This is a genomic window from Streptococcus periodonticum, assembly GCF_003963555.1.
GTDB lineage: Bacteria > Bacillota > Bacilli > Lactobacillales > Streptococcaceae > Streptococcus > Streptococcus anginosus.
The window spans coordinates 1,050,247-1,107,917 of sequence record NZ_CP034543.1 but is presented as its reverse complement, the minus strand read 5'-3'; the positions used below and the strand labels follow the sequence as shown (position 1 = coordinate 1,107,917).

Here is a 57,671-nt window from a genome sequence, read left to right as displayed (position 1 = left end):
CATTTTTCGGAGCTCCACCTACCATTACGACAGTATCTGCTGTCGGAAGTGTGCTCTTTTCTGCAACTATCGGGATTGTTTTCGGTATTTTGCCGGCTAATAAGGCTTCTAAATTAGATCCGATTGAATCCTTGCGTTATGAATAAAAAAACTGTCTTTTATAGTATGAGAAAGAACGTGTAAAAAAACTCCAACAGATACTCATTTTTCTAGTGAGTTATCCATTGGAGTTTTTATAATATATAAGCTATTAGTGTGATACACGTTTGCGAGCTGCTTTTTTACGGTTTTCTTCGATGAAAGCTGCTTTCTTTTCTTCAGGTTCAATCACTTTTTTCTTGAATGTATAAACTGCACCTGCAACAGCAGCAACAGTACCAGCTACGCCAGTTACAACACCTTTAACAAATCCTTTAGCCATGAGATTTCTCCTTTTCTGAACTTTATTTATGTTATAATATATAGTAACGAAAAATTAAATTTTTTTCAAGGGAAAAGATGAAAACCAAGATAATTGTAATTGTAGGACCAACTGCTGTCGGAAAAACAGCTCTCAGCATAGACCTCGCAAAACGTTTCAATGGTGAGATTATTAGTGGTGATAGTCAGCAAGTGTATAGAAAACTGGACATCGGAACGGCTAAAGTCAGTCCAGATGAGCAGGAGGGGATTCCTCATTATTTGATAGATGTCCGGGAAGTGACCGAGTCTTATTCAGCCTTTGACTTTGTAAAGGAAGCAGAGGCTACTATTGAGATGATTGTAGCAAAAGGGAAACTGCCGATTATTGCAGGCGGAACAGGACTTTACATTCAAAGCTTGCTGGAGGGCTATCATCTGGGGGGGTCAGCTTCTCATGAGGAGATTTTAGCTTATCGAGCCGAGCTAGATACCTTGGCTGATAAGGAATTATTTGGCAAAATAGCAGAGCTGGGCATCAAAATTCCCCAGATTAACCGCAGGCGGGCTATGCGAGCGCTGGAAATTGCTCATTTGGGGAATGAACTTGAAAACAAACAGACTGACTATGAAGCCCTGCTGATTTGTCTGGACGATGATCGAGAGATTCTCTATGAGCGTATCAATCAGCGAGTAGATCTAATGCTAAAGGCTGGACTTTTAGAAGAGGCGAAGTGGCTCTATGACAACTATCCACATGTCCAAGCCAGCAAAGGAATTGGCTACAAGGAACTTTTCCCCTACTTTGCTGGAGAGTTGGCCTTGGAGGAAGCTATCAATAAACTCAAACAAAATACTCGTCGCTTTGCCAAACGACAGCTAACCTGGTTTAGAAATCGCATGAATGCTACTTTTTATCAGGTTTCAGATCCGAATGTCAAAGAACGGATTATGCAGGATATAGAGGAATTTTTGAATGATTGAAACAGAAAAACAGCAGGAACGAGTGATCCTTATTGGAGTGGAATTGCAGGGAATAGAAAATTTCTCCATGTCTATGGAAGAATTAGCCAGTTTAGCCAAGACTGCTGGCGCTCAAGTGGTTTCCTCTTACACTCAGAAACGAGAGAAGTATGATAGCAAGACTTTTGTTGGTGCTGGAAAATTAGAAGAAATCAAGCGTATGGTAGAAGCAGATGATATTTCCACCGTCATTGTCAATAATCGTCTGACACCTCGCCAGAATATCAATTTGGAAGAAATTCTAGGGGTCAAGGTTATTGACCGCATGCAATTAATTTTGGATATTTTTGCTATGCGGGCTAGGAGTCACGAAGGAAAACTTCAAGTTCACTTGGCTCAACTTAAATATCTCTTGCCTCGCTTGGTCGGGCAGGGGATCATGCTCAGCCGTCAGGCTGGGGGAATTGGTTCCCGCGGTCCTGGTGAAAGTCAGTTGGAACTCAATCGTCGTAGTGTTCGCAATCAGATCCACGATATCGAGCGCCAACTCAAAATTGTAGAGAAAAACCGCGCAACTGTACGGGAAAAACGTTTGGATTCTAGTGTTTTTAAAATCGGTCTGATTGGTTACACTAATGCTGGAAAGTCTACCATTATGAATGCCTTGACCAACAAGAGTCAATATGAGGCGGACGAACTTTTTGCTACTTTGGATGCGACAACTAAAAGCGTCAATCTGACAGGCAGATTCAATGTAACATTGACGGATACGGTCGGATTTATTCAAGACTTACCAACCGAGTTAATATCTAGCTTCAAATCCACTTTGGAAGAGAGTAAAAATGTGGACCTTTTAGTTCATGTGATTGACGCCAGCAACCCTAACCACGAAGAACATGAAAAAACGGTCTTGGCTATTATGAAGGACTTGGATATGCTAGACATTCCTCGCTTGACCCTCTATAATAAAGCAGACAAAGCAGAGAACTTCACTCCAACCTTAACTCCCTATGTCCTGATTTCGGCGAAAAATGAAAATAGCAGAACAGTTTTGCAGAATGCTCTGTTGAATAAGATGAGAGAACTTTTTGTCCCTTTTCGTATCAGGGTTAGTCCTAGCAAGGCTTATAAGTTACATGAATTGGAAAGTCTGGCAATCATTGATAAGAGAGAGTATCTGGAAGAAAGTGAAATGATTTCTGGCTATATAGCAGAAAAAAATAAATGGAGACTAGAAGAATTTTATGACTGATTATATCAATTTAGCGCTTAAATACGGTGGCTTTACGAGTTTAGACCGTATTTACCTAGAAAAGGTTCTGGACAAGCTGTCCGATTCGCAAAAAATGACTTTTATCACGCCACCGCCAAGTGTTATCAATGCGTATTTTTCGGAACTCTATCAAAAAAAGAGTCCGGAAGCTGCAACAACTTATTTTCTAGAACTAAGTAAAGAATTGGCTCTTTTTAACGACCATCCTAGCTTTGAGGAGGAAAAACCTTTTATTCGCCTGAATCTTTCAGGTAAGTCTTATGGTTTTTGCTTTGAAAATGAGGATGAAATTGGCTTGATTTTCTCGGAACGTCCAGAGGAAATTGAGTCCAATTTGCTTTTTGAAATTGCTCAGATTTTCCCTCACTATCTGGTTTATGAAGAGGAAAATGTCATTCGGATGATGCCAGCAATTCCTGAAGAAGTAGTCCAAAAGCAGCCGCTCTCTGCTCTGACAGATCTTTATAAGCTAGCAGATGGTCGCCTGAAACTGGAAGGGTACAATCAGGAAGAGCTGATTCAGTTGGCTCAAGACTATGCTGGTCAGCTTTATTATCGTTCTCAGAATCGCTCTGCGATGATTTATATTAAGAAAAAATAGAAAGAAAAAGATGCAACTACAATTTTTAGGTACAGGAGCTGGTCAGCCTTCTAAGGCTCGGAATGTTTCTAGTCTGGTTTTGAAACTATTGGATGAAATCAATGAAATTTGGATGTTTGATTGTGGTGAAGGAACCCAGAATCGTATTTTAGAGACAGCGATTCGACCGCGCAAAATCAGAAAGATTTTTATCACTCATTTGCATGGGGATCATATTTTTGGTCTACCGGGTTTTTTATCCACTCGATCATTTCAAGCTAATGAAGAGCAAACAGATATTGAAATATATGGACCGGTCGGTATTAAAAGTTTTGTCATGACGAGCCTTCATGTGTCGGGGTCGCGCCTGCCTTATCGGATTCATTTTCATGAATTTGACGAAAAACACTTAGGAAAAATTTTGGAAACTGACAAATTTACGGTTTATGCAGAAAAGCTAGACCACAGCATTTTTTGTGTAGGTTATCGCGTTATGCAGAAAGATTTAGAAGGAACGTTAGATGCTGAGAAATTGAAAGCTGCTGGTCTTCCTTTTGGACCTCTCTTTGGTAAGGTGAAAAATGGAGAAGATGTAGTACTGGAAGACGGGACGAAGATTATAGCAGCGGATTACATTTCAGCTCCACGACCTGGCAAGATCATTACTATTCTGGGAGATACGCGTAAAACGCATGCCAGTGTGCGGCTTGCTGTTAATGCAGACGTCTTGGTACATGAGTCAACTTATGGTAAAGGGGACGAGAAAATCGCCAAGAACCACGGACATTCTACTAATATGCAGGCAGCAGAAGTTGCTAGAGAAGCTGGTGCCAAGCGTCTCCTTCTCAATCATATTAGCGCACGCTTTCTATCAAAAGATATAGGTCAAATGCGCAGAGATGCCAGTTCCATTTTTAAAAACGTTCACTTGGTCAAGGATTTAGAAGAAGTAGAACTATGAATTTTTGGCAAGGATAATTCTTAAAATTTAAAGGAAAGAGGAAATCATGAACATATTATTTGTCAGACATGGGAAAGATTCTGATCAACACAGAGGTGGCTGGAGTCAGCTCGATTTGCTTCCTGAAGGGAAAAGAGAAGCAAAAACGTTAGCAGATTACTTAGTCCAACACAAAGAAGACTATCATTTTACGAAAATGATTACGAGTGATTTAAAAAGAGCTGAGACAACTGCAACAATTTTAGCGGAGGCGCTTCAACTGCCGTTGGAGAAAGAAAGCAGCTTACGAGAAACGAATAATGGTGATTTAGCAGGAATGTTAAATAGTGAAGCTGATCAAAAATTTCCTCGTCTTTATTTTAGAAGTCTTGCAATGGACGAGCATTATCCAAATGGAGAAAGTCCGAGAGAATTTTATCAACGGATAAAAACTTGGTTTCAACGCTTCTTGCAGGAAAATAATAATTCAGATGAGACACAAATTGTGGTCACACATGGTGGAGTGATTAACATTATCTATCATTTAGTGAACCAGATAGAATGGACGAATAAAAGCAATCTATTCCACGTTAAACATTGCAGCATTAGTCTATTGAATACAAAAACGCTTGTTTTTGAGGTTGAAAACCAAACGGATTTTTTAGAAGAAAAATAAGGAGAACACATGCGAACAATTGTTATTACAGGGGCTAGTGGCGGTGTGGCTCAGGAAATGGTGAAGTTGTTGCCAAATGACCAGCTGATTTTAGTGGGACGCAGCCTAGAAAAATTAACAAAACTTTATTCAAATCATGCGCATTGTGAATTAGTTGAGTTAGATATTACAGATTACAAAGCTTTAGAAGCTTTTACTGAAGAAATTTACCAGAAGTATGCTCAGGTGGATGTTTTAGTCAACAATGCTGGTTACGGTATTTTTGAGGAATTTGACAAGATTAGCAACGAGGATATTCATGCCATGTTTGAAGTCAACACATTTGCTCTTATGAATCTGTCTCGTCTTTTCGGAGAGCAGATGAAGCAAGCGGGTCATGGGCATATTGTCAATCTTGTTAGCACAGCTGGGCTGATTGCCAGTGCCAAATCCAGTCTTTACTCGGCTACCAAGTTTGCTGGGATTGGCTTTTCCAATGCTTTGCGTTTAGAGTTGATGCCTTACAATGTCTATGTGACCACCGTTAATCCGGGACCAATTAGGACGGCTTTCTTCGACAAAGCTGACCCTGACGGCAGTTATGTCAAGGCGGTTGATAAGTATATTTTAGAAGCGGATGTCGTTGCTAAGCAAATTGTGGACAATTTTGGAAAAAAGAAGCGGGAGCTGACGATGCCTTTCGCTCTGAAAGCAGCCCACAAACTTTACACGCTTTTTCCAAATATTGGTGATAAACTAGCTAGTAAAATGTTCAATTATAAGTAGGAGAAATTTATGGATGTGACAGCTTACAAGGCATTTTTAAACCAACCATGGGGCAAGCTTTATTATGATGTTCTCTTTGCCCAGTTAGCGCATATAAAAAATAAGGAAGTGCTGGATTTCGGTAGTGGTTTTGGCTTGGTAGCGGATTTTTTAGCACAACACAATCAGGTAACAGCCATAGAGCCAAATGGCGAGATGATTGCAGAGCGGAAGAAGAATTTTCATTATCATCAACTACAAGGCAGTCTGGAAATGTTGAAGGAAATTCCAAGTGCTCGTTTTGACCTTATCATTTGCCACAATGTTCTGGAGTATGTGGATGAGCCAGCTCTTTACCTAGCTGAATTTAGCAGAGTGCTAAAAGAAGGCGGACAGATTTCTCTCATCAAGCACAATGAAGTGGGGCGGATTATGCAGACGGTTGTGTTTGCAAATGATACAAATTTAGCATTGGATTTATTATCAGGTAAGTCCTATCAATCGCATACAATGGGACAAGCAACCTATTATGAAATAGCAGACTTATTACAAAAAATTGACATTGAACTGACTGTTCAGGACTATCAAGGAATCCGAATTTTCTATGGCTTGCAAGACAATGCAGTGAAGACTGCTAATGACTGGCGGGAAAAGATGCTGGAGGTAGAGCTTGTAGTTTGCCAACAGTCTCCTTATCGGGACATTGCGGCTTTTCAGCACATTTGGCTGCAAAAAGGAGACAAGAATGATTCATTATTTTGCAAATAGACAAATTGCAATTGAAGACTTACTTCCACTTTATCAATCTGTTAGCTGGACTAACTATACAGAACGAGCAGATATGTTAGAGCAAGCATTTCAGCATTCACTGTTTACTGTATCAGCCTATGATGGGGAACAGTTAGTTGGTCTCCTTCGAGCAGTCGGAGACGGATTTTCTAGTGTTTTCATTCAGGACTTGTTAGTTTTTCCGTCTTATCAGCGCCAAGGTATCGGTCGAGAATTGGTTCGACAAACGCTGGAGACATTTGCAGATGTTTATCAGATTCAGCTAGTAACAGAGCAGTCAGACAAAAATTTAGCCTTTTATCGCTCTTTAGGATTTCGGGAACTGTCGGATTTGAATTGCACAGGTTTGATTTATGTAGGTTAAAAGGCTATTAGGTAAATGTATGTGTATAAAATTAGAGGTTTGGGCTAGTGAAAGCTAGTCTTTTCGTGTTATAATAGACTTTATATTGCAACAGAAAGATAAAAGCATGATTACATCAAAATATGATTGGCAGATTGCCACAAATTTTTCAGATGAGGGTTTTATTAAAAAAGCTAAAAAACTTGGCTTGGAGGCTTCGGTAGCTAATCTGGTCTACCAGAGAGGGATCCAGACAGAAGAAGCACTGCGAGATTTTCTAGAGCCTAGTTTGGACCAGCTGCATGATCCTTATGAACTGTATGATATGGATAAGGCAGTGACGCGCATTCGTCAAGCAATTGAAAATTATGAGCAGATCTTGATTTATGGAGATTATGATGCGGATGGCATGACTTCGGCTTCTATTGTTAAAGAAGCACTAGAACAACTTGGAGCAGAGTGTCAGGTCTATTTGCCCAATCGATTTACAGACGGTTATGGTCCTAATGCCAGTGTCTACAAGTATTTTATTGAAAATCAGGGAATTTCACTCATCGTTACAGTGGATAATGGTGTTGCAGGACATGAAGCAATCGAACTAGCTCAGTCTATGGGAGTGGATGTCATTGTGACGGATCACCATTCTATGCCAGAGGTACTTCCTGATGCTTATGCAATTATTCACCCAGAACATCCAGAAGCAAGCTACCCATTCAAATATTTAGCTGGTTGCGGTGTAGCTTTTAAGTTAGCAACTGCTCTTTTAGAGGAAGTACAAGTAGAGTTGTTAGATCTAGTCGCTATTGGGACTATTGCAGATATGGTCAGTCTAACGGATGAAAATCGCATTCTGGTTAAATATGGGTTAAGCATCCTCAAAAACACTCAACGAATCGGCTTGCAGGAGCTTTTTAAGATTGCAGGTATTCAGGAAAATGAAGTGGATGAAGAAACAGTTGGTTTTCAGATAGCCCCCAGACTCAATGCTCTAGGTCGACTTGATGATCCAAATCCTGCTATTGAACTTCTGACGGGCTTTGATGAGGAAGAAGCGCGTGACATTGCCCTTATGATTAACCAGAAAAATGAAGAGCGCAAAGAAATTGTTCAGAAGATCTATGATGAAGCCAAGACCATGGTTGATCTCAATAAACCTGTTCAGGTTCTAGCCGGTGAAGGTTGGAATCCAGGTGTTTTGGGAATTGTGGCAGGGCGGCTTTTGGAAGAATTGCACCAGCCGGTCATTGTCTTGAATATTGAAAATGATTTAGCAAAAGGCAGCGCCCGCAGCATTGAAGCAGTCGATATTTTTGAAGCGTTAGACCCTCATCGAGATTTATTTGTGGCTTTTGGTGGGCATGCAGGGGCAGCTGGGATGACTCTAGAGGCCAGCAAGTTAGAAGCACTCAGCCAGGTTTTGGTAGCATATAGTGAAGATAATCAAGTGGATTTGTCCACTAAGAATGAGCTCTTTTTGGATGAGGAATTATCCTTGCCAGATTTGACACTAGAGACCCTCAAAAACTTTGAAAAGTTAGCTCCTTTTGGCATGGACAATAAAAAGCCTGTTTTTTATTTGAAAGATTTTAAAATTGAAAATGCCCGCACCATGGGAGCAGGGAATACTCACCTTAAGCTGAAAATTTCTCAGGCTGACGCAGTTTTTGAGGTCGTAGCTTTTGGTCTAGGTAATCTTGCAACAGAATTTTCCCAAACTAAAAACTTAGAGCTGGCGGTTACTCTGTCGGTCAATAAATGGAATGGTCAAACTAGTCTCCAGCTTATGCTGGTGGATGCTAGGGTCAATGGGATTCAGCTCTTTAATATCCGAGGTAAAAATGCTCCTTTGCCTGAAAATGTGCCCGTCCTGCGTTTTTCAGAAGAAATGCCTAATTTGGAAAAGAGCAGAGCAGTTGTGGTGTATGACTTGCCTAAACGCCTAAATCAGCTCAAAGTAATCATTCAGCAAGGACATTTTGAAGCAATTTACTTTAAAAATGAGATTGCTCAGCCCTATTATCTGACAGGTTTCGGAACGAGAGACCAGTTTGCAAAACTCTATAAAACAATTTATCAATTTCCAGAGTTTGACATTCGTTATAAGCTCAAAGAACTAGCTGCTTATCTCAAGATTGACCCAATTCTACTCATCAAGATGATTCAGATATTTGAAGAGCTGGACTTTGTGACAATTCAAGATGGAGTGATGCAAGTAAACAAAAAAGCAGAAAAAAAGGCTATTGAAAACAGCCATATTTATCAAGAACTGAAGAAAACAGTCAAAGAGCAGGAGCTTATGGCTCTAGGAACGGTGCAGGAAATTTATGATTATCTGATAGAAAAAGATGAATTTTCAAACTAAATTTTAGATGAACTATTTATTTGTCTCGCACCGAAGGCCGCGAGACGGACTGAAAGTCACATAATAAAAAAGTCATGAGTAAGATGAATCTCATGACTTTATTGTTTATATAAGTATTGCTATCGGCTTGTGTTACCTACTGCAAATTCACTTTATTTTTGAGGATGTAATACGTTCCAGTATAGTAGATAAGCCCCAAAAGAAGAGAGGTTATGACTCCGCTCAAACTACCTAAAGAAGTTGAAAGCGACGGGAAGGCTGAAACATATAGATTAGCAGCGATAATCAGAGCAAATTGAATTCCAAAATAAGCTAGAAAGGCTATAGCGGCGCGGTGGTCTTGGAAAAGTTGACCAATAGAGATAGAAAGATAAATCAATAGGATATTTGGAATAAGGGCTATAAGATAGTATCCAAATGATTTCAATAGTTCACTAGCAATTTCCCAAAAGTGCTTGCCGAATAATTGTAGAACTGTTCCCATTTCAAATTGTGTATGAGAAGCTACCCCTACGATAAGAACAATGATTCCAAAGCTAAGAAACAATGCAAGTGTGCTAAGAATCGTCCATATAACAGCACCGAGTAATTTTGAGAGGATAATTTGATGTTCGTTAACTGGTAAAGTGAGCGTTAGATATCCTTCTCTTTCATAAACACTATTTTTAAAGCGACGAATAATCAGAAAGAGTGTTGAAATGGCAAGTGCTACAAGGAGACCTGAGAAAATCAGCATTGTAAAACCGAAGAAAGTACTTGTCATACTCCCTGCTTCATTAGTAGAAGACTGCAAACGGTCGAAAAAGTTCCTTCCATTTGCAAAATGTCTTAGCCAAAGTCCAATACTAATAGATAGAAAGAGTACGATTCCATATAATCCTAAATACCACTTATTTACATTTTTAAATTCATATTTTAATAAATTCCAAAACATAGTCAATCTCCTTTGTTCTAAGCCTTAAATTCTTGGCGGAAGAGCTGGTCAATAGATTCACCAGACTCATAGCGAATATCATCTACATTCCCTTGTCGAACAATCTTGCCATTATCAATAAAGATGATTTCATCTAGGATTGGTTCAATATCTGAAATCAAATGTGTTGAAATGAGAACAGAAGCGCTAGGTGAGTAATTGTTGATAATCGTCTTTAGAATGTAGTCCCGCGCTGCTGGGTCAACCCCTCCAATAGGTTCATCCAGAACATACAGTTTGGCTTGGCGGCTCATGACTAAAATCAACTGAACTTTTTCCTTGTTTCCTTTAGACAATTTTTTGAATGTCAAATTTTCGTCAATATGAAGATCTTGCAAGAGTGCCTGTGCACGCTCTACCTCAAAGTCTGCATAGAAAGATTGAAAATACTGCAAAGCATCTTTGACTTTCATATTTTCATTCAGATAGGTCGTATCTGGCAAATAAGATACGATTTTCTTAGTTTCTGAAGACGGTTGAAGCCCGTCGATGAGGATTTTTCCGTCATTTGGTTGAAGTAAACCGTTGATTAGTTTTATCATGGTTGTTTTTCCAGAGCCATTTGGACCAAGCAAGCCGATAATTTTTCCGGCTTCAATTTCAAAATTGATGTGCTCTAAAGCCGGTGTGCTACCGTATGATTTTGAGACATTTTCAAATGCAAGTAATACCATTTCCTAAACTCCTTTTATATAATCTGCAATGATAGTTGGTAGTTCTTCTTTGTGATAGCCGAAGCGAGTCATATTGTTTACAAAATTTTTCACTTCCTCCTCGGAAAGTTTTTGTCTTGCTTGTAAAATCAAGTCGCGATTATCTGTAACGAAACGTCCTGATGTTCGTTGAGAATAGACAAATCCTTCCTTTTCCAAGTCAGATAAAGCTCGCTGGATCGTATTTGGATTGACCCCCGCTTCAGCAGCCAATTCTCTAACAGCAGGCAGCTTTTCGCCAGCTTGTAGTTGATTGGAGATGATTTGTAGTTTTATCTTGTCCATAATTTGTAAATAAATGGGAAGATTATTATCAAAAGTCCAACTCATAATTTCTCCTTCCTTCTGTATCTTTGTGCTAATTAAATAATACAATGTTTTTTAAAAAATAGCAAGCCTTTAGAAAAAACTTCTATTATTTTTTCTTTAGCAAGCAAGCCAGAAATTTAGTATAATAGAAAAAAGAAGGATCAAAGGAGGATGCCGTGGTTGCTCAATTAGATACCAAAACTGTTTATACATTTATGGATAGTTTGATTTCTATAAAAAAATATGTAGAAACAGCTAAAAATTTAGGCTATCAAATTCTAGGGATAATGGATATTGATAATCTCTATGGGGCTTATCATTTCATGGAAACGGCGACCGAGCAAGGAATTCAGCCGCTTTTAGGTATAGAAATGACCTTGGATTATACTGGACTTCCTCTTAATCTTCGCTTTCTAGCTCTTGACAGTCAAGGTTATCGCAATTTAATGAAACTTTCTACTTTAAAGATGATAGGAAAAAGCAAGTGGGAAGAATTTCAGCACTTATTGGAAGGGATAGCGATTATTGTGCCTGTGTTTGAGGGCATTGAAGCCTTAGATTTGGGACGAGAGTTTTATATTGGCGTATTTCCTGACACTCCTAAGCAGGCGTTTTCTCATGCAACCTTACCTTTGCAGACAGTTCGCTATTTTGATGCAGGCGATTTAGAAACCTTGCAAATGCTATGTGCCATTCGTGAAAATAGTAGCTTGTGGGAAGTTGGAAATTTGCCAAATCACGAGTATCTCTTATCACCTGAGCAATTCACACAATCCTTTCAAGAAAATTATCCAGAAAGTCTGGATAATTTAAAGCGGCTAGTTGCAGGCATTCATTACGAAATCAATACAGAGTTGAAATTACCACGTTTTAATCCAGAACGACCAGCAGCAGAAGAATTACAAGAACGAGCAGAAGCAGGGCTAGAGAAAAAAAGGTTAAATAGTCTGGTTTATAAAGAGCGATTGCAGCAAGAGCTGTCCGTCATCCACCAAATGGGTTTTGACGACTACTTTTTGATTGTCTGGGATTTGTTGCGCTTTGGTCGCAGCCAGGGCTATTATATGGGTATGGGGCGTGGATCTGCAGTTGGAAGCCTAGTTGCCTATGCTCTTGAAATTACAGGGATTGATCCTGTTGAGAAAAATCTAATTTTTGAGCGATTTTTAAATCTGGAACGTTATACTATGCCTGATATTGATATTGATATTCCCGATGTCTATCGCCCAGAATTTATCCGCTATGTCCGCGATCGTTACGGGACGATGCATACAGCGCAAATCGTGACCTATTCTACTTTTGGGGCTAAGCAAGCAATTCGTGACGTTTTTAAACGCTACGGGGTGCCAGAATATGAATTGACCAACATTACTCGTAAAATCAGTTTTCGTGACACATTGACTTCAGCTTATGAAAAAAATATGTCTTTTCGTCAGATTATTAACAGTAAGCTGGAATATCAAAAAGCTTTTGAAATTGCGAAAAAAATTGAAGGGAACCCTCGTCAAACCTCTATCCATGCAGCGGGTGTGGTGATGAGTGACAATGATTTGACAGATCACATTCCACTTAAATACGGGGAAGATATGTATATCACGCAATACGATGCACATGGTGTTGAGAGTAACGGTCTGCTCAAGATGGATTTCCTTGGCTTGCGCAATCTGACTTTTGTTCAACGAATGAAAGAAGCAGCTTTGGAGAAATACGGTGTCGCTATTGACATTGCAAAGATTAACTTAGAAGATGCAGCAACCTTGCAGCTTTTTGCTGCTGGCAGAACCAAAGGGATTTTTCAATTTGAGCAAGCAGGTGCCATTAACCTTTTGAAACGGGTGCAGCCAGCTCAATTTGAAGAAGTGGTTGCAACAACTTCACTCAATCGTCCAGGAGCTAGTGACTATATAGATAATTTTGTCAGAAGAAAGCATGGACAAGAAAAAGTAGAAATGCTGGATCCAAGTTTGGAAGACATCTTGGCGCCAACTTACGGTATTATGCTCTATCAAGAGCAAGTAATGCAAGTGGCGCAACGATTTGGAGGATTTTCACTGGGGAAGGCTGACATTTTACGTCGTGCTATGGGGAAGAAAAATGTTGCCGAAATGCACAAAATGGAAGCAGAATTTGTCACAGGAGCTCTCGAACTTGGGCATTCTGAAACTAAAGCAAAAGAAGTATTTGCAGTTATGGAAAAGTTTGCAGGTTATGGCTTCAACCGCAGCCACGCCTATGCCTATTCTGCACTTGCTTTTCAGTTGGCTTATTTCAAGGTGCATTATCCTGATATTTTCTTTGATATTATGCTGAATTATTCAAGCAGTGATTACATCACAGATGCGCTAGAATTTGACTTTCAAGTTGCCTCTTTAAATATCAATAACATTCCTTATAGAGATAAGTTTCAAGATAAGCAGATTTATTTAGGATTGAAAAATATCAAAGGTTTACCACGAGATTTTGCTTATTGGATTATTGAAAACCGCCCATTTACAAATGTGGAAGATTTTATTATGAAGTTGCCAACGCAATATCATAAGATTCAGTTGATAACCCCTTTGGTACAAGTCGGTTTGTTTGATGTATTTGAAAAGAATCGTCAAAAAATCCTACAAAATCTTCCGAACTTATTTGTCTTTGCAGATGAGCTGGGCAGTCTTTTTGCAGATACAAATTATAGCTGGACAGAAGCAGAGGATTATACTGAAGCAGAAAAATTCGAGTTGGAAAAAGAAATCATCGGTGTCGGTTTGAGCGAGCATCCTTTGGTAAAGCTTGCAAAAACTGCTACTCAATCCTTTACCCCTATTCAAGAGCTAGTTGAAAACAATCATGCAACGATTTTAGGAGAGATTTTGTCCATTCGTGTCATCCGTACCAAAACGGGGGAAAATATGGCCTTCTTGCAAGTAAGTGATGCTAAAAGAAAAATGGAGGTAACAGTCTTTCCAGACGCTTTCAAACAGTTCAGCAAAGGTTTGCATGAAAAAGGCTTCTATTATCTGACTGGTCGCGTTCAAAAACGAGAGGAGCGTTTGCAGTTGATTTTAAATGATTTGCAGGAAGCTGTTACAGAACGTTTTTGGATACAAGTAGAAGATCACGAAAGCGATGCAGCAATATCCGCTATTTTACGGAAATTTCGAGGAGGTATTCCGGTTGTTCTTCGATATGAAAATGAAAGAAAAACAGTAGCAATCACTCAATATCGTGTTCAAAAATCAGAGAAATTACAAGAAGAATTGAAAAAAATAACCATGAAAACGATTTATCAATAAAAAGTTAGGAAAAAAGAGGAATTTTGGTTTTGATTGTGGTATAATCAAGGGTGAATGTAAAAAGAAAAAGGAGCGCAAACAAATGAAACGTATTGCTGTTTTGACTAGTGGTGGTGATGCCCCTGGTATGAACGCTGCTATCCGTGCAGTTGTTCGTAAAGCAATTTCAGAAGGAATGGAAGTTTACGGTATCTATGACGGCTATGCCGGCATGGTTGCTGGTGAGATTTATCCGCTTGATGCTGCATCGGTTGGAGATATTATTTCACGTGGTGGTACTTTCCTTCACTCAGCTCGTTATCCAGAATTTGCCCAATTAGAAGGACAATTAAAAGGGATTGAGCAACTTAAAAAACATGGTATTGAAGGAGTCGTAGTTATCGGTGGTGATGGTTCTTACCATGGTGCTATGCGTTTGACAGAACATGGTTTCCCAGCTGTCGGACTTCCTGGCACGATTGACAATGATATTGTTGGTACAGACTTCACAATCGGCTTTGATACTGCTGTAACAACTGCAATGGACGCCATTGATAAGATTCGTGACACATCATCTAGTCACCGTCGTACTTTTGTTGTTGAAGTCATGGGACGCAATGCTGGAGACATCGCTCTCTGGGCTGGTATTGCTACAGGAGCTGATGAAATCATCGTTCCCGAAGAAGACTTTAAGATTGAGGATATCGTCGCTAGCATTAAACGTGGCTATGAAGAAGGAAAGAAGCATAACATTATCGTTCTAGCAGAGGGTGTTATGTCGGCCGATGAATTTGGTAAGAAGTTGAAAGAAGCTGGTGATGTGAGCGATCTTCGTGTGACGGAACTTGGACATATTCAACGTGGTGGCTCACCAACTGCACGTGACCGTGTTCTTGCTTCACGTATGGGTGCTCATGCCGTTAGCCTTCTTAAAAAAGGTATTGGTGGTGTTGCGGTTGGTATTCGCAACGAACAAATGGTTGAAAATCCAATCCTCGGTACAGCAGAAGAAGGTGCTTTGTTTAGTTTAACTGAAGACGGCAAGATTATTGTAAATAATCCACACAAAGCTGATCTTGATCTCGCTAAATTAAACCGTAGCATTTCAATGTAATTTAAATTTGTTATCCTGGTCATAAAGACCATTAAATAAAAAGGAGTTTTCAGATATCATGAATAAACGTGTAAAAATCGTTGCAACTTTAGGTCCTGCGGTAGAAATCCGTGGTGGTAAAAGATTCGGTGAAGACGGATATTGGGGTGAAAAGCTTGACGTTGAAGCATCAGCGCAAAATATCGCTAAATTGATCGAAGCTGGAGCTAACACTTTCCGTTTCAACTTCTCACATGGTGACCACGCAGAGCAAGGTGACCGTATGGCTACTGTTCATCGTGCTGAAGAAATTGCTGGTCAAAAAGTTGGTTACCTTCTTGACACTAAAGGTCCTGAAATCCGTACAGAATTATTTGAAGGCGATGCTAAAGAATATTCTTACAAAACAGGTGAAAAAATCCGTGTTGCAACTAAACAAGGTATCAAATCAACTCGTGAAGTTATCGCATTGAATGTTGCTGGTGCACTTGATATCTATGACGATGTTGAAGTTGGAAAACAAGTTCTTGTTGATGACGGTAAACTTGGTCTTCGCGTTATTGCAAAAGATCCTGTTACACGTGAATTTGAAGTAGAAGTTGAAAACGACGGTATTATCGCTAAACAAAAAGGTGTTAATATTCCAAATACAAAAATTCCTTTCCCAGCACTTGCTGAACGCGACAATGACGATATTCGTTTTGGTCTTGAACAAGGAATCAACTTTATCGCTATTTCATTCGTACGTACTGCAAAAGACGTCAACGAAGTTCGTGCAATCTGTGAAGAAACTGGTAATGGACATGTGAAATTGTTCGCTAAAATCGAAAATCAACAAGGTATCGAAAACTTGGATGAAATCCTTGAAGTAGCGGACGGTATCATGATTGCTCGTGGTGATATGGGTATTGAAGTACCATTTGAAATGGTTCCAGTTTACCAAAAAATGATTATCACAAAAGTCAATGCAGCTGGTAAAATTGCGATCACAGCAACAAACATGCTTGAAACAATGACTGAAAAACCACGTGCGACTCGTTCAGAAGTATCAGACGTTTTTAACGCTGTTATTGACGGAACAGATGCAACAATGCTTTCAGGTGAATCTGCAAATGGTAAATACCCACTTGAATCTGTAACAACAATGGCTACAATTGATAAAAACGCTCAAACTCTATTGAACGAGTATGGACGCTTGTCATCAGTTGATTACGCACGTAGTTCTAAGACAGAAGTTGTGGCTTCAGCTGTTAAAGATGCTACAAACTCAATGGACATCAAATTGGTTGTAACAATGACTGAATCAGGAAATACAGCTCGTTTGATTTCTAAATATCGTCCAGATGCTGACATCTTGGCAATTACATTTGATGAATTGACACAACGTTCATTGATGTTGAACTGGGGTGTTATTCCAGTAGTGACTGAAAAACCTGCATCTACTGATGATATGTTTGAAGTTGCTGAAAAAGTTGCTCTTGAAAGTGGTCTTGTGGAATCTGGCGACAATATTGTGATTGTAGCTGGTGTTCCGGTCGGAACTGGTGGAACAAACACAATGCGTATCCGTACAGTCCGTTAATCTATTTCATTCAGAAAACTAGCCTATCAATCCAACGATTATCTGATTGATAGGCTTTTTAGTTGTAAATGGGAGCAGAGATAAGAGTTGACTTTCCTACCTTTGTTTATTTTCTGAAAACATGATATAATGAGTAGAAGAAGAGGAGAGACTATGGTTAAAAGAGATTTAATTAGGAATGTTATTTTTTTATCTATTGTTGTGATAATCATTGCTTGTTTGCGAATTTTTATTTTTACACCATACAGGATTACTGCAAAAGATGCGAATCATTTTTTGCAAGATAAAGATGTTGTTATTGCCAATAAAAATGAAGCAATCAAAAGAGATGATTTTGTCTTGTACGAGGTGAAGGGAAAAGAGCATGTCGGACGTGTCATTGGTCTAGGAAATGACTCCGTTGTTTATATGGATGATGTTCTTTACTTAAATAATAAAATCAAGTCAGAAGATTATTTAACGAAGGCTAAGGAAGAGTACTTAGCAAAAGCTACTAGTACGGGTTATTTTACTCATGATTTCACCATTCAGACATTAACTAAATCGAATGCAAATAAAATTCCAGCGCAGTCATGTCTGATTCTGAATGATAATCGGCAAGATATGGAAGATAGTCGGAAGTTTGGCTTGATTACAGAGAAACAAATTAAAGGAGTCATCTCATTTAGAGTACTCCCGCTTAATCAATTTGGATTTATTAAAACAAAGTAGTTCAACTATTTTGTTTTTTTATTCTTTAGAAAAGGAAGTTTTTGCGGTAATTATTAAATTTTTATGGATATATTTGCAAAAAGATGTTGAAAATATAAAAATTTTTGATATAATGATAAATATTTATTTAGGAGGTGTACGCATGAACTATATTTTTGAAGTTTTGCCAAGCTTATTAAATGGCGCATTGGTGACTTTACAAGTATTTGTTTTAGTCTTAGTTTTATCCATACCACTTGGAATTGTGATTTCCTTTTTAATGCAAATTCACTTTAAGCTGCTTCATTGGCTTATAAATATTTATATTTGGATTATGCGCGGTACACCTCTCTTGTTACAACTAATTTTTATTTATTATGTGTTGCCAAGTATTGGTGTACGTTTGGATCGGCTTCCAGCAGCTATCATAGCATTCACGCTAAATTATGCTGCTTATTTCGCCGAAATTTTCCGTGGTGGGATTTTATCCATTCCAGCAGGACAATATGAGGCGGCTAAGGTTTTGAAGTTTACACCATTTCAAACGATACGGTTTATCATTTTACCGCAAGTTGTCAAAGTGGTGCTTCCTAGTGTCTTTAATGAAGTAATGACGTTGGTAAAAGATACATCCCTTGTTTATGCGCTTGGTGTTTCCGACTTAATCTTGGCTAGTCGGACTGCAGCCAATCGTGATGCGAGTTTAGCACCGATGTTTATAGCGGGGGCTATTTACCTGATCTTGATTGGTCTTGTGACGATTGTATCGAAGCAAGTTGAAAAGAGATATAGCTACTATAAGTAGGAGGCGCTTATGTTAGAATTAAAGAATATTAGCAAAAGGTTTGGCGAAAAGCAAATTATTTCCGACTTGAATTTAAAGGTGCCAGAAAAGCAAATCCTTGCCATTGTAGGACCGTCTGGCGGCGGGAAAACGACATTATTGCGGATGTTAGCTGGCTTGGAAACAATTGATTCGGGTGACATTATTTACAATGGCGAAGAGCTTCCCTTAGATGAACTTGAAAAACGTAATCTATTGGGATTTGTGTTTCAAGATTTTCAACTATTTCCACATTTAACGGTTCTTGAGAATTTAACTTTATCACCTATTAAAACAAAAAATTTTACAAAAGAGGACGCAGAAAAGAAAGCAATTGGCTTGTTGACACGATTGGGACTAGCAGAATATGCAAAAGCGTATCCTTATTCTTTATCAGGTGGTCAAAAACAGCGTGTAGCATTAGCTCGTGCGATGATGATTGACCCAGAAATTATCGGTTATGATGAACCAACTTCCGCATTGGATCCGGAATTGCGTCTTGAAGTTGAAAAGTTGATTCTTCAGAATCGTGAGCTAGGAACGACGCAAATTGTGGTGACCCATGATTTGCAGTTTGCAGAAAATATTGCAGATACGATTCTCAAAGTGCAGCCTAAATAGGAGGAGAATATGAAGATAAAACGTTATGTTCTTATGCTCTGTGGTTTGATTCTTTTTTTGCTCCTTACAGCTTGTAGCAATGTTAGCAACCCTAAAGTAGATAATTGGTCAAAATACCAACAAAAAAAGAGCATTACCATTGGGTTTGACAATACATTTGTTCCTATGGGATTTGAACAAAAAAATGGTCAATATGTTGGTTTTGATATTGACTTGGCAAATGCTGTTTTTAAAGAATATGGGATAAAAGTGAATTGGCAGCCGATTGATTGGGATATGAAAGAAACAGAGCTCACAAATGGAACGATTGATCTTATCTGGAATGGGTATTCGGCAACCAATGAGCGGCGGAAGAAAGTACAGTTCACCATTCCTTATATGAAAAATGAGCAGGTATTAGTTGCTAAAAAGTCATCTAATATTGCAAAAACAGCTAACATGAAGGATAAAATTCTTGGCGCTCAGACAGGTTCTTCGGGTTACGATGAGTTTGAGGCTCATCCGGAGCTTTTGAAGAATCTGGTTAAAAATCATAAAGCTGCTCAATATCAAAGTTTTACAGAGGCGTTGATTGATTTGCAAAATAATCGGATTGATGGGTTGTTGATTGACCGAGTTTATGCCAATTATTATTTAAAAGAAGAGGGGATTTTGCAGGATTATTATGTTTTCCCAGCCGGATTTGATAGCGAATCATTTGCGGTTGGTGCTAGAAAAACGGATAAGCAGCTCGTTGAAAACATAAACCAAGCATTCAAAAAATTATATCAAACAGGTCAATTTCAAAAAATAGCAAACAAATGGTTTGGTGAGGATATTGCGACAGATGAAGTCAAAAAATGAGAGAACATCTGATTGTTGCATCAGCCCCCACAGAAGAAGTAAAGACAAAACCCAAAGTTTTCACTAGGAGTGTCATCTTAGTGAGGGCTTTGGGTTTGATGATTTATTGATTGTGAGAAATGAGGACCAAATTAGTTTGCTTTACTGATAAATTCCTAAAAATTATAGGCTGAGAATATTTTTATCTCAGTCTTATTTTTTATAGCAAAACTCCTTGTTAGCCTTGTGGGAGTGAAATAACAAAGCCGATTTCTATGGAATTACGACTGTTGTTCGCTCTCGTTTTTTCGTGTTTCCTGGTGGAAAATATTTTGCCATGTTTCGTGACGACGCCAAAGGCTGGTATGAATAATCCCGTCTTCTTCATAGCAAATTAGTTTGGTTTTTTGGCTGATAGAAGTTAATTGGAAATTTTTGATAGGAGATTGCTTTCCTTTTTCAATTTGAAATTCTTCTTTGTTCATTTGGCAACCGTCTTGGGAAATGTACACAAATTCAGGCGCTAGTAAGTCCTCTAATTGGCTTCCCTGCTCAACCAATTGTTCTCTCATAAATAACTTTCGATAAACATTGTCCAATATTTCATCTTCAGGGATAGGAGCAGGTTCAATGTGGATGTCAATATCAAAGACACCAAAGCGTTCTTTGAGCATATTTTCAACTTGATCGGCAATTTCGTGACTTTCATAGACAGATAAGTCAGGATTCATTTCTAAAATGAGGTCAAGATAGATGTTGCTACCGTAAGTCCGCCCTCTTTGAGATTTAACACGGGAAATTTTGGGAATTTCTAAAATGGCTTCTTTGTATTCTTTTAAAAGATTTTCATCAAAACCGTCTGATAAACTAAAAGAAGATTCCATGAAAATTTCGTAAGCTGTTTTAAGGATGAAAAAGGTAATAACGATAGCGACCAATTTATCTACAATCGGGAAATTTAAAGCGCTTGCGATGATTGCAATGGTTGTGCCAAGCGAAGTAATAGCATCAGATAAATTGTCTTTGGCAGCTGCGTCGAGTGCTTTAGACTGTGCTTTTTTTGCTAAAGCTTTATTGTAAAAATACACTCCTGTCATGACTAAGGCGGAAATAATCCCGACGATAGCGCCTAAAGGATCAATAGTTGTTTCTTGGCGAGAAATAATTTTTTGAACGGTATCAATCAAAACATCAAATCCGACAAAAAACATGATAAGAGAGGTGACAAGACTAGCTAAGTCTTCAATTTTCCAGTGACCAAATTTGTGGTCCGTGTCAGCTGGCTTGCGTGCCATACGAAGTCCTATCAAAACGGCAATATTAGCAACAATATCCGAAACATTATTAAAACCATCGGCTGTCAAACTGGAGGATTGTAAGACAGATCCGGCAATGATTTTAGCAATGGATAAAACGATATAGGCTAGAATGGCTAAGATAGCACCGCGCTCTGCGAGTTTAAGATTCTTTGCTGGATTATTCATGCGTTTTCCTTTCAGAATGTTTATTATAACGCTTTTTTATTGATTTTTCAAACCTTTATATAGTAAGAAAATAAAACAAAGATTTTCTTTTCTAGTTTAGCTTATGAGTGATTTTTGTTATAATAGAGTCATTGACTTTGAAAGAGGAAAAAAGATGAATCCTTTATTAACTAGTATGAATGACCGTCAGGTGGAGGCGGTTCAAACAACGGAAGGTCCTTTGCTGATTATGGCAGGAGCTGGGTCTGGAAAAACACGTGTTTTAACCCACCGTATTGCCTATTTGATTGATGAAAAGTTAGTCAATCCTTGGAATATCTTGGCGATCACCTTTACGAATAAGGCTGCTCGAGAAATGAAGGAGCGGGCATTTTCCTTAAATCCAGCAACAGAAGATTGCTTGATTGCGACTTTTCACTCGATGTGCGTGCGGATTTTGCGTAGGGAAGCTGACCATATCGGCTATAACCGAAATTTTACGATTATCGATCCTAGTGAGCAACGGACTCTGATGAAACGAATTCTTAAAACGCTCAATTTAGATCCTAAAAAGTGGAATGAACGAGCTATTTTAGGCACGATTTCCAATGCGAAAAATGATTTGATTGATGAAGCGGCCTATGTAGCTTTAGCAGGAGATATGTACACAGAGATTGTGGCGAAGTGCTATGAAATGTACCAAAAGGAACTGCGCCAGTCAGAGGCGATGGATTTTGATGACTTAATCATGCTGACCTTGCGCCTTTTTGATAAAAATCCAGATGTGTTGACTTATTACCAGCAGCGCTATCAATACATCCATGTGGACGAGTATCAAGATACGAACCACGCTCAGTACCAACTAGTTAAACTGTTGGCTTCACGCTTTAAAAATATCTGTGTAGTTGGTGATGCCGACCAGTCTATTTATGGCTGGCGAGGTGCTGATATGCAAAATATCTTGGACTTTGAAAAGGATTATCCTGAAGCTAAAGTTGTTCTTCTGGAGGAAAATTATCGTTCAACTAAGACCATTCTACAGGCTGCTAATGATGTGATCAAAAATAATCGCAACCGTCGACCAAAGAACCTCTGGACACAAAATGCTGACGGTGAAGATATTGTTTATTATCGGGCTAATGATGAGCAAGACGAAGCTCTCTTTGTAGCTAAAACCATTGATGAGCTATCTAGCACATCTGACTATGTCTATCGGGATTTTGCTGTTCTTTATCGAACTAACGCCCAATCTCGGAATATTGAGGAAGCTCTCCTAAAAGCTAATATTCCTTACACCATGGTGGGGGGGACTAAGTTTTATAGTCGTAAGGAAATTCGGGATGTCATCAGCTATCTCAATCTCATCGCTAATACTAGCGACAACATTAGTTTTGAGCGCGTGGTCAATGAGCCCAAGCGGGGAGTCGGACCGGGTACAGTGGAGAAAATTCGTAATTTTGCAGCTGGTCAAGAGATGTCTCTTTTGGATGCTTCTTCGCAGATTATGCTCTCACCTGTTAAGGGGAAAGCTGCTCAGGCTGTTTTTGACTTTGCCAATCTCATTTTGAATCTGCGCGAGCAATTGGACGAATTGACCGTGACAGAATTGGTAGAGCTGGTGCTTGAAAGGACTGGTTACACCGAGCAATTAGTAGCTCAAGCTACGCTGGAAAGTCAGGCTCGGATTGAAAATATCGAAGAATTTCTTTCTGTTACTAAGAATTTTGACGAAGATTCAGAAAATGATACTGAAGAGACTGGTTTAGACAGACTTAGCCGTTTTCTCAATGATTTGGCTTTGATTGCGGATACAGATGATGGCAATCAGGAAAGCTCGGAAGTGACACTTATGACACTGCATGCTGCCAAGGGATTAGAGTTTCCAGTGGTTTTCATCATTGGTATGGAAGAGAATGTCTTTCCACTTAGTCGTGCGGCTGAAGATGAAGACGAGCTAGAGGAAGAGCGTCGATTGGCTTATGTCGGAATTACTCGTGCTGAAAAAGTCTTGTTCCTAACTAATGCAAACTCGCGCCTACTATACGGAAAAACCAACTACAATCGTCCAACTCGTTTTCTCAATGAAATTAGCTCAAGCTTGCTAGATTATCAAGGCTTGGCTCGACCTGCTAATACATCCTTTAAAGCTTCCTATGTGAATGGTAAAACTGTTCAGTTTGGTCAAGGAATGAGTCTCGCTCAAGCATTACAAGAACGCAAGCGGCAAGCTGCACCGAGCAGCATTTCCTCTAGCCAGTTGCCATTTGGTAAGAATGTAGCTGCTAATCAGCCGACTATTGATTGGGCCATCGGCGATATTGCTCACCATAAAAAATGGGGAGACGGAACGGTATTGGAAGTGTCAGGCAGCGGTAGTAGCCAAGAATTGAAAATCAATTTCCCAGAGGTTGGATTAAAGAAACTGTTGGCAAGTGTTGCACCAATTGAGAAAAAGTGAAATCTAAGGAACTACTGCGATGAAATATTCCATTGAAGCCTGGATTTATAACCCGATTGCTAAGGAAATTTTGCTCTTAAAAGTTAAAACTGAACAACTTTCTTTCTGGCAACCGATTACTGGTGGCATTGAAAATGGTGAAAGTTCTGAAATAGCTTGTATTCGTGAGATTTTTGAAGAAACTGGACTGGAAATCGAGCTAACAGAACTGTTGCAAGTCGGTCATCACACAGTTGTTATTGATGAAGACTTGACTATTTTAAAAACACTTTTTCTTGTGAAAACAAAGCAAAAAGATATTCATATTTCTGATGAGCACATTGATTTTATGTGGACAGAAGTTAAAAATGTGCCTGATATATTGTACTGGCAGAGCAATCAAGAGACTTTTCAAAAGGTTTTAGAGAAATTGAGATAAGGTGTTCATGGAAAGGCACGGTCTATGACAGAGAGTAGATTATTTAGAATAGTGTATGTTCTTTTAGAAAGGGATAACGTTACAGCGAAGGAGCTGGCAGAACAATTTGAAGTATCTGTTAGAACGATTTATCGAGATGTTGACCGACTTAGCAGCGCAGGTATTCCAATTTACACGACACAAGGCAGAGACGGAGGCATTCGACTGACGGAGGATTTTGTACTAAATAGTTCTTTGCTTAATCAATCGGAAAAAGAGCAACTGTTGGTTGCTTTACAAGGATTAGGGGTTACGGGTCTTCTGCATGAAAACGAGCTTTTGACCAAACTATCGGCTTTATTTAAATTGAACCAACCAAACTGGATAGAAGTAGATTTTACCAGCTGGTCCAATAGCAAGAAATATGAAGAGCTATTTCAGAATTTGAAAAATGCAATCATCAGTAAGCAAGTGATTTCCTTTTCTTATGTTAGCAACAAAGAGGAATTCACCCAGCGTCAAGTAAAACCAGTTCGCCTGTTTTTTAAAGGACAATCCTGGTATCTTCATGCATTTTGCTTAGTCCGAAATGATTTTCGTTATTTTAAACTTTCTCGCATAAGCCAGCTAAAGCTTTTACCACAACATTTTGCAGATAACTTTGACAATGTTAGCTTGGAAAAAGAAGCGCGATTAGAAGAGGTCGTACGAGTCAAGCTGAAATTTAATAAAAAAGTTGCTTTCAGAGTATATGATGAACTGGATTGTCCAGTCAAAGAAGATGAGCAAGGAAATTTGTATGTAGATATAGAAATTCCAAATGATTATAGTCTGTACTGCTATATTCTCTCTTTTGGAGACAATGTGGAAGTGCTGGAGCCAACAAAGATTCGTGTGCAAATAACAGAAATGATTGAACGTATGGCACAAAAATATAAAAACTGATAGCAGTGTCTACTTTTTCAAGCTTCATTTGACTTTATTTCCAACCTCGAAAGGTTCCCCAAACCTTTCGAGCTGTGTGGAGGTGGGATAGAAATCAGGTTTCTACGAAACTACTGATTTCTGTCTCACTTTTTTATTTTTGTTTGACATTAGAATTGTCAGAATTTATAATATAAGTATAAATTAAATGACAGCATATCATGAATTGTTTGACTAGGGTTCTTTATTTGTTTTTTAGGAGAAAGAAGGGATTTGTATGAAGAAAAAGTCGGTTGTATCTTGGATACTGGAATTTGTCTCTCTTCACAAATTTTATTTTATTGTTAGTCTTGTTTTTGCCTTTTTATCTGTTTTATGCGGATTTTTGCCTTATTTTTTTGTAGGAAATATCATCAATCAGCTCTTACAAGGCAATCGAGATTGGAATTTTTATGTTCTTCAGTCCATTTGGATAGGACTGGCATGGATAGCACATTGGGGATTTCACGGGATTTCGACGCTCTTGTCTCATACAGCAACCTTTAAGATTTTATCAGAAATGCGCTATCGTCTGACAGAGAAATTGGCCAAATTGCCTCTGGGAACGGTTTTAAGTCAATCTTCTGGAACTTACAAAAATATCATTGTTGAGCGAGTGGATGCCACAGAAGTAACTTTGGCACACTTAATTCCTGAGTTTACATCCGGGCTATTTGGTCCCTTTATTATCTTAATTGCCATGTTAGTGATTGATTGGCGCCTAACCATGCTTTCGCTTCTGACAATCCCGATTGTTATCTTAGCTTATGGGAATATGCTACGCAAGAGCGAAGGTGATTTTGAAAATACAGTTGAGAAAACGAAGAAACTCAACGATACAGCAGTAGAATACATCAATGGGATTGAAGTCATCAAGGTTTTTGGAAAAGAGAAATTTTCTTACGATAAATTTGTCAAGGCTGCCAAAGAAGGAGCTGATTGCTTTATTGAATGGATGCGCAAGTGTGTAGTTGAAATGGGCATTGTTACAGCTTTCTTACCGTCCGGTTTGCTCTTCTTGCTCCCTTTTGGCACCTTCTTTTACCTGCAAGGGAGCCTAACAGCTAGCAACTTTATTTTACTAATCATTCTGTCTCTTAGTCTTTTGACACCTTTAATTTTAGTAGCTTCCTATATGGATGATCTACGGAAAATTGCGACGATTTTTGGTGAAGTGATTGCTATTTTGGAAAAAACTGATTTGCCTCGTCCGACAGAATTAACGGACATTCCAAAGGGAACAGAACTTCAAATGATAGATGTTAGTTTTGGTTATTCAGATGAGGAAGAAGTATTGCATAGTATTTCCTTAACGATTGAGCCTGATACAGTAACTGCTCTTGTCGGCCCTTCTGGCTCAGGGAAATCTACGATTGCTAAACTTCTAGCTTCTTTCTGGGATGTCAATTCTGGTAGTATTACCTTTGGTGGCGTGGACATTCGAAACCTACCTCTTGATTATTACAGTCGTCAGATTGCCTATGTCACACAGGATAATTACCTTTTTGATGAAACGATTATGGAAAATATCCGTATGGGTAATTCCGCTGCTTCGGATGAAGAAGTGATTGACATTGCTCGCAAGTGCGGCTGCTATGATTTTATTAGTAATTTAGAAAATGGTTTTGAGACCCGTGTTGGAACTGGTGGTAATCATTTATCTGGTGGAGAACGACAACGGATTGCAATTGCACGAGCTATGCTGAAAAACGCACCAGTCATTATTTTGGATGAGGCAACGGCTTATACCGATCCTGAAAATGAAGCTCTCATTCAGTCTAGTTTAGCTCGTTTGATAGAAGGTCGTACGCTTCTGGTCATTGCTCACCGTCTTTCAACGATTGCAAGTGCAGATCAGATTGTCGTAGTTAATGACGGACGTATTGAGGCAAAAGGAAAACATGCAGATTTGCAGAAGACTTGTCCGCTTTATGCTTCTATGTGGCAAGCTCATATAGCAGTAAAAGATAGCGATAAAATGACGGAAGGAGGATTGGCAGATGCTTAGTACATTGAAAAAATTCTTTGATTTTTGTACGGAAGAAGATCGTAAAAAATTCTATACTTCTGTTTGTTTAGGGGTTTTAAAAGCCTTTATCGTTGCTTTTCGGATTCCAGCTATTGGGTTGGTTGTTATGGCTATCATTAACAATGATGTTTCTATGCAGACTGTAGGGCTCTCTCTTGGAATGATGCTCTTGTCTGTTATTCTTAATATTTTGATTAGCCTGAAAGTTACGATGTTGCAGACAGAAGCAGGCTATCATACATGTACTCATAAGCGGATTGAAATTGCTGAACACATGCGCTACCTGCCAATGGGGTATTTTAATCAAAATAGTCTGGGACAAATTACCAGCGTTACAACCAATACACTTGAAAGTCTAGCAGATGTTGCTACTCGGGTTGTTATGATGACGTTGGAAGGATTCCTAATGGCAGGAACTATTACGGTTTTTGTATTTATCTACGATTGGCGAATTGGTTTGATCTTGTTGGCAGGATTGATACTGTTTCTCTTGCCAAATGGATTGATGCGTTGGCAAGCTGGGAATGTATCAGAAGCTAAACAACAAGCTGATACAGATTTGGTAGCAATTGTACTGGAATACAGTCAAGGGATTGCGGAAGTAAAGAACTATAATATTGTTCAATCATCTGCTAAAAAGCTATCGCATGCTATTGAGAATAAAAGGCATTTAGATACAAAGCTGACTTGGGTTACCTCGCCTTATATCGCTCTGCAAGGGATGATTACCAAGCTGACTGGAACGATTATGGGACTGTTCTCTATTTACTTTTACCTAAAAGGCAGTATGAACCTTTTGATTTGTATCATGATGCTCATCAGTGCTTTTATGATTTACGAAAGTCTGGATGGAGTTGGCAGTTTTTCTTCTCTTCTTCGCATTGTTGATTTATCAGTTGATATGGTCAACAAAGTTTTGTCGATTAAACCAATGGATATTAGCGGAAAAGATTTGCAGCCAAAAACCAGCAATATCAAGCTGAATCATGTCAATTTTTCCTATGAGAGTAAGAAAATTATTGATGATGTATCGTTGGATATTCCAGAAAAGACGACGACAGCTCTTGTGGGACCCTCTGGCTCTGGAAAGACAACTCTTTGCAATCTCATTGCTCGTTTCTGGGATATAGAGAGTGGCAGTATTAGCTTAGACGGTCATGATGTGAAAGAATACAGTTATGACAGCCTTATTCGTAATTTTAGTTTTGTTTTTCAAACGGTCTATTTGTTTGAAGATACCATTGAAAATAATATTAAATTTGGAAATCCAGACGCTAGTCATGAAGAAGTTGTCGCTGCTGCAAAAAAAGCTGCTTGTCATGACTTTATCCTGTCTTTGCCAGAGGGGTATCAGACCAAGATTGGTGAAGGCGGAGCCAGTCTCTCTGGTGGAGAACGGCAGCGGATTTCCATTGCTCGTGCCATTATCAAGGACGCTCCAATTATCATTTTGGACGAAGCAACAGCTAATGTCGACCCTGAAAATGAAGAAGCACTCATGCAGGCTATTCATTCTTTGACAAAGGATAAGACTATTATTATGATTGCTCATCGACTAAAAACGGTAGAACGTGCCGATCAAATTGTTGTTCTTGATAAAGGACGCATTGTTGAGCAAGGAAAACACCGAGAGCTGCTTGCCAAACAAGGCTTGTACAGTAGATTTATTCAGGAAAGACGCAGTGCTGCTAGCTGGCGAATACAGGCTTAATTTACAAGCAAAAGGATTGTTGTTCATGTGCAACGGTCTTTTTTATATTTAAGCTGTTGATTTAAAATAACCATAAGAAATGGTATAATAAGATGTTATAAAGAACGATCAATGAAGAGGTGTCCATGAACGAAATCAAATGTCCCAACTGCGGGGAAGTCTTTACAGTCAACGAAAGTCAATACAGCGAGCTCTTGGCTCAGGTACGGACGACAGAATTCGACAAGGAAATTCATACTCGAATTGAGCAGGCATTAGCTTTAGAAAAACAAAAGGCACAGAATGAGCAACAGCAGGCCTTAAGTCAGAAAGAATCTGAAATCCAGGAACTCAAGGCGACTATTTCCAATTTTGAATCCCAAAAGGAGCTGATAAAAAAGGATACAGAGCAGGCTTTGTCTGGAAAACTATCGGATAAAGAAAAAGAATTGGTAGAGCTACAAGCCCAAATAGACCGTCTTCGACTGGAACATCAAAATGAACTGCAAGCGTCGCTGACAAATATTGAAAAAGAACGCGACCAAATCCAAAACCAGCTTTTGTTGCAAGAGAAAGAAAATGAATTATCCCTTGCATCTGTTAAACAAAATTATGAAGCACAACTTAAGGCGGCCAATGAGCAAGTAGAATTTTACAAGAACTTTAAAGCACAACAGTCTACTAAGGCGATTGGAGAGAGCTTAGAACACTACGCTGAAAGCGAATTTAACAAGGTTCGCAGTTTTGCATTCCCGAATGCTTACTTTGAGAAGGATAATCAGGTTTCTGCACGAGGATCCAAAGGGGATTTCATTTTCCGTGAGTGTGATGAAAACGGAGTAGAAATCATTTCTATTATGTTTGAAATGAAAAATGAAGCGGACGGTACGGAGAAGAAGCATAAAAACGCTGATTTTTACAAAGAATTGGATAAGGACCGCAGGGAAAAGAAATGTGAGTATGCTGTTTTGGTAAGCATGCTGGAAGCAGATAATGATTATTTCAACACTGGCATTGTTGATGTTAGCCATGAGTATGAAAAAATGTATGTGGTTCGTCCTCAATTTTTTATCCAGCTCATTGGACTTTTACGCAATGCTGCGCTCAATTCTCTTAAATACAAGCAAGAGCTGGCTCTGGTTCGAGAGCAGAACATTGACATTACCCACTTTGAAGATGATTTAGAAACCTTTAAAGTAGCCTTTGCTAAAAATTATAATTCAGCTTCTAAGAATTTCAATAAGGCAATCGAAGAAATTGACAAAGCCATTAAGCGAATGGAAGCTGTCAAACAGGCACTTCAGACATCAGACAATCAACTGCGCCTCGCCAACAACAAACTGGATGATGTCTCCGTTAAGAAACTGACCCGCAAAAATCCAACCATGAAAGCTAAGTTTGAGGCGTTGAAGAACGACTAGGAGGAAACGATGCAGATACGACAAGCAATCTTGAAAGACATAGAAGCCTTGCTACCCCTCTATGAAGATTTAGGCCATCCGACGACTGTTTCTAGTCTGACTAGATATTTAAATACAGCTTCATTACGGCTCTTGTGGGACTGAAAGAAATAAAGAATTTAATCAACTACTAATAGAATTTTTAGCAGAATAAGGAATCAATGAACGGAATTATCAATTTAAAAAAAGAAGCTGGAATGACCTCGCATGATGCGGTTTTTAAACTGCGTAAAATTTTAGGAACTAAAAAAATCGGTCATGGTGGTACTTTGGACCCAGATGTGGTGGGTGTCTTGCCCATTGCAGTCGGAAAGGCAACGCGATTAGTAGAATTTATGCAGGATGAAGGCAAAATCTATGAGGGAGAAGTTACTTTAGGTTTTTCGACAATGACAGAGGATGCTAGTGGGGAGCAGATTGCTTTCAGCCCTGTGACGGAAATATTGGATGAAAACTTAGTGGATCAAGTCATTGCTAGTATGGTTGGAGAGCAGACTCAAGTGCCGCCTATGTACTCGGCTGTCAAGGTCAATGGGCGAAAACTCTATGAGTATGCTCGATCTGGAGAGATAGTAGAGCGACCAAAGCGTCAGGTGACAATTTATAACTTTGAGCGGACAGGGGCTATTGTCTATGAAGGCGACTTGGCACGTTTTCCTTTTCGGGTTAAATGCAGCAAGGGGACTTATGTGCGAACGTTGGCAGTTGATTTAGGAGCGAAATTAGGATATGCTTCCCACATGTCTCAACTGACTCGAACTGCTGCGGCTGGCATGGCTTTGGAAGAAGCTTTGACTTTAGCAGAAATTGATGAGAAGGCGAATAAAGGAGACTTTTCATTTTTGCAGCCCATTGAATTTGGCATAGGAGATTTACCTAAGGTAAACCTTACGGAAGAGCAGGTTGAAGAAGTGCGATTTGGACGCTTTATTCATGTAGATACCAAGGCAGAACAGGTGGCTGGCTTTTATCAAGGGAAATTACAAGCCATTTTAGAAAAGCGCGACAAAGAATATAAACCTAGAAAAGTATTTCTTTAAAATTTTGTGATAAAATAGTTAAGTGATGAAAACGATTAGAATAAAAAATGAAAAAGACATTCAGCAAATTGAACACACAGTATTAGTGCTAGGGTATTTTGACGGGTTACATAAAGGACATCAAGCTTTGTTTGCTGAAGCGAGAAAAATGGCAGCAGAAAAGCATTTGAAGATTGCAGTGCTGACATTTCCAGAATCTCCCAAATTGGCCTTTGTACGCTACCAGCCTTCTTTAATGCTTCATTTGACTAGTCCAGAAGATCGCTTGCAGCAAATGGAAAATCTTGGTGTAGACTACCTTTATTTGATTGATTTTACCAGTCAGTTTGCTCGTAATACGGCTGAACAATTTTTTACAAAATACGTCTCGCGTTTGAAAGCAAAAGTTGTCATTGCGGGATTTGATTACCATTTTGGTTCAGATCGAGGCAATGCAGAAGATTTGGAGAAACTATTTGACGGACAAGTTATCGTAGTTCCTTCTGTAAATTTCAATGGAGAAAAAGTTAGTTCAACTCGCATTCGAGAAACAGTACTAGCAGGAAATGTCGCCGAAAGCAATCAATTGTTAGGCTATTCGTTATCCACTAGAGGAATTGTCGTTCATGGCAATGCAAGAGGGCGAACGATTGGCTATCCAACAGCAAATCTTGCTCCGCTAGATCGGGTTATTTTACCAGCCGATGGTGTCTATGTGGTTGATGTAGAACACGATGGAAAGATGTATCGCGGGATGGCTAGCGTCGGCAAAAATGTCACTTTTGAAGGAGATGAACTTCGTTTTGAAGCCAATATTTTTGAGTTTTCACAAGATATTTACGGTGATACTATTCGTATTTTTTGGTTGGATAAAATCCGAGATATGGTAAAATTCGACAATGTGGACGAACTAGTCAAACAATTGCAAGCAGATGAGGAAATCGCAAGATATTGGATTCCTGAAAATGATAACCACTAAATCATGTATTAAGCTTCTTATTTTTCCTAAAAAAATAGGAGAAAATTTGTAAAAATACCTAGTAATCTTACATAAAATTTAGTATAATGATAACAGTTACAAATAATAAGAAGAGAAATGCATGGTTACACTATTTTTATCACCGAGTTGTACAAGTTGTCGCAAGGCGCGTGCATGGCTATCCAATCATGAAGTTCCTTTTGAGGAGCACAATATCATGACTAGCCCACTGTCTGCACCAGAATTGCAACATATCCTTTCTCTGACGGAGAATGGGACAGATGACATTATTTCAACTCGTTCAAAAATTTTTCAAAAATTAAATTTAGATATTGAAAGTTTATCAATTTCCGAATTGCTTCGTCTAATTGAGGAAAATCCAAGTCTTTTACGTCGCCCGATTATTCTGGAAGACAAGCGAATGCAAATTGGATTTAACGAAGACGAAATCCGTGCGTTTTTGCCTCGCGGATATCGAAAACAGGAATTGCGCGACGCAACTCTAAGAGCTGAGATTGAATAATATGAATAAAAACTATCGTTACCCACTAGACATGTCGTGGAGCACTGAAGAGCTTGCTTCAGTGCTTTCTTTTTTGAATGACGTTGAGCAGGCTTATGAAGCGAAAATAGCAGCCGAAAAAATATTGGCTTCTTATCAACTATTCAAAAAAATTGTTCCAAGCAAAGCTGAAGAAAAGCGTATCGGACGTGAATTTGAAACAGCGAGTGGCTATTCTCTCTATCGAGCCGTTCAAGCTGCAAAACAAAAGGAGAAAGGAATGTTTTCTCTTGGAAAAGAAATTTAATTTTGCTAAGCAAATTGTACTGAATGCGGCTTCTTATATCAAAGAGCATTTGGATGATCAATTAGAAATCGAAACCAAGTCCAGTCCGACTGATTTGGTAACTCAGATGGACAAAGAAGTTCAGGATAATTTAGTAACCTGGATTTTAGAAACCTATCCTGCGGATCACATTTTAGCTGAGGAAAATGGCTTGCGTCATTCTATTTCGGATGGCAATGTTTGGGTTATCGATCCCATTGATGGCACGAATAACTTTGTAGCACAAAAAGCAGATTTTGCTGTTGTTCTGGCTTATTTTGAAAATGGCATTGGTCAATTTGGTGTCATTTATGATGTGATAGGAGATAAATTGTATCACGGCGGTGGTCAATTTGATGTCTATTGCAATGAGCAGAAATTGCTTCCCTACCAAGATCGCCCTTTAAATCAGTTTTTAATGGCATCAAATGCTGGTATTTTTGAGCGCAATGATTGGGGAATTGCGGATTTGGCAAAAGAAACCTTGGGCGTTCGAGTGTACGGAAGTGCTGCGATTAGTTTTAGCAAGGTTTTATCAGGACAACTGTTGACCTATATTTCCTATATTTGGCCTTGGGATTATGCTGCAGCTTCCATTATGGGAGATAAGCTAGGCTATACGACATTGACATTTGAGGGTGAGGAGCCTGATTATGAAAGCCATCAGGGGATTATGATGATTCCAACTATGAAATTAGATGAAATTAAAACATACATATATCGAAAGCGAGAGGATTAAATGCATTTTCCAAAAGGATTTAAAGAAAAGTACAACAATCTTTTGGGAGAGGAGGCTCCCTCTTTTTTTCTAACTTTCGATGAGGAGCCAGTTTCCGCTTTTCGGGTCAATCCATTAAAAGAGCAGCAAAAAACTTTTCCAAATCCTATTCCAAATACGAACTGGGGTTATTATGGCAAAGTTTCTGGAAAATCAATAGAGCATGTCACAGGCTTAGTCTATTCACAAGAACCTGCTGCGCAAATGGTTGCCCAAATTGCAGCACCACAACAGAATATGAAAGTACTTGATTTAGCTGCAGCGCCGGGTGGGAAAACCACTCATTTATTATCATACTTGAATAATATAGGTATTCTTGTTTCCAATGAAATCAATCCAAAACGATCTAAAGTGTTAGTAGAAAATATTGAGCGATTTGGAGCGAGAAATGTTGTGGTGACAAATGAATCAGCTGGCAGATTAAGTCAAGTCTTTCAAGGTTATTTTGACTTGATTGTCTTAGATGCACCATGTTCTGGTGAAGGAATGTTTAGAAAGCAGCCAGAAGCAATGGAGTATTGGAGTGAATCTTATCCTGCTCAATGTGCACAGCTTCAACGTGAGATATTGGAAGATACGATAAAAATGTTGGCGACGAATGGTGAGTTGATTTACTCCACTTGTACTTGGGCACCAGAAGAAAATGAAAAAATAGTTGACTGGCTGTTAGAAAACTATCCACTTGAATTAGTTGAAATTCCAAAAATCAATGGCATGGTGGCTGGTATTCAGTTTTCGGAAACAGCACGCATGTATCCTCACCATTTCAAAGGGGAAGGGCAATTTGTTGCAAAATTTCGTTTTTGTGGTGAGCAGTCAGCTAAAAAGATAAAGACAAGAAAAAGCTGTTTGACATCGGAGCAGAAGATGTTGTGGAAAGAGTTTCAAAGAGAACATCTTGCCATAGAGCTAACTGGAGAGTTACAGACTTTTGGTGAACATTTATATCTATTGCCACTAGGTCTTCCAGATCTATCGAAACTTAAAATTGCCAGAAATGGTTTGCACCTAGGTGTTTTTAAGAAAAAACGATTTGAACCGAGTTTTGCTTTGGGACTGACTTTAAAACCAAGTGAAGTAAAGCACATAATTGAAATTGATGAAGAGCAGTTTAAAAAGTACGTTGCCGGGGAGACAGTCAATCTCCATCAGAACACTGCAAATGGTTGGTATCAAGTTGTTGTCCAAGGTAATGGTTTAGGGTTTGCAAAAGTGACTGGAAATATTCTGAAAAATTATTTTCCAAAAGGTCTGAGATTTTAATAAAAAATCTTTCCAAATGTCTAAAGATATGCTATAGTGAGATTAGATGTGAACAGATTAGGGAAATCTTAGAATGAAAATGCTTTCACATCTGAAAAGGAGTTTCATGTGATTAAACACAAAAAAATGCTTTGGGCAGTCACTCTCGTGATTTGCAGCATTGGTCTTTCAGCCTGTTCTTCCTGGATTAACCGCGGTGAGGCGATAACAGCAGTTGGCTCAACAGCTCTACAACCGTTGGTTGAAGCAGTTGTGGATAAATACACCGAGGAAAATCCGAAAAAAATTGTAAATGTGCAAGGTGGAGGATCGGGAACTGGATTATCACAAGTCCAATCAGGTGCAGTAGATATTGGAAATAGCGATTTATTTGCAGAAGAAAAAAGTGGTATCAATGCTAAGACTTTAGTTGATCATCAGGTCGCTGTTGCAGGTACTGCTATCATAGCAAATAAAGGCATTAAGATAAACAACTTAACCACAGAGCAGCTACGTAAAATTTTTACTGGTGAATATACGAACTGGAAACAAGTTGGCGGACAGGATTTGGAAATTACCATCATCAACCGTGCCGTTGGTTCTGGTAGTCGAGCAGTTTTTGATAGTGTTATTATGAATGGCAAGGAAGCCAAGCAGGCGCAGGAGCAGGATTCTAACGGAATGGTCAAAACAATTGTTTCACAGACTCCAGGTGCCATTTCTTACTTAGCTTTTTCTTATGTGGACACGAGTGTGAAAAGTTTAAACTTGAATGGCTACAAGCCAACGAAGAAGAATGTGACAACGAACAACTGGCCTATTTGGTCTTATGAGCACATGTATACTAAGGGAGAACCTAACAAATTAGCTAAAAAATTTCTAGAGTATATGATGACAGCAGAAGTCCAAAATAATATTGTTGGTAAAATGGGTTACATTCCTATCAACGACATGAAAGTGACTCGTAGTCTTGACGGAACTATCAGCTCAAAGTAAAAGAAAGAATTTAGGAATAACATGAACGAAGTAGCAAAAAAAATGCTGACAAAGTCAAAAAACTCTCGTTTAGAAACATTTGGAAAAACCATTACTTTTCTTTGCATGAGTTTAATTGTTTTTGTCGTTGCAATGATTTTATTATTTGTAGCGGAGAAAGGACTTTCGACTTTCTTTGTTAATAAAGTAAACATCTTCAGTTTTCTTTTTGGAACAAGGTGGAATCCATCCGGTAAGGAATTCGGTGCTTTACCAATGATTCTGGGATCTTTCCTCGTAACTCTCCTATCAGCTTTATTAGCAACACCATTTGCAATTGGAGCAGCTGTTTTTATGACGGAGGTTTCCCCTAAAGGCTCAAAAATTCTGCAACCAGCTATTGAACTTCTAGTCGGAATTCCATCGGTTGTGTATGGATTTATTGGATTACAGGTAGTTGTTCCCTTTGTTCGCAGTATCTTTGGTGGAACAGGTTTTGGAATCTTATCAGGAATTTTTGTTCTTTTTGTCATGATTTTACCAACGGTGACCTTTATGACAACAGATAGCCTGCGTGCTGTACCGCGGCATTATCGAGAAGCTAGTATGGCAATGGGAGCGACTCGTTGGCAAACGATTTGGCGTGTGACGCTAAAAGCAGCTCGCTCAGGTATTTTTACGGCTATTGTCTTTGGAATGGCTCGTGCCTTTGGTGAAGCTTTGGCGATTCAAATGGTTGTCGGAAATTCAGCGGTTATCCCAACTTCTCTGACAACACCTGCTGCAACCTTGACCTCTATTTTAACAATGGGAATTGGAAATACCGTTATGGGAACCGTTAATAACAATGTCTTGTGGTCGCTTGCTCTGGTTCTGCTTTTGATGAGTTTAGCCTTCAATACTGTGATTAAATTGATTACAAAGGAAAGAGGTAAGAAGAACTATGCACGCTAAAAAGATGGATAAATTAGCAACAGGCGTCCTCTATACCATTGCAGGAATCATTGTTGCTATTCTTGCTTCCTTGATTTTGTACATTTTAGTAAGGGGCTTACCTCATGTTTCGTGGAAATTCTTGACGGGACAATCGTCTTCATACCAAGCGGGCGGCGGAATTGGAATTCAGCTCTATAATTCATTGTTTCTGTTAGTTATCACCTTGATTATTTCCATTCCTCTATCAATGGGAGCAGGGATTTACTTATCTGAGTATGCAAAAAAAGGTCCGGTAACAGATTTTGTCAGAACCTGTATTGAAATTTTATCCTCCTTGCCCTCTGTTGTTGTGGGTCTCTTTGGATATTTGATTTTTGTTATTCAATTCCAATATGGTTTCTCAATCATTTCTGGTGCTTTGGCTTTGACTGTATTTAATCTGCCACAGATGACACGTAGTGTGGAGGACAGCTTACAGCATGTACATCATACACAGCGTGAGGCTGGGCTTGCTCTTGGCATCTCTCGCTGGGAAACGATCGTCCATGTCGTCGTTCCAGAAGCGTTACCAAGTATTGTGACGGGGATTGTATTAGCTTCTGGGCGTATTTTTGGGGAAGCTGCTGCGCTTATCTATACAGCAGGTCAGTCTGCCCCAGCACTTGACTGGTCAAATTGGAATATTTTCAGTGTAACTAGCCCAATTTCTGTTTTCCGCCAGGCTGAAACTTTGGCTGTTCACATTTGGAAAGTCAATAGTGAAGGAACGATTCCTGATGCAGTAGAAGTGTCAGCTGGATCAGCAGCAGTACTTCTTATCTTTATTTTAATCTTTAACCTTGGAGCTCGTAAGCTCGGAAGTTATCTGCATAAGAAATTAACATCTGCCTAAAAGGAGAAGAAATGACAGAATATAACTGGAATGAAAAACATATCGTTACTTTTTCTGAGGAAGAGGTTGTTTTATCAACGAAGGATTTGCATGTTTACTATGGTAAAAACGAATCCATTAAAGGGGTTGATATGCAGTTCAAGAAAAATAAGATTACAGCTCTTATCGGGCCTTCAGGTTCTGGTAAGTCAACCTATCTTCGCAGCTTGAATCGGATGAATGATACGATTGACATTGCTAAGGTCACTGGTGAGATCTGGTATGAAGGTATTGACATTAATCGCCCAGATATCAATGTCTATGAAATGCGGAAGCATATCGGAATGGTCTTTCAAAGACCAAATCCTTTTGCCAAATCTGTTTACCGCAACATCACCTTTGCGCATGAACGTGCCGGTGTTAAGGATAAGAAAATCTTAGATGAAATTGTAGAAACATCTCTAAAACAAGCAGCTCTGTGGGAACAGGTAAAGGATGACCTTCATAAATCTGCTTTGATGTTATCAGGCGGTCAGCAGCAACGTCTCTGCATTGCCAGAGCCATTTCCGTGAAGCCAGAAATACTTCTAATGGATGAACCTGCTTCTGCACTTGATCCAATCGCAACAGCACAGTTAGAAGAAACGATGTTAGAGTTGAAGAAGAACTATACTATTATCATCGTGACCCACAGCATGCAGCAAGCGGCGCGTGCGAGCGATTATACTGGTTTCTTCTATCTTGGTGATTTAATCGAATATGATGAAACAGCCAATATTTTCCAAAATGCTAAGTTACAGTCTACGAATGACTATGTTTCTGGTCATTTTGGCTAAGAAAATTGCTGCTTAATTAGAATTTATTAAAGGATTATCAGAATGACAGAACCTATTTTACAAATCAAGGACTTGTCGGTTTATTATAACAAAAAGAAAGCTCTTAATAGTGTATCGTTGGATGTATTGCCTCATGAGATTACAGCTTTGATTGGTCCTTCTGGGTCGGGAAAATCAACCCTCTTAAAAGCAATTAATCGCATGGGTGATTTAAATCCAGAGGTGACAACGACAGGCACTGTAATTTATAACGGGCACAATATTTACAGTCCACGGACAGATACGGTGGAGCTTCGCAAAGAAATTGGAATGGTTTTTCAACAGCCCAATCCATTTCCAATGACGATTTATGAAAATGTTGTCTACGGTTTACGAATCAATGGCGTTAAAGACAAAGAGATACTAGATGAAGTAGTTGAAACATCATTAAAAGGAGCATCTATTTGGGATGAAGTGAAAGATCGTTTGAATGATTCGGCGATTGGTTTGTCAGGCGGTCAGCAGCAACGTGTCTGTGTGGCTCGTGTTTTGGCGACAAGCCCGAAAATCATCCTTTTAGATGAGCCAACATCAGCACTTGATCCCATTTCTGCAGGAAAAATTGAAGAAACACTTCATGGGCTGAAAGATCAATATACAATGTTACTCGTGACCCGCTCAATGCAACAGGCTAGTCGTATTTCGGACAAGACTGCTTTCTTCCTAAATGGTGATTTGATTGAGTTTAATGCCACGAAAGAGATGTTCCTCAGTCCAATTCATAAGGAAACGGAAGATTATATCACAGGCAAGTTTGGTTAGAGATTGTAATTGTTCACTACAATATTGTGGTTATTTCTAATGTTTTGGAGATTGCCGATTCTCTCTATATATAAATGCACATATGCTTGTAGACAAGAATTATGTAAAAAGATGGATTTTCGTATAAAATTCTTTAAATCTTAGGAAAGGAAAATTTATGCTTAGAGTACAATTTGAAGAAGACTTAGCAAAACTTCATAACCAATTTTATGCAATGGGAAATGAAGTTTTGTCACAGATTAATCGCACAGTTCGTGCATTTGTGACCCACGACCGCGAATTAGCAAAAGAAGTAATCGAAGAAGACGCAGAAGTAAATGAATATGAAGTAAAGTTGGAGAAAAAATCTTTAGAAATCATTGCTTTGCAGCAGCCAGTTTCACAAGACTTACGCACAGTTATTACAGTTTTGAAAGCAAGTAGTGATGTGGAAAGAATGGGTGACCATGCTGTTTCCATTGCGCAGGCGACGATCCGCATGAAAGGAGAAGTTCGCATCCAGTCTGTCGAGGAAGAAATCAGCAAGATGGGGCGTGATGTTAAAAACTTTGTGGAAGCAGCGCTTGATCTTTACCTTAATGGCGACGTGGATAAGGCTTACGAAATAGCAGCTATGGATGAGAAAATCAATCAGTACTTTGATGATATTCGAGACCTAGCAACGCAAGAAATTAAGTCAAATCCAGATTTGATTGTTACAGGTCGTGATTACTTCCAAGTTATTTCGTACTTAGAACGTATTGGTGATTACGCCAAAAATATCTGTGAATGGGTTGTTTATTTTGAAACAGGTAAAATTGTTGAAATGTAAATACTAACTTAAAAAATTTGAGAATCATTTCTCAGATTTTTTATTTTCCTCTTCTTTTTCCGAATAAGGATATGAGGAGGTTTTTATGTATAGTATTTCATTTCAGGAAGATTCTTTGTTGCCAAGGGAACGTTTAGTTGCAGAAGGTGCAGAACAATTGAGCAATCAAGAATTGTTATCCATTCTTATCCGCACAGGCAATAAAAAAGAAACTGTTTTTCAAGTTTCTCAACGAATTTTATCAACTATTTCTAGTTTGAATGATTTGCGCAATATGACGCTACAAGAACTGCAATCAATCTCTGGAATTGGTCGTATAAAGGCTATTGAATTACAAGCTATGATTGAATTAGGACAGCGAGTCAGTAAGGCAGAATTGATTACGCAAGAGCAAATTTTAGGTAGTCAAAAGTTAGCGAAAAAAATGCAACAAGAATTGGGGCATAAGAAGCAGGAACACCTTGTAGCTTTATATCTGAATACTCAAAACAAAATCATTCATCAGCAGACTATTTTTATTGGTAGTGTGTCACGCAGTATTGCAGAGCCACGAGAAATTCTGCATTATGCTGTGAAACACATGGCGACATCCATTATTTTGGTGCACAATCATCCGTCAGGAGCTGTACTGCCAAGCAAAAATGACGATGAAGTGACCAAACATGTAAAAGAAGCGTGTGAGCTAATGGGCTTCATCTTACTGGATCATCTCATCGTTGCAGAGAAAGATTATTATAGTTATCGCGAAGAAACAGACTTGATTTAAAGTCTATTGACAACATAGTCAAACAGCATTCGATCTTTAGGACGTGTTTCAAATAAGAATTCTGGATGCCACTGGACTCCCAGATAAGCGATTTCATCAGTTGTTGTAATCGCTTCAATGGTGTTGTCTTTCGGATCACGGGCAATGACTTCGACATTTTCTGCTAAATCTTTGATACTCTGATGATGGAAAGAGTTGATATGAGATACTTCGCCGTAAATCTTTTCCAAAACAGATCCGGATTTAGTGACTAGTTTTTGAGTAGTATATTCAGCAGAACTGTCTTGCCAATGGTGCTCAATATCTTGATAAAGAGTTCCACCCATTGCAACATTAAACAATTGCGTACCGCGGCAAACGGTAAAAATTGGTTTTTGTTGCTGGATAGCTTCATGGATTAAGGCTAATTCAAACAAATCACGCTCCAAATGGTAATCATCACTGTCAATTGTTTTTTCTTCGCCATAGAATTGTGGTGATACATTTTGCCCACCCGTTAGGATAAGTTTATCAATCATCTGGATGTAGCGCTGTGCCATATCTGCATCTCCAATCGGCAATATGATAGGAGTTCCACCAACTTCTTTTACGCCTTCCACAAATCCTTTAGCAGCATAACTCATGATGGCAAATTCATCTTCAGGGTTTGGTCTTTCGTTTCCAGTAATGCCGATAATAGGTTTCTTCATAAATAGATGTCTGCTCTTTCTAATTGCTTAATGCTCTTTTTTCATAAAATAAAGGAGTGTTTGTAGTTCACTTGTCAAATCAACATATTGAACGACAACATCTTTTGGAACGGTTAAGTGAACAGGAGAAAAACTGAGAATACCTTTTACACCAGCTTCCACAAGAACAGTTGCAACCTCTTGCGCTTTTGCACTAGGAACTGTTAAAATAGCTGTTTTGACATTCACATCTTTTAATTTGTTATTGATTTGTGAAATGCCATAAATAGGAATCCCGTCATTTGTAGTAGTCCCAACTTCAGGATGATCATCTGTATCAAATGCCATAACAATCTTCATTTTGTTCCGTTCGTGGAAACGGTAGTGGAGCAAAGCATGTCCCATGTTACCGATACCAACTAACATCACATTGGTAATGGAATTGTCATGAAGTAAGTCAGCAAAAAAATTCATGAGTTTTTTTACATCATAACCATATCCACGACGACCTAATTCGCCAAAGTAAGAAAAATCACGACGGACAGTGGCAGAATCAATCCCAATTGCATCTGCGATTTGTTTTGAATTGGCTTTTTCAATTTTTTCGGAATTAAATCGTTTGAAAATCCGATAATACAGAGAGAGCCTTTTAGCAGTTGCGCGTGGAATGGCTGTATTTTTTTCAGATTTCACAAAATCACATCCTTTCAAAGACTATTTTATAGAAAGTTTGTGAAAAAATCAACTTATTTGATAAAAATAGAAAAGGAGTAGGACAAAATCAAAGATTTTTGGCTTGTTTCCTACTCTTTATTGTTTTACTAATGATTTAAAAATGAGTTTTTAAGCTATTTGTTTATTGTTCTTGTTTAGTGAAAATACCACGTTCTACCAAGCTATCCATTAAGAAATAAAACTTTTCTTGAATGATGTGATTGTCTTCTGATTTAAAAATATTCACTAACCGAAGGCCAGATTTATCTGTGATGTTGATTTTTACACCTGAAAGGTTTTTGTTGATAATGATTTTCAACAAAAAGCCGTCTCCACTATTGGGAACATTTTCTAATAAGCGTGTCAATTCGTAATTTCCAACTTTGGTTTCGACAAATGTGTTATCGCGCAAAGTAAATTTTTTTACATTTTCTCCAAGAGAATAGCTGAAAGAGCAGTCTTTTAAGTGAATAGTGGTCTGAAAAGCCATCTATTTTATCCTCCTAAAATTTCTTTTAATGTTGTAGTAAATTGTCGAACTTCTTCTGAAGTATTTTCCTCCGAGAAACTAATGCGAATAGATTCCCTTAAGCGTTCTGAATCGCTACCATAAAAAGCTTTAAGCACATGACTAGGTTCGATAGCCCCTGCTGTACAAGCAGAGCCAGTTGAGATAGAGATTCCAGCCAAGTCTAAACGCATAAGTAGTAAGTCATTAGCTTGTTTAGGAAAGCCAAGATTTATTACATAGGGGAGTGTATGAGAATCATGATTGACATAGTAGTCTATTCCGTCCAGTTCAGCGAGAAGCTGTTTTTTTAAGTTTTCCACATGACTTATATTTTTTGGATAGCCCTTAAGATTTTCTTTTAAAGCTGTAATCATTCCGGCAATAGCCGCTAAATTCTCAGTTCCTGCACGTCTTTTATCTTCTTGATCTCCGCCATGTAAAAATTTATCAAATTTCATCTGATTGGCATACAAGAAACCAATGCCTTTAGGACCATGAAATTTATGAGCTGATGCACTCATAAAATCAATTCCTAGTTCTTCAGGATACACAGGTAATTTGCCTATAACTTGCACAGCATCCACATGATAAGCAGCGGGATGATGTTTCACAACGTCAGCAATTTCTTTGACTGGAAGCATATAGCCTGTTTCATTATTGGCGTACATGGTTGAGACAAGTATTGTATCTTCTCGAAGGGCTTCTTTTATCTGTTGAGCCGTAATCTCTCCATTTTTAGGTTGGATATAAGTAGCTTCAAAGCCAAATTTATCCACCAGATATTCAATCGTTTCAAGAACCGAATGATGCTCAATAGCAGTTGTAATAATGTGTTTTCCTTGATCTTGATGGGCTAAGGCATATCCTTTTATGGCTGTATTGTTACTTTCTGTCCCACCAGATGTAAAGATGATATGTTGACTATTAGTATGAAGCAGTTCAGCAAGCTCTTGTCGGGCTTTGCGAAGAATTTTACTAGCAGCTCTTCCGTGGCTATGAATGCTAGATGGATTGCCAAAGGTATTTTCCATAACCTGTGTCATAGCAGTAATAGCAGCTGTTGACATAGGAGTTGTTGCTGCATTATCGAAATAAATCAAGATTTCTCCTTATTTCTTTTTATTGTAAGCAAACAGTGGACTGACTGGTTTTCTTTTATGGATACGAACGATTGCATCTCCGATTAGCCCACTTGCAGTAATGTATTGAACATTTTTCGGAGTTTTTTCTTTCGTTGCAACTGAGTCAGTAACCAGGATTTCTTTGATAGGAGAGTTATCTAACTTTTCAGCGGCTCCCTCAACAAATAAACCATGACTAGAAACTGCATAAATCTCTGTTGCACCTTCACGTTCAACGATTTTTGAAGCTTCCGCAAAGGTACGTCCGGTATTTAAAATATCATCAATGAGAATAGCTTTTTTGCCAGCAACATCTCCGATAATGTATCCTTCGTTACGATGAGAATCGTCTTGTGCATAGTCAATAATCGCAATTGGAGCATCTAAATGTTCTGCTAAGCTTCTAGCACGTTTAACACCAGAGTTTTTGGGACTGACCACAACTACGTCCTCGCCAGACAAGCCTTTTTCGCAGTAATGTTTGGCAAAAAGAGGAACGGTGTAAAGGTTATCAACAGGGATATCAAAGAAGCCTTGGACTTGGACAGCATGCAAATCTAGGGTTAGAACACGATCAACTCCTGCTTTAACCAGCATATTCGCTACGAGCTTGGCTGTAATTGGTTCGCGAGGAGCGGCCGTTCGGTCTTGACGAGCATAGCCAAAATATGGCATCACAACATTGACAGAATTAGCGCTGGCGCGATTGCAAGCATCCACCATGATGAGAAGTTCCATCAAATGATTATTGACAGGAAAACTTGTTGATTGAATGATAAATACATCAAAGCCACGCACACTTTCCTCGATGTTTACTTGGATTTCTCCGTCTGAAAATTGACGTGATGAAAGTTTTCCAAGAGGCACACCAGCAGCTTTAGCGATTTTTTCGGCAATATCGTGATTGGAATTTAGTGCAAACAACTTCATCTGTGCTTTATCCGTCAGTATATCCATCATAACTTATTAAGACTCCTTTTGATTTCTACACTCCATTTTATCAAAAAATAAGCAAAATTTCAGCTTTTTATTCATAAGTTTTGAGCAAATCTTGCAACTTTAGGTTTTGCATATTTATAATGGATATGATGAGCTTGTAAAAAGCACTCGAATTGTTCTTTTCCAATTTTAGCATCTGTTACTTCTAGCTCTAATTCGTAGTCTGTTTTGTCAAAATAATGATTTTCATCAAGTGCCATCAAGCCAATAGTAGTCTCTTTTTCATAGCGAATAGTTGTCAAGCTCCCTAGAATCTTTAATTTCTCGAGGTTGATAGCAGCCTGAGTCAGCAGAGTGTGTATTTCTCCTTCAGGTAGCACACATGTATTGATGAGAGTGTGAGACTCTTCTAAAGTGAGAAATTGATTGTATTCCATATTACCGACCTGCTGCGGAATTTTTAAAGTTAATTCGGCACGAGTTTCAAAAGTACGAATCCGAAGTGCCATTTTTGCATCTCGAATTGAAAAGTCGGCTGTGTCAATATAGTAGTTTATCTGCTTGGTAGCTTTTATCTTTGAAAACAGTGGTAACAGCTGTTGGTACTCATTTTTTGTCAGAAGCGTTTTGTATTCAATTTCCAAATGATCCATTTTCCAATCCTTTTCTTTTGTTTGAAAGCGATTTATGTTATAATAAGTATTGTGTTTATTTTATAAAAAATTAAGTAAAATGACAAGGTGAGTGTATGCAATTAGAGTGGGAAGAGTTTCTGGATCCTTATATTCAAGCGGTTGGTGAATTAAAGATCAAACTGCGTGGGATTCGTAAACAGTATCGAAAACAAAAAAAACATTCTCCGATTGAATTTGTAACAGGTCGTGTAAAACCGATAGAAAGTATCAAAGAAAAAATGGCTTTGCGTGGGATTAAAGAGGAAAATCTAGTGCAAGATATGCAAGATATAGCTGGTTTGCGCGTAATGGTTCAATTTGTGGATGACGTAGAAGAAGTTTTGGATGTTTTACGAAAGCGCCACGACATGCGGATTATCCAGGAGCGAGACTATATTAAAAACCGTAAGGCTAGTGGTTATCGAAGCTACCATGTCATTATTGAATATCCTGTTGATACAATTAATGGCAATAAAATCATTTTAGCAGAAATTCAAATTCGTACTCTGTCCATGAATTTTTGGGCAACGATTGAACATTCTCTGAATTATAAGTATAAAGGAGAATTTCCAGATGAGATTAAGAAACGTTTGGAAATTACAGCAAAAATCGCCTATCAATTAGACGAAGAAATGGGAAAAATTCGCGATGATATTCAAGAGGCACAAGCTTTATTTGACCCAATTAGTCGTAAATTAAATGATGGCGTAGGAAATAGTGACGATACAGATGAAGAATACAGGTAAAAGAATAGGGATTATCAGTAATCGCAGACAGCAAAGTCAAGAACTTTGTCGCCAATTAAAACAAAAATTAAAGCAAAATCATTTTATTTTGAATGATAATAATCCTGATATTGTCATTTCAATTGGTGGCGACGGGATGCTTTTGTCAGCATTTCACAAATATGAAGATCAGCTAGACAAAGTTCGCTTTGTTGGTGTTCACACAGGACATTTGGGCTTTTATACAGATTATCGAGATTTTGAGTTGGACAAACTAATTGATAATTTAAAATTAGACACAGGCGCAAAGGTGTCTTATCCGATTTTAAATGTTAAAATTTTCCATGGAAATAATGAAATTTGTATAAAGCGTGCATTAAACGAAGCGACAGTCAAGCGTTCTGGACGAACAATGGTCGCTGATATCATTATCAATCAAGTGCATTTTGAGCGCTTTCGTGGTGATGGCATTTCAGTATCAACGCCGACAGGAAGCACAGCTTACAATAAATCGTTGGGCGGAGCTGTTCTCCACCCAACCATCGAAGCTCTTCAGATTGCAGAAGTTGCAAGCTTGAACAATCGTGTGTTTCGGACTTTGGGCTCCTCAATTATCGTTCCTAAGAAAGATAAAATTGAAATTGTGCCGACTTGGAATGATCGACATGCAATTTCGATTGACAATCAAAATTTTATGATTAACAATATTTCTAAAATTGAATTTCAAATTGATCAACATAAGATTAACTTTCTTGCTACACCGAGTCATACTAGTTTTTGGAATCGTGTCAAAGATGCCTTTATCGGCGAGGTGGAGGAATGAGGTTTGAATTTATCGCAGATGAGCATGTTAAAGTCAAAACCTTTCTAAAAAAACAGGAAATTTCCAAAAGTTTACTTGCAAAAATTAAGTTTTCTGGTGGAGATATTCAGGTAAATGGCAAAAAGCAAAATGCCATTTATTTGTTAGATATTGGCGACAAAGTTGCCGTCGATATTCCTGCAGAAGAAGGTTTTGGCAGTTTGCAAGCGGTAGAGAAAGATTTAGAAATTGTCTACGAAGATGCACATTTTTTGATTTTGAACAAGCCAGCAGGCGTGGCCAGCATTCCTAGTGTGAATCATTCCAATACAATGGCCAATTTTGTGAAGGCTTATTATATTGCAAATCATTATGAAAATCAGCAGATTCATATTGTGACTCGTTTAGACCGTGATACGAGTGGTCTGATGTTGTTTGCAAAGCACGGTTATGCTCATGCAAGATTAGATAAACAATTGCAAAAGAAAGTCATTGAGAAGCATTATTATGCTTTGGTCAAGGGTTCGGCACCGTTAAAGCCAGAAGGAGATATTATTGCTCCCATAGCGCGTGAAGATAGTAGTATCATTACTCGCTGTGTGGCAAAAAATGGAAAATATGCTCATACGAGTTATAAAGTTTTAGCGCAGTATGATGATATTTATCTCGTGGATATTCATCTTCATACAGGACGAACACACCAGATTAGGGTTCATTTTTCTTATATTGGTTTTCCGCTCTTGGGAGATGACTTATATGGTGGAAGCATGACTGACGGAATAACGCGGCAAGCGCTTCATTGTCATTCATTGCGTTTTTACAATCCATTCCATGAGGAAGTTGTGAATAAATCAAGTCCTTTTCCGGAAGACTTTCAAACAGTCATTCAAAAATTAAGCAATAAGTAAGGAGTAAAACATGAAAATTTTTGAAACAATTCGTGAAACATTGCAAGACAAAGAAGTGAAGATTGTCTTACCAGAAGGTGAAGAACCACGTATTCTTCAAGCTACTAAACGTTTGGTAAAGGAAACAAGTATCACACCTGTTTTATTGGGGAATCCTGAAAAAATTCGTATTTACCTTGAAATTGAAGGTGTGACAGAAGGTTATGAAGTCATTGACCCTCAAAATTGTTCATGCTTTGAAGAAATGGTTGCAGCTTTTGTAGAACGCCGTAAAGGAAAAATCACAGAAGACGAAGCGCGTAAATTATTGAAAGAGGACGTCAATTATTTTGGTGTCATGCTTGTTTATCTTGGTAAAGTACAAGGTATGGTTTCTGGTGCGATTCATTCTACAGCAAGCACGGTTCGCCCAGCTCTTCAAATTATCAAAACACTTCCTTGGGTTTCTCGCACATCTGGTGCCTTTCTCATGGTTCGCGGTGATGAACGCTATGTTTTCAGTGATTGTGCAATCAATATTGATCCAGATGCTAAAACATTAGCAGAAATTGCTATTAACTCTGCCTTGACCGCGCAAATCTTTGACATTGACCCTAAAGTGGCTATGCTGAGTTATTCAACTAAAGGTTCTGGATTTGGTGAAAAGGTTGATAAAGTCGTCGAAGCAACGAAACTTGCGCAAGAAATGCGACCAGATTTGGCTATTGACGGAGAGTTGCAATTTGATGCAGCTTTTGTGCCTAAAACGGCAGAGTTAAAAGCTCCAGGCAGCAATGTAGCTGGTCAAGCGACTGTCTTTGTATTTCCTAGTATTGAAGCTGGAAATATCAGCTATAAAATGGCAGAGCGTCTCGGTGGCTTCTCAGCAGTCGGTCCTATTTTGCAAGGATTGAATCATCCAGTAAACGACCTTTCACGTGGATGCAACGCTGATGATGTTTATAAATTAACATTGATTACTGCCAGCCAAGCAGTTGGTCATTATTAGAAAGCCAAGACAGAATCCAGAATTCAAGTTCTGGGTTCTCTTTTTATTTTGTGTTATACTAAAGTTATGTTAGATTTGAAAAAATATGGAATTGAGATGTGGGAGGATGAAAAAATTGTCTCCTTTCGCCAAAAATTATTAGCTTGGTATGATGAGAATAAACGTGATTTGCCTTGGCGGAGAAGCAGTAATCCTTATCATATCTGGATTTCAGAAATTATGCTTCAGCAAACACGGGTAGATACGGTTATTCCTTACTATGAGCGCTTTTTAGCTTGGTTTCCGACAATCAAAGATTTAGCAGTGGCTTCAGAAGAACGTTTGCTTAAAGCTTGGGAGGGGCTAGGTTACTACTCGCGAGTACGTAATATGCAACAGGCTGCTCAGCAGATTATGACAGATTTTAGTGGCGAGTTTCCTCACACTTACGAGGAGATTTCTAGTCTGAAAGGAATTGGTCCTTATACAGCAGGAGCTATTGCAAGTATTGCTTTTGGCTTGCCTGAGCCAGCGGTTGATGGGAATGTTATGCGGGTCCTGAGCCGTTTATTTGAAGTTAATTTGGATATTGGTGTCCCTGCTAACCGAAAGGTTTTTCAAGCGATGATGGAAATTCTGATTGACCCCCAAAGACCGGGAGATTTCAACCAAGCTTTGATGGATTTAGGCTCAGATATTGAAGCACCTATCAACCCTAGACCTGATGACAGTCCAGTAAGGGAATTTAGCGCTGCTTACTTACATGGAACAATGGATAGATACCCTATCAAAGCTCCTAAGAAAAAACCAGTTCCAGTTTATTTATATGGTTTGATTATCCAAGATACTCAAGGACGGTTTCTTTTGGAAAAAAATGAGACTAGCGGCCTTTTGGCCGGATTTTGGCACTTTCCTTTGATTGAAGTGGAAGAATTTCCGGACGGTGAACAGTTATCCCTTTTTGAAGTGGCAGAAAATCAAGTTGCATTTGAATTATCTCCGCAAGAAAGCTTTGAGCAGGATTATGATGTGGTAGTGAATTGGCAGGAGCAAGCTTTTCCAACGATTCAACATGTGTTCAGTCATCGCAAGTGGCAGATTCGTTTGCTTTACGGTCAGGTGGTAAATGCTACGGAAATGCCTAAACAGGAACAAGTTTTATGGTTGCATCCTGATGAATTTGACAACTATCCATTTGCTAAACCTCAGCAGAAGATGTGGCAAGCCTTTCAGGAAGGCAAATTAAAAGGAAATTAAATGTTAAGAGGCAAGGATAATGTGCTCCCTGCCTCGCTTTGTGATTGTAAAAGCCACTGCCTAGTTGGTTTATAATATGCTGTGAAGTTGGAAATTTTAATTCCAGCTTCATTTTTATAAGTTAGCGAATGTCTTGATTTCGTCAGCCGTCATAGAAGAGTCACAACGGACAGTCACATGACCATTCTCTGTGTGTAAAAATCCTGGCACAGTTGGGATTCCATATTCGGAACGAAAAGCTTGGAGTTCTTCCAGTTCACTAGGTTCCTCACTGTTGATAAAGAAAATGTATGCTTGGGTTTCAGCGACAACACTAGCTAGCGTAGTGGCGAATTTACGACAGTAAGGGCACGTTTTACGCCCAATGAAAAAAGTTGCGTTTTCTTTATTTTCAATGGCTTGTCGGGCACGTTCTACAGTCGTGACTTCTAAATCTTTGATATCTTGCGTAAAATTATCCATAAAATAACCTCATTTCTTTTGCTCATTCTAGTATGCCACAAATAGGAAAATAATGCAGAGATTTGAAATGAAATGTAAAATATTGAAAGAGAAGTGAAACAGAACTAGAAACTGAAAATTTTAATTGTCATCCTCTTATCTCAAGACTCCGATATAAAATGTTTCCCAGCTATTTTGTATAGTCTCCCCTGTAACGTTGAGCAAATGTTAAAAAGCGAAAAGACCTTGAGACCTACTTCGAAAGCTCTGTCCGCCATCTTAAAGCAGCATTTGAGCAATTATCTGTCATTTGTTACAAGACAATTTCGAGTCTGAGACACTCTTGTCCCAGACTCGAAGTTTGAATATTGTAGAAGTTAGGCTGAGAAATCAAAACCTTTTTACTTTTTGCTTATTTTACAAAATCATTGATTTCTGCTTCAATTTTAGCAAGTTTTGCTTGAGCGTCTTGGCTGGAATCTCCGACAACAGCAATGTAGAATTTGATTTTTGGTTCTGTTCCTGAAGGACGTACAGCAATCCATGAACCATCAGCAAGTGTGTATTTTAATACGTCACTTGCTGGAGTTGTTAATTTCCTTACATTGCCGTCAGAATCGGTAGCGGTTTGTGCTTTGAAATCTTCTGTGACTGTAATAGCAGTAGCGTTGAATTCTTTCGGTGCATTGTCACGGAACTTGCTCATAATAGCTTTGATTTGTTCAGCGCCATCAACACCAGACAAAGTAACTGAAATCGTCTTTTCAGCATAATAACCATATTCTTTGTAGATTTCTTCAATTCCGTCTGCAAGAGTTAAGCCGCGAGAACGGTAGTAGGCAGCTAATTCTGCAACAACCAATACAGCTTGGATAGCATCTTTGTCACGCACAAATGGTTTAATCAAGTAGCCAAAGCTTTCTTCAAAGCCCATCATGTAAGTGTGATTGTGTTTTTCTTCAAATTCTTGAATCTTTTCAGCGATAAATTTGAAACCAGTTAAGACGTTAAACATGGTAGCGCCGTAGCTTTCAGCAATCTTGGTTACAAGATCGGTAGACACAATGGATTTGCAAAGTGCTGCATTTGCGGGAAGTGTTCCAGCAGTCTTGTGCGCTTCAAGGATATACTTGGCCATAATCGCACCGATTTGATTTCCTGAAAGATTGCGGTAGCTGCCGTCTTTTTGGAGAACTTCAACGCCCACACGGTCAGCATCTGGGTCTGTTGCGACAAGGACATCCGCACCAACTTTACGTCCCAATTCTTCAGCAAGAGCGAAAGCAGCTTGGTTTTCTGGATTTGGTGATTTGACAGTGGAGAAGTCTGGATCTGGCACACATTGAGCTTCAACGACTTGAACAGAGTCAAAACCAGCTTGGGCAAATGCTCGGCGTGCTAACATTTCACCTGTACCGTGAAGCGGAGTGTAGACAATTTTCATGTCTTTGCCATATTCGTCAATCAAGTGTTGATTGATATTCACGTCTTTTACTTCTTTTAGGTATTCAATATCGACATTTTCACCGATGATCTCAATCAATCCAGATGCTTTTTCGGCTTCAACATCAGCAACTTCAATGGCAAATGGATTTTCGATTGCACGAATATAATCTGTCAAGGCATCAGCATCATGCGGTGGCATTTGCCCCCCATCTTCACCATAAACTTTATAACCATTAAATGGAGCAGGATTGTGGCTAGCAGTAATCATAATTCCAGCAAAAGTTCCTAAATGGCGAACCGCAAATGACAGTTCTGGTGTTGGACGGAGACTTTCAAATACATAAGATTTAATGCCATGTTTTGCTAAAACAGCAGCAGATTCAAAGGCGAATTCTGGAGAGAAGTGACGAGAGTCATAAGCGATAGCGACACCGCGTTTTTTGAAATCTTCACCTTTTTCATCAATCAAACGTGCTAAACCTTCAGTTGCCTGACGAACGACATAAATATTGATACGATTCGTACCTGCACCAATCAAGCCACGCATACCAGCAGTACCAAATTCAAGATTTGTATAAAAAGCATCTTCTTTTGTCTTTTCGTCCATCGAATCCAATTCTTTACGAAGGTAGTCTGGAAGTTCTGCAAAATCAAGCCATTTTTTGAAATTTTCTTGGTAAGTCATTACGAAATCTCCTTTTTAAAATAGGGAAGCTTATGAAAAATCAGTGAAAACAGGAAATGTCATTGCCTATTTAATAAAGGGAGGAGCACATCCATTTTTCTCAATTTTTCAGCTTTCTGCATTGTTTAACCGTTTTCATTATAGCATTTTTTCATAAAAAAATCACGATTTCACGTGATTATTTTCTAACTTTTTCAAGAGCTGGAATAATGGTAACTGTCAGAAGCGCAGAAATAATCATTTCAGCAATGGAATTGGTTGAAATGACAGAAGCAAGCAGTAGTTGAATGTTTCCGTTATATACTTTGGAGAATAGTAGGAAAATCCCTCCTAAAACAAAAATAGTATTTGTCAATGAACCGACTGTTCCAGCTAAGATAAGTCCGGTCTTATTTTTAAGATATTTATAAACAAAATAAGGAGTAATTCCGATTAAGATTCGCGGAACGAGGGCAATGATGAGCGAATAAATATTCCCATTAGGGACAAACGGGCTAAACAAGTAACTGGTTGGCAAGAGAACAAGTGTGTTCGTAACCAGACTAATGATACCCATTAGCGCCCCTAAAATAGCGCCTACCTTTGGTCCATATAAAATACTTGCAATAATAACGGGAATGTGGACAATCGTTGGTTTGATTGGGACGGGAAAAAGGTTAAATATTACTGAACTCAATAGATGAATGACGAGCATAATCGCAAAAAAGATAGCAATTTGAGCAATATTAGATTGTTTCTTCATAAATCATTTCCTTTACTTTTTTTATAATTGTTTCTACAGAAGCAAGGGCGCCAATTCCGTGGTCACCACAGGCTAGGACGGTTTCTCTAGGCTGAATCATTTGCCAGCCGTATTTTTCTAGTTTAGATAGATTTTCTTGAATGATTGGATTTTCATACATTTTTGTATTCATAGCAGGAGCTAGCACTTTTTTGGCTGTTATAGGCAAAGCGAGTGCGGTGCTTGTTATCATATTGTCTGCAAAGCCATTGGCTAATTTAGCGATTGTATTGGCAGAAGCAGGTGCAACTAAGAAAAGATCCGTTTGCTTGGCAATTTCAATATGATTGACCTTGTTTGGCGTAGGCTCCTCCATGACATCTGTATGCACTAAATTTTTCGACAATACCTGCAAAGTCAGCGGTGTAATGAAATTTGTAGCTGCTTGAGACATCAGAACAGTCACCTTTTGATTGTCTTTTGTCAATTGACTGGTCAAGTCAGCAGCTTTATAGGCGGCAATGCTTCCTGTGACGGCTAAAGTAATATGTTTCATAAATTGTCCTTTGTGTGAATATGTGTCAGCAATAATTGGGCAATTTCTTCTTTAGTAGTGGCTTCTATTACGGAATCTTGTTTGACCAAGAAAGCATGATGTTGATTATTGGAAATATCATACAAGTCATTTGCCACAATTATTTCTGCTTTGTTTTTTATGAGACTAGCACGAGCAACTGTCAGTAATTCTTCCTTAGAAACATCAACTAAGAGTTTAAAGCCAATTAGACGGATATTAGGATTCCATTTTTTTACTTGGCTGATAATTTTCGGTGTTTGTTTGAGAAAGAGCACTTGATAATCATCTTGTGATGAAATCTTCCCTTGGACGTTTGTTTTGTTCAAAAACTCTGTTAAATCCTGCGAAGCAGTGATTTGGTCAAATCCTGCCATATAAATAGGAGTATAGTCAGAGACAGCCATTGAATGAATCAAAACATCATGAGTTTTGACCAAAGACTGCATTGTTTCTAGCAAATCTTGTACATTTTCAATGATTTGAATGGTTAAATTTGGGTGAGCAGCAGGCTTGACAGCATTCTGTGTAGTGACTAATGTAACTTGATCGCCTTGTGCTAAAAAACTCTCCGCAATAAGAGCACCAAGCTTTCCTGTTGAGTGATTCGTAATAGAACGAACTTGATCGATTTTTTCGCTCGTTCCGCCAGAAGTAATCAATAGTTTCATAACTAAATTTTACACAAAAAAAGTTAATTCGTAAATCAAAAAGACTTTTCCGAACGTTTTTGAGAAGTTTAGCTTTGAAAGTGTTTGTTTTCTTTATTTTTTGGTATAATAATCCTATCAAAACTGGAGGATTCCAAATGAAAACGGATATAGAAATTGCTCAGAGTGTTGACTTGCAGCCGATTGCTGATGTAGTGAAGAAAGTTGGAATTGATTACGATAATTTGGAGCTTTACGGTAAATACAAGGCGAAATTATCTTTTGACAAGATTCAGGAATTGCAAAAGAAGCCAGTTGGTAAGCTGATTCTGGTAACAGCCATCAACCCAACACCGGCCGGCGAAGGAAAATCAACTATTACTATTGGCTTGGCAGATGCTCTCAGCAAAATTGGAAAGAAAACCATGATTGCGATTCGTGAACCGTCTCTTGGACCAGTTATGGGAATCAAAGGCGGAGCCGCTGGAGGTGGTTATGCACAGGTTCTACCAATGGAAGACATCAATTTGCATTTCACAGGAGATATGCATGCGATTACCACTGCCAACAATGCCCTTTCTGCTTTGATTGATAATCATTTACATCAAGGAAATGCTCTAGGAATTGACCAACGTCGCATTATCTGGAAGCGCGTGGTAGATCTGAATGACCGTGCTTTGCGGCATGTGACCGTCGGTCTGGGCAGTCCGGTTAATGGAATTCCGCGGGAAGATGGTTTTGATATTACGGTTGCATCTGAAATCATGGCTATTCTCTGTTTAGCGACAAGTATTGAAGACTTGAAAGAACGTCTAGCTAATATCGTTATTGGTTATCGTTATAATCGGACACCTGTTTATGTTCGAGATTTGGAAGTAGAAGGTGCTCTTGCTCTCATCTTGAAAGACGCTATAAAGCCCAATCTAGTACAGACTATTTATGGAACCCCTGCCTTTGTTCACGGTGGACCGTTTGCCAATATTGCTCACGGCTGTAATTCCGTTTTGGCAACGACAACAGCTTTGCATTTGGCGGACTACACGGTGACTGAAGCTGGCTTCGGTGCGGATCTAGGGGCTGAAAAATTCCTAGACATCAAAACACCCAATCTTCCGACTGCTCCAGATGTAGTGGTTATTGTTGCAACTCTCAGAGCATTGAAAATGAACGGTGGTGTCGCTAAAGAAGATCTGACAACTGAGAATGTTGAAGCGGTTAAAGCAGGTTTTGCCAACCTCAAACGCCATGTGGGAAATATCCGTAAATTTGGTATTCCGGTCGTGGTGACTATCAATGAATTTGTGACGGACACCCAAGCTGAAATTGCCGTTCTCAAGGAACTTTGTGCAGAGATTGATGTCCCGGTGGAATTGGCTAGTGTCTGGGCAGATGGTGCTGACGGTGGATTGGCTCTTGCGGAAGTTGTGGTCAAAACGATTGAAACGAGACCTGCCAAATACACTCGACTCTATGACAACAATCTGTCTATCGAAGAAAAAATCGAGAAAATTGTCAAGGAAATCTATCGTGGAACAAAAGTCAATTTTGAAAAGAAAGCAAAAACTCAAATTTCTCAAATTGTCAAGAACGGCTGGGATAAGCTGCCAATTTGTATGGCCAAGACCCAGTACAGTTTTTCAGATAATCCAAATCTTCTAGGAGCGCCAGAAAACTTTGAAATCACTATCCGCGAAGTAGTTCCAAAATTGGGTGCAGGTTTTATTGTCGCCCTAACTGGTGATGTTATGACGATGCCCGGTCTGCCAAAACGCCCAGCAGCCCTCAATATGGACGTAGCAGCAGACGGAACTGCTATTGGACTATTTTAAAACGAAAAAGGTTCGAGAGAGCCTTTTCTTTTTGAATTTGGTAAAATATACATGGTGATATACTTCATTTTTATGAAAGTAATAAGAAGAAAGGAACGTTTGGATGAACATCAGATTAGCAAATAAAAACGACGCCGCTGCTCTCATTGCTATTTACGCACCCTATGTGGAGAAAACAGCCATTACTTTTGAGTATGATGTTCCGTCGGTGGAGGAATTTTCTGGTCGGATTGAGAAGACCTTGGAAAGGCATCCTTATTTGGTGGCCGAAGAAGAGGGAGTCATTCTGGGCTATGCCTATGGTTCGACCTACTACGGGCGCAGCGCTTATGACTGGGCTGTTGAACTGTCGGTCTATGTAGCTGATGAGAATCGCGGCAGAGGGATTGGGAGGCAGCTTTATGACAAATTGGAAAAAATTCTTGAACAGCAAGGTTTTGTTCATTTTCTAGCTTGTATTGCTCTGCCGAATGATGCCAGTATTTCTTTCCATAAAAAACGTGGTTATCAGCAAGTAGCGTATTTCCCAAAAATCGGATATAAATTTGACTGCTGGCATGACACAGTTTGGTTGCAGAAGAGTTTAGATAAACCAGCAAGACCAATTAAATTATTCAAAGATATGAATGTTGAAAGTGAATGGTAATATGAAAGTAGAAGATATTTTCCAAGGATTAAAAGAAGTAGCGAATCCTGAAGATGCTATTCACATGGAAGCATACATGAAAGACCAGTTTGAGTTTTTAGGAGTCAAAACACCTGTTAGACGAAAGCTTTCCAAGGTAT

At 38.8% G+C, this 57,671-nt stretch carries 61 protein-coding genes (2 of these 61 only partly in view); 45 read left to right on the top strand and 16 right to left on the bottom strand.

Annotation, left to right across the window (positions count from 1 at the left end; genetic code table 11):
- Positions 1–146: the final stretch of an ABC transporter permease gene (locus EHW89_RS05425; RefSeq protein WP_126468071.1), read on the top strand. It extends 1,132 nt beyond the left edge of the window; the window shows 146 of its 1,278 coding nt (coding positions 1,133–1,278); the start codon falls outside the window, past its left edge; it ends in the stop codon at positions 144–146.
- A 104-nt stretch (positions 147–250) separates the two neighbouring features.
- Here EHW89_RS05425 and EHW89_RS05420 read toward each other — a convergent pair whose 3' ends face one another.
- Positions 251–421, bottom strand: a complete 171-nt coding sequence (locus EHW89_RS05420) for a DUF3042 family protein (protein ID WP_003024081.1) — start codon at positions 419–421, stop codon at positions 251–253.
- A gap of 77 nt (positions 422–498) precedes the next feature.
- Here EHW89_RS05420 and miaA point away from each other — a divergent pair, with 77 nt between their 5' ends.
- The 9 genes from miaA (at position 499) to recJ (ending at position 9,069) form a co-directional block, all read left to right on the top strand.
- Positions 499–1,383 (top strand): tRNA (adenosine(37)-N6)-dimethylallyltransferase MiaA, encoded by an 885-nt coding sequence (miaA, locus tag EHW89_RS05415; protein WP_126467147.1) that lies wholly within the window; start codon positions 499–501, stop codon positions 1,381–1,383.
- Positions 1,376–2,614 (top strand): GTPase HflX, encoded by a 1,239-nt coding sequence (gene hflX / locus EHW89_RS05410; protein WP_126467145.1) that lies wholly within the window; start codon positions 1,376–1,378, stop codon positions 2,612–2,614. Before miaA ends, hflX begins: the two co-directional genes overlap by 8 nt.
- Positions 2,607–3,236 (top strand): cystathionine beta-lyase, encoded by a 630-nt coding sequence (locus EHW89_RS05405; RefSeq protein ID WP_126467143.1) that lies wholly within the window; start codon positions 2,607–2,609, stop codon positions 3,234–3,236. Before hflX ends, EHW89_RS05405 begins: the two co-directional genes overlap by 8 nt.
- A 10-nt stretch (positions 3,237–3,246) precedes the next feature.
- Positions 3,247–4,176 (top strand): ribonuclease Z, encoded by a 930-nt coding sequence (gene rnz, locus EHW89_RS05400; protein ID WP_126467141.1) that lies wholly within the window; start codon positions 3,247–3,249, stop codon positions 4,174–4,176.
- 46 nt (positions 4,177–4,222) lie between these two features.
- Positions 4,223–4,831 carry a histidine phosphatase family protein gene (locus EHW89_RS05395; RefSeq protein WP_126467139.1) on the top strand — a complete coding sequence of 203 codons (609 nt, stop codon included), beginning with the start codon at positions 4,223–4,225 and terminating at the stop codon, positions 4,829–4,831.
- Positions 4,832–4,840: 9 nt separating this feature from the next.
- Positions 4,841–5,596: an SDR family NAD(P)-dependent oxidoreductase gene (locus EHW89_RS05390; protein ID WP_126467137.1), complete on the top strand. Its 756-nt coding sequence runs from the start codon at positions 4,841–4,843 to the stop codon at positions 5,594–5,596.
- A gap of 9 nt (positions 5,597–5,605) precedes the next feature.
- Positions 5,606–6,343 carry a class I SAM-dependent methyltransferase gene (locus tag EHW89_RS05385; protein ID WP_126467135.1) on the top strand — a complete coding sequence of 246 codons (738 nt, stop codon included), beginning with the start codon at positions 5,606–5,608 and terminating at the stop codon, positions 6,341–6,343.
- The gene (locus tag EHW89_RS05380; RefSeq protein WP_126467133.1) at positions 6,321–6,728 is read left to right on the top strand and encodes a GNAT family N-acetyltransferase; all 408 of its coding nucleotides are present in this window, start codon (positions 6,321–6,323) and stop codon (positions 6,726–6,728) included. Before EHW89_RS05385 ends, EHW89_RS05380 begins: the two co-directional genes overlap by 23 nt.
- A 106-nt stretch (positions 6,729–6,834) precedes the next feature.
- Positions 6,835–9,069, top strand: coding sequence for a single-stranded-DNA-specific exonuclease RecJ (gene recJ / locus EHW89_RS05375; RefSeq protein ID WP_126467131.1), 2,235 nt, complete (start codon positions 6,835–6,837; stop codon positions 9,067–9,069).
- A 136-nt stretch (positions 9,070–9,205) separates the two neighbouring features.
- Here recJ and EHW89_RS05370 read toward each other — a convergent pair whose 3' ends face one another.
- From EHW89_RS05370 to EHW89_RS05360, 3 genes are read right to left on the bottom strand one after another with little or no spacing between them, the layout of a single operon-like run.
- Positions 9,206–10,003: an ABC transporter ATP-binding protein gene (locus tag EHW89_RS05370; RefSeq protein WP_126467129.1), complete on the bottom strand. Its 798-nt coding sequence runs from the start codon at positions 10,001–10,003 to the stop codon at positions 9,206–9,208.
- Between the two features lie 17 nt (positions 10,004–10,020).
- Complete coding sequence (locus EHW89_RS05365) at positions 10,021–10,716, bottom strand: ABC transporter ATP-binding protein (RefSeq protein WP_126467127.1); 696 nt, start codon at positions 10,714–10,716, stop codon at positions 10,021–10,023.
- Positions 10,717–10,719: 3 nt separating this feature from the next.
- Complete coding sequence (locus EHW89_RS05360; RefSeq protein WP_126467125.1) at positions 10,720–11,085, bottom strand: GntR family transcriptional regulator; 366 nt, start codon at positions 11,083–11,085, stop codon at positions 10,720–10,722.
- A 155-nt stretch (positions 11,086–11,240) separates the two neighbouring features.
- On the opposite strand from EHW89_RS05360, the gene EHW89_RS05355 reads away from it, so the two are divergent.
- The 7 genes from EHW89_RS05355 to EHW89_RS05325 all read left to right on the top strand — a co-directional run bounded on the left by EHW89_RS05355 (position 11,241) and on the right by EHW89_RS05325 (position 19,973).
- On the top strand, positions 11,241–14,342 hold the full coding sequence (locus tag EHW89_RS05355; RefSeq protein WP_126467123.1) for a DNA polymerase III subunit alpha: 3,102 nt from the start codon (positions 11,241–11,243) through the stop codon (positions 14,340–14,342).
- 82 nt (positions 14,343–14,424) lie between these two features.
- Entirely contained in the window at positions 14,425–15,435 is a 1,011-nt protein-coding gene (gene pfkA, locus EHW89_RS05350) for a 6-phosphofructokinase (RefSeq protein WP_003032502.1), read from the top strand.
- A 58-nt stretch (positions 15,436–15,493) separates the two neighbouring features.
- Positions 15,494–16,996, top strand: coding sequence for a pyruvate kinase (gene pyk, locus EHW89_RS05345; RefSeq protein WP_003032509.1), 1,503 nt, complete (start codon positions 15,494–15,496; stop codon positions 16,994–16,996).
- A gap of 153 nt (positions 16,997–17,149) precedes the next feature.
- Positions 17,150–17,707: a signal peptidase I gene (lepB, locus tag EHW89_RS05340; RefSeq protein ID WP_126467121.1), complete on the top strand. Its 558-nt coding sequence runs from the start codon at positions 17,150–17,152 to the stop codon at positions 17,705–17,707.
- Between the two features lie 142 nt (positions 17,708–17,849).
- Positions 17,850–18,491 carry an amino acid ABC transporter permease gene (locus EHW89_RS05335; RefSeq protein ID WP_022526169.1) on the top strand — a complete coding sequence of 214 codons (642 nt, stop codon included), beginning with the start codon at positions 17,850–17,852 and terminating at the stop codon, positions 18,489–18,491.
- 9 nt (positions 18,492–18,500) lie between these two features.
- Positions 18,501–19,130, top strand: a complete 630-nt coding sequence (locus tag EHW89_RS05330) for an amino acid ABC transporter ATP-binding protein (RefSeq protein ID WP_126467119.1) — start codon at positions 18,501–18,503, stop codon at positions 19,128–19,130.
- Positions 19,131–19,139: 9 nt separating this feature from the next.
- Complete coding sequence (locus EHW89_RS05325) at positions 19,140–19,973, top strand: amino acid ABC transporter substrate-binding protein (RefSeq protein WP_126467117.1); 834 nt, start codon at positions 19,140–19,142, stop codon at positions 19,971–19,973.
- A gap of 260 nt (positions 19,974–20,233) precedes the next feature.
- Here EHW89_RS05325 and EHW89_RS05320 read toward each other — a convergent pair whose 3' ends face one another.
- A complete protein-coding gene (locus EHW89_RS05320) occupies positions 20,234–21,436 on the bottom strand; it encodes a cation diffusion facilitator family transporter (protein WP_126467115.1) in 1,203 nt (400 codons plus the stop codon).
- Between the two features lie 154 nt (positions 21,437–21,590).
- Between EHW89_RS05320 and pcrA the strand changes: the two genes are divergently transcribed.
- From pcrA to radC, 20 genes are all read left to right on the top strand, one after another.
- A complete protein-coding gene (gene pcrA / locus EHW89_RS05315; RefSeq protein ID WP_126467113.1) occupies positions 21,591–23,873 on the top strand; it encodes a DNA helicase PcrA in 2,283 nt (760 codons plus the stop codon).
- Between the two features lie 19 nt (positions 23,874–23,892).
- Positions 23,893–24,291, top strand: coding sequence for an NUDIX hydrolase (locus EHW89_RS05310; protein WP_126467111.1), 399 nt, complete (start codon positions 23,893–23,895; stop codon positions 24,289–24,291).
- A 24-nt stretch (positions 24,292–24,315) separates the two neighbouring features.
- Positions 24,316–25,215, top strand: coding sequence for a helix-turn-helix transcriptional regulator (locus EHW89_RS05305; protein WP_126467109.1), 900 nt, complete (start codon positions 24,316–24,318; stop codon positions 25,213–25,215).
- A 256-nt stretch (positions 25,216–25,471) separates the two neighbouring features.
- Positions 25,472–27,241: an ABC transporter ATP-binding protein gene (locus EHW89_RS05300; RefSeq protein WP_126467107.1), complete on the top strand. Its 1,770-nt coding sequence runs from the start codon at positions 25,472–25,474 to the stop codon at positions 27,239–27,241.
- A complete protein-coding gene (locus EHW89_RS05295) occupies positions 27,234–28,973 on the top strand; it encodes an ABC transporter ATP-binding protein (RefSeq protein ID WP_126467105.1) in 1,740 nt (579 codons plus the stop codon). The genes EHW89_RS05300 and EHW89_RS05295 overlap by 8 nt, the downstream gene beginning before the upstream one ends.
- 125 nt (positions 28,974–29,098) lie before the next feature.
- Positions 29,099–30,373, top strand: coding sequence for a DUF2130 domain-containing protein (locus EHW89_RS05290; RefSeq protein ID WP_126467103.1), 1,275 nt, complete (start codon positions 29,099–29,101; stop codon positions 30,371–30,373).
- Positions 30,374–30,382: 9 nt separating this feature from the next.
- Positions 30,383–30,517 carry a hypothetical protein gene (locus EHW89_RS09445; RefSeq protein ID WP_405194473.1) on the top strand — a complete coding sequence of 45 codons (135 nt, stop codon included), beginning with the start codon at positions 30,383–30,385 and terminating at the stop codon, positions 30,515–30,517.
- Positions 30,518–30,573: 56 nt separating this feature from the next.
- Positions 30,574–31,452, top strand: coding sequence for a tRNA pseudouridine(55) synthase TruB (gene truB, locus EHW89_RS05285; protein ID WP_126467101.1), 879 nt, complete (start codon positions 30,574–30,576; stop codon positions 31,450–31,452).
- 25 nt (positions 31,453–31,477) lie between these two features.
- Positions 31,478–32,410 carry a bifunctional riboflavin kinase/FAD synthetase gene (locus tag EHW89_RS05280; RefSeq protein ID WP_022524375.1) on the top strand — a complete coding sequence of 311 codons (933 nt, stop codon included), beginning with the start codon at positions 31,478–31,480 and terminating at the stop codon, positions 32,408–32,410.
- A 121-nt stretch (positions 32,411–32,531) separates the two neighbouring features.
- Positions 32,532–32,933 carry a Spx/MgsR family RNA polymerase-binding regulatory protein gene (locus EHW89_RS05275; RefSeq protein WP_003032553.1) on the top strand — a complete coding sequence of 134 codons (402 nt, stop codon included), beginning with the start codon at positions 32,532–32,534 and terminating at the stop codon, positions 32,931–32,933.
- 1 nt (position 32,934) lies between these two features.
- The gene (locus EHW89_RS05270; protein WP_126467099.1) at positions 32,935–33,219 is read left to right on the top strand and encodes a UPF0223 family protein; all 285 of its coding nucleotides are present in this window, start codon (positions 32,935–32,937) and stop codon (positions 33,217–33,219) included.
- Positions 33,203–33,976, top strand: a complete 774-nt coding sequence (locus EHW89_RS05265; RefSeq protein WP_126467097.1) for an inositol monophosphatase family protein — start codon at positions 33,203–33,205, stop codon at positions 33,974–33,976. The genes EHW89_RS05270 and EHW89_RS05265 overlap by 17 nt, the downstream gene beginning before the upstream one ends.
- Positions 33,977–35,278, top strand: a complete 1,302-nt coding sequence (locus EHW89_RS05260; RefSeq protein ID WP_126467095.1) for an RsmF rRNA methyltransferase first C-terminal domain-containing protein — start codon at positions 33,977–33,979, stop codon at positions 35,276–35,278.
- Between the two features lie 108 nt (positions 35,279–35,386).
- Positions 35,387–36,253: a phosphate ABC transporter substrate-binding protein PstS family protein gene (locus EHW89_RS05255; RefSeq protein WP_126467093.1), complete on the top strand. Its 867-nt coding sequence runs from the start codon at positions 35,387–35,389 to the stop codon at positions 36,251–36,253.
- 21 nt (positions 36,254–36,274) lie between these two features.
- Positions 36,275–37,186 (top strand): phosphate ABC transporter permease subunit PstC, encoded by a 912-nt coding sequence (pstC, locus tag EHW89_RS05250; RefSeq protein WP_003024154.1) that lies wholly within the window; start codon positions 36,275–36,277, stop codon positions 37,184–37,186.
- Positions 37,176–38,060 (top strand): phosphate ABC transporter permease PstA, encoded by an 885-nt coding sequence (pstA, locus tag EHW89_RS05245; protein ID WP_003024156.1) that lies wholly within the window; start codon positions 37,176–37,178, stop codon positions 38,058–38,060. The genes pstC and pstA overlap by 11 nt, the downstream gene beginning before the upstream one ends.
- 11 nt (positions 38,061–38,071) lie before the next feature.
- Positions 38,072–38,875 (top strand): phosphate ABC transporter ATP-binding protein PstB, encoded by an 804-nt coding sequence (gene pstB / locus EHW89_RS05240; protein ID WP_126467091.1) that lies wholly within the window; start codon positions 38,072–38,074, stop codon positions 38,873–38,875.
- 42 nt (positions 38,876–38,917) lie between these two features.
- Entirely contained in the window at positions 38,918–39,676 is a 759-nt protein-coding gene (gene pstB / locus EHW89_RS05235) for a phosphate ABC transporter ATP-binding protein PstB (RefSeq protein WP_022526152.1), read from the top strand.
- A 157-nt stretch (positions 39,677–39,833) separates the two neighbouring features.
- The gene (phoU, locus tag EHW89_RS05230) at positions 39,834–40,487 is read left to right on the top strand and encodes a phosphate signaling complex protein PhoU (protein ID WP_126467089.1); all 654 of its coding nucleotides are present in this window, start codon (positions 39,834–39,836) and stop codon (positions 40,485–40,487) included.
- Between the two features lie 85 nt (positions 40,488–40,572).
- On the top strand, positions 40,573–41,253 hold the full coding sequence (radC, locus tag EHW89_RS05225; protein ID WP_003024167.1) for a RadC family protein: 681 nt from the start codon (positions 40,573–40,575) through the stop codon (positions 41,251–41,253).
- Here radC and EHW89_RS05220 read toward each other — a convergent pair.
- From EHW89_RS05220 to EHW89_RS05195, 6 genes are all read right to left on the bottom strand, one after another.
- Positions 41,250–41,942: a gamma-glutamyl-gamma-aminobutyrate hydrolase family protein gene (locus EHW89_RS05220; protein WP_003042762.1), complete on the bottom strand. Its 693-nt coding sequence runs from the start codon at positions 41,940–41,942 to the stop codon at positions 41,250–41,252. The two genes, radC and EHW89_RS05220, sit on opposite strands and share 4 nt — an antisense overlap.
- 27 nt (positions 41,943–41,969) lie before the next feature.
- On the bottom strand, positions 41,970–42,614 hold the full coding sequence (locus tag EHW89_RS05215) for a redox-sensing transcriptional repressor Rex (protein WP_126467087.1): 645 nt from the start codon (positions 42,612–42,614) through the stop codon (positions 41,970–41,972).
- 163 nt (positions 42,615–42,777) lie between these two features.
- The gene (locus EHW89_RS05210) at positions 42,778–43,125 is read right to left on the bottom strand and encodes a DUF1831 domain-containing protein (protein ID WP_003024175.1); all 348 of its coding nucleotides are present in this window, start codon (positions 43,123–43,125) and stop codon (positions 42,778–42,780) included.
- A 5-nt stretch (positions 43,126–43,130) separates the two neighbouring features.
- A complete protein-coding gene (locus EHW89_RS05205) occupies positions 43,131–44,246 on the bottom strand; it encodes a cysteine desulfurase family protein (RefSeq protein WP_126467085.1) in 1,116 nt (371 codons plus the stop codon).
- A 9-nt stretch (positions 44,247–44,255) separates the two neighbouring features.
- Positions 44,256–45,215, bottom strand: a complete 960-nt coding sequence (locus EHW89_RS05200) for a ribose-phosphate diphosphokinase (RefSeq protein ID WP_117644713.1) — start codon at positions 45,213–45,215, stop codon at positions 44,256–44,258.
- Between the two features lie 83 nt (positions 45,216–45,298).
- The gene (locus tag EHW89_RS05195; protein WP_126407224.1) at positions 45,299–45,859 is read right to left on the bottom strand and encodes a CYTH domain-containing protein; all 561 of its coding nucleotides are present in this window, start codon (positions 45,857–45,859) and stop codon (positions 45,299–45,301) included.
- Between the two features lie 95 nt (positions 45,860–45,954).
- On the opposite strand from EHW89_RS05195, the gene EHW89_RS05190 reads away from it, so the two are divergent.
- From EHW89_RS05190 to mutY, 5 genes are all read left to right on the top strand, one after another.
- On the top strand, positions 45,955–46,626 hold the full coding sequence (locus tag EHW89_RS05190) for a GTP pyrophosphokinase (protein WP_126467083.1): 672 nt from the start codon (positions 45,955–45,957) through the stop codon (positions 46,624–46,626).
- Positions 46,610–47,428 carry an NAD kinase gene (locus tag EHW89_RS05185; RefSeq protein ID WP_117644403.1) on the top strand — a complete coding sequence of 273 codons (819 nt, stop codon included), beginning with the start codon at positions 46,610–46,612 and terminating at the stop codon, positions 47,426–47,428. Before EHW89_RS05190 ends, EHW89_RS05185 begins: the two co-directional genes overlap by 17 nt.
- Entirely contained in the window at positions 47,425–48,315 is an 891-nt protein-coding gene (locus EHW89_RS05180) for an RluA family pseudouridine synthase (protein ID WP_022526148.1), read from the top strand. Before EHW89_RS05185 ends, EHW89_RS05180 begins: the two co-directional genes overlap by 4 nt.
- A gap of 10 nt (positions 48,316–48,325) precedes the next feature.
- On the top strand, positions 48,326–49,303 hold the full coding sequence (pta, locus tag EHW89_RS05175) for a phosphate acetyltransferase (RefSeq protein ID WP_117644404.1): 978 nt from the start codon (positions 48,326–48,328) through the stop codon (positions 49,301–49,303).
- A 66-nt stretch (positions 49,304–49,369) separates the two neighbouring features.
- Positions 49,370–50,539, top strand: a complete 1,170-nt coding sequence (gene mutY / locus EHW89_RS05170; RefSeq protein ID WP_117644405.1) for an A/G-specific adenine glycosylase — start codon at positions 49,370–49,372, stop codon at positions 50,537–50,539.
- Positions 50,540–50,653: 114 nt separating this feature from the next.
- Here mutY and EHW89_RS05165 read toward each other — a convergent pair whose 3' ends face one another.
- The 5 genes from EHW89_RS05165 to EHW89_RS05145 all read right to left on the bottom strand — a co-directional run bounded on the left by EHW89_RS05165 (position 50,654) and on the right by EHW89_RS05145 (position 55,077).
- The gene (locus EHW89_RS05165; protein ID WP_126467081.1) at positions 50,654–51,001 is read right to left on the bottom strand and encodes a thioredoxin domain-containing protein; all 348 of its coding nucleotides are present in this window, start codon (positions 50,999–51,001) and stop codon (positions 50,654–50,656) included.
- A gap of 391 nt (positions 51,002–51,392) precedes the next feature.
- Complete coding sequence (locus tag EHW89_RS05160; protein WP_126467079.1) at positions 51,393–53,111, bottom strand: phospho-sugar mutase; 1,719 nt, start codon at positions 53,109–53,111, stop codon at positions 51,393–51,395.
- Positions 53,112–53,289: 178 nt separating this feature from the next.
- Entirely contained in the window at positions 53,290–53,853 is a 564-nt protein-coding gene (locus EHW89_RS05155; protein WP_003032517.1) for an ECF transporter S component, read from the bottom strand.
- On the bottom strand, positions 53,837–54,388 hold the full coding sequence (gene coaC, locus EHW89_RS05150) for a phosphopantothenoylcysteine decarboxylase (protein ID WP_126467077.1): 552 nt from the start codon (positions 54,386–54,388) through the stop codon (positions 53,837–53,839). Before coaC ends, EHW89_RS05155 begins: the two co-directional genes overlap by 17 nt.
- On the bottom strand, positions 54,385–55,077 hold the full coding sequence (locus EHW89_RS05145; RefSeq protein WP_126467075.1) for a phosphopantothenate--cysteine ligase: 693 nt from the start codon (positions 55,075–55,077) through the stop codon (positions 54,385–54,387). The genes coaC and EHW89_RS05145 overlap by 4 nt, the downstream gene beginning before the upstream one ends.
- A gap of 137 nt (positions 55,078–55,214) precedes the next feature.
- Here EHW89_RS05145 and EHW89_RS05140 point away from each other — a divergent pair, with 137 nt between their 5' ends.
- The 3 genes from EHW89_RS05140 to EHW89_RS05130 form a co-directional block, all read left to right on the top strand.
- Entirely contained in the window at positions 55,215–56,885 is a 1,671-nt protein-coding gene (locus tag EHW89_RS05140) for a formate--tetrahydrofolate ligase (RefSeq protein WP_126467073.1), read from the top strand.
- Between the two features lie 103 nt (positions 56,886–56,988).
- Complete coding sequence (locus EHW89_RS05135) at positions 56,989–57,531, top strand: GNAT family N-acetyltransferase (RefSeq protein WP_126467071.1); 543 nt, start codon at positions 56,989–56,991, stop codon at positions 57,529–57,531.
- A gap of 1 nt (position 57,532) precedes the next feature.
- Positions 57,533–57,671: the 5' end (the start) of a DNA alkylation repair protein gene (locus tag EHW89_RS05130; RefSeq protein ID WP_126467069.1), read on the top strand. Its footprint extends 524 nt past the window's final position; only the first 139 of its 663 coding nucleotides appear in the window; it begins with the start codon at positions 57,533–57,535; the stop codon falls past the right edge of the window.

Bases quoted from the DNA above. Each gene is read 5' to 3' on its own strand.
- EHW89_RS05365 (WP_126467127.1), bottom strand. From the start codon at position 10,716: ATGGTATTACTTGCATTTGAAAATGTCTCAAAATCATACGGTAGCACA.
- EHW89_RS05190 (WP_126467083.1), top strand. From the start codon at position 45,955: ATGCAATTAGAGTGGGAAGAGTTTCTGGATCCTTATATTCAAGCGGTT.
- EHW89_RS05220 (WP_003042762.1), bottom strand. From the start codon at position 41,942: ATGAAGAAACCTATTATCGGCATTACTGGAAACGAAAGACCAAACCCT.
- EHW89_RS05145 (WP_126467075.1), bottom strand. From the start codon at position 55,077: ATGAAACTATTGATTACTTCTGGCGGAACGAGCGAAAAAATCGATCAA.
- EHW89_RS05300 (WP_126467107.1), top strand. From the start codon at position 25,472: ATGAAGAAAAAGTCGGTTGTATCTTGGATACTGGAATTTGTCTCTCTT.
- mutY (WP_117644405.1), top strand. From the start codon at position 49,370: ATGTTAGATTTGAAAAAATATGGAATTGAGATGTGGGAGGATGAAAAA.
- EHW89_RS05330 (WP_126467119.1), top strand. From the start codon at position 18,501: ATGTTAGAATTAAAGAATATTAGCAAAAGGTTTGGCGAAAAGCAAATT.
- pcrA (WP_126467113.1), top strand. From the start codon at position 21,591: ATGAATCCTTTATTAACTAGTATGAATGACCGTCAGGTGGAGGCGGTT.
- pstB (WP_022526152.1), top strand. From the start codon at position 38,918: ATGACAGAACCTATTTTACAAATCAAGGACTTGTCGGTTTATTATAAC.
- EHW89_RS05180 (WP_022526148.1), top strand. From the start codon at position 47,425: ATGAGGTTTGAATTTATCGCAGATGAGCATGTTAAAGTCAAAACCTTT.
- EHW89_RS05140 (WP_126467073.1), top strand. From the start codon at position 55,215: ATGAAAACGGATATAGAAATTGCTCAGAGTGTTGACTTGCAGCCGATT.
- EHW89_RS05290 (WP_126467103.1), top strand. From the start codon at position 29,099: ATGAACGAAATCAAATGTCCCAACTGCGGGGAAGTCTTTACAGTCAAC.
- EHW89_RS05275 (WP_003032553.1), top strand. From the start codon at position 32,532: ATGGTTACACTATTTTTATCACCGAGTTGTACAAGTTGTCGCAAGGCG.
- pfkA (WP_003032502.1), top strand. From the start codon at position 14,425: ATGAAACGTATTGCTGTTTTGACTAGTGGTGGTGATGCCCCTGGTATG.
- EHW89_RS05135 (WP_126467071.1), top strand. From the start codon at position 56,989: ATGAACATCAGATTAGCAAATAAAAACGACGCCGCTGCTCTCATTGCT.
- EHW89_RS05385 (WP_126467135.1), top strand. From the start codon at position 5,606: ATGGATGTGACAGCTTACAAGGCATTTTTAAACCAACCATGGGGCAAG.
- coaC (WP_126467077.1), bottom strand. From the start codon at position 54,388: ATGAAACATATTACTTTAGCCGTCACAGGAAGCATTGCCGCCTATAAA.
- EHW89_RS05260 (WP_126467095.1), top strand. From the start codon at position 33,977: ATGCATTTTCCAAAAGGATTTAAAGAAAAGTACAACAATCTTTTGGGA.
- EHW89_RS05280 (WP_022524375.1), top strand. From the start codon at position 31,478: ATGAAAACGATTAGAATAAAAAATGAAAAAGACATTCAGCAAATTGAA.
- EHW89_RS05335 (WP_022526169.1), top strand. From the start codon at position 17,850: ATGAACTATATTTTTGAAGTTTTGCCAAGCTTATTAAATGGCGCATTG.
- pstA (WP_003024156.1), top strand. From the start codon at position 37,176: ATGCACGCTAAAAAGATGGATAAATTAGCAACAGGCGTCCTCTATACC.
- EHW89_RS05390 (WP_126467137.1), top strand. From the start codon at position 4,841: ATGCGAACAATTGTTATTACAGGGGCTAGTGGCGGTGTGGCTCAGGAA.
- EHW89_RS05195 (WP_126407224.1), bottom strand. From the start codon at position 45,859: ATGGATCATTTGGAAATTGAATACAAAACGCTTCTGACAAAAAATGAG.
- EHW89_RS05325 (WP_126467117.1), top strand. From the start codon at position 19,140: ATGAAGATAAAACGTTATGTTCTTATGCTCTGTGGTTTGATTCTTTTT.
- EHW89_RS05320 (WP_126467115.1), bottom strand. From the start codon at position 21,436: ATGAATAATCCAGCAAAGAATCTTAAACTCGCAGAGCGCGGTGCTATC.
- EHW89_RS05395 (WP_126467139.1), top strand. From the start codon at position 4,223: ATGAACATATTATTTGTCAGACATGGGAAAGATTCTGATCAACACAGA.
- recJ (WP_126467131.1), top strand. From the start codon at position 6,835: ATGATTACATCAAAATATGATTGGCAGATTGCCACAAATTTTTCAGAT.
- EHW89_RS05185 (WP_117644403.1), top strand. From the start codon at position 46,610: ATGAAGAATACAGGTAAAAGAATAGGGATTATCAGTAATCGCAGACAG.
- rnz (WP_126467141.1), top strand. From the start codon at position 3,247: ATGCAACTACAATTTTTAGGTACAGGAGCTGGTCAGCCTTCTAAGGCT.
- pta (WP_117644404.1), top strand. From the start codon at position 48,326: ATGAAAATTTTTGAAACAATTCGTGAAACATTGCAAGACAAAGAAGTG.
- hflX (WP_126467145.1), top strand. From the start codon at position 1,376: ATGATTGAAACAGAAAAACAGCAGGAACGAGTGATCCTTATTGGAGTG.
- EHW89_RS05295 (WP_126467105.1), top strand. From the start codon at position 27,234: ATGCTTAGTACATTGAAAAAATTCTTTGATTTTTGTACGGAAGAAGAT.
- EHW89_RS05210 (WP_003024175.1), bottom strand. From the start codon at position 43,125: ATGGCTTTTCAGACCACTATTCACTTAAAAGACTGCTCTTTCAGCTAT.
- EHW89_RS05270 (WP_126467099.1), top strand. From the start codon at position 32,935: ATGAATAAAAACTATCGTTACCCACTAGACATGTCGTGGAGCACTGAA.
- EHW89_RS05165 (WP_126467081.1), bottom strand. From the start codon at position 51,001: ATGGATAATTTTACGCAAGATATCAAAGATTTAGAAGTCACGACTGTA.
- EHW89_RS05155 (WP_003032517.1), bottom strand. From the start codon at position 53,853: ATGAAGAAACAATCTAATATTGCTCAAATTGCTATCTTTTTTGCGATT.
- EHW89_RS05380 (WP_126467133.1), top strand. From the start codon at position 6,321: ATGATTCATTATTTTGCAAATAGACAAATTGCAATTGAAGACTTACTT.
- EHW89_RS05305 (WP_126467109.1), top strand. From the start codon at position 24,316: ATGACAGAGAGTAGATTATTTAGAATAGTGTATGTTCTTTTAGAAAGG.
- EHW89_RS05310 (WP_126467111.1), top strand. From the start codon at position 23,893: ATGAAATATTCCATTGAAGCCTGGATTTATAACCCGATTGCTAAGGAA.
- EHW89_RS05370 (WP_126467129.1), bottom strand. From the start codon at position 10,003: ATGTTTTGGAATTTATTAAAATATGAATTTAAAAATGTAAATAAGTGG.
- radC (WP_003024167.1), top strand. From the start codon at position 40,573: ATGTATAGTATTTCATTTCAGGAAGATTCTTTGTTGCCAAGGGAACGT.
- pstC (WP_003024154.1), top strand. From the start codon at position 36,275: ATGAACGAAGTAGCAAAAAAAATGCTGACAAAGTCAAAAAACTCTCGT.
- EHW89_RS05420 (WP_003024081.1), bottom strand. From the start codon at position 421: ATGGCTAAAGGATTTGTTAAAGGTGTTGTAACTGGCGTAGCTGGTACT.
- lepB (WP_126467121.1), top strand. From the start codon at position 17,150: ATGGTTAAAAGAGATTTAATTAGGAATGTTATTTTTTTATCTATTGTT.
- pstB (WP_126467091.1), top strand. From the start codon at position 38,072: ATGACAGAATATAACTGGAATGAAAAACATATCGTTACTTTTTCTGAG.
- truB (WP_126467101.1), top strand. From the start codon at position 30,574: ATGAACGGAATTATCAATTTAAAAAAAGAAGCTGGAATGACCTCGCAT.
- phoU (WP_126467089.1), top strand. From the start codon at position 39,834: ATGCTTAGAGTACAATTTGAAGAAGACTTAGCAAAACTTCATAACCAA.
- pyk (WP_003032509.1), top strand. From the start codon at position 15,494: ATGAATAAACGTGTAAAAATCGTTGCAACTTTAGGTCCTGCGGTAGAA.
- EHW89_RS09445 (WP_405194473.1), top strand. From the start codon at position 30,383: ATGCAGATACGACAAGCAATCTTGAAAGACATAGAAGCCTTGCTACCC.
- miaA (WP_126467147.1), top strand. From the start codon at position 499: ATGAAAACCAAGATAATTGTAATTGTAGGACCAACTGCTGTCGGAAAA.
- EHW89_RS05405 (WP_126467143.1), top strand. From the start codon at position 2,607: ATGACTGATTATATCAATTTAGCGCTTAAATACGGTGGCTTTACGAGT.
- EHW89_RS05360 (WP_126467125.1), bottom strand. From the start codon at position 11,085: ATGAGTTGGACTTTTGATAATAATCTTCCCATTTATTTACAAATTATG.
- EHW89_RS05160 (WP_126467079.1), bottom strand. From the start codon at position 53,111: ATGACTTACCAAGAAAATTTCAAAAAATGGCTTGATTTTGCAGAACTT.